This is a genomic window from Veillonella sp. R32 (assembly GCF_010093125.1).
In the GTDB taxonomy this organism is placed as follows: domain Bacteria; phylum Bacillota; class Negativicutes; order Veillonellales; family Veillonellaceae; genus Veillonella_A.
Genome location: NZ_NMZQ01000040.1, coordinates 1 through 47,414, shown reverse-complemented (window position 1 = coordinate 47,414; position 47,414 = coordinate 1). Strand labels below are relative to the sequence as shown.

At 38.0% G+C, this 47,414-nt stretch carries 39 protein-coding genes, 1 tRNA gene and 1 riboswitch; of the genes, 18 read left to right on the top strand and 22 right to left on the bottom strand.

The genetic code is table 11. The features are described from left to right. Nucleotides 1-307 precede the first annotated feature (307 nt). Nucleotides 308-892: a tyrosine-type recombinase/integrase gene (locus VER_RS08245; protein ID WP_162100356.1), complete on the top strand. Its 585-nt coding sequence runs from the start codon at nucleotides 308-310 to the stop codon at nucleotides 890-892. 122 nt (nucleotides 893-1,014) lie between these two features. Here VER_RS08245 and rpsR read toward each other — a convergent pair whose 3' ends face one another. From rpsR to rpsF, 3 genes are read right to left on the bottom strand one after another with little or no spacing between them, the layout of a single operon-like run. Next, on the bottom strand, nucleotides 1,015-1,245 hold the full coding sequence (gene rpsR / locus VER_RS08240) for a 30S ribosomal protein S18 (RefSeq protein WP_115310530.1): 231 nt from the start codon (nucleotides 1,243-1,245) through the stop codon (nucleotides 1,015-1,017). A gap of 39 nt (nucleotides 1,246-1,284) precedes the next feature. Further along, complete coding sequence (locus tag VER_RS08235) at nucleotides 1,285-1,686, bottom strand: single-stranded DNA-binding protein (protein ID WP_162100355.1); 402 nt, start codon at nucleotides 1,684-1,686, stop codon at nucleotides 1,285-1,287. Between the two features lie 17 nt (nucleotides 1,687-1,703). Then, complete coding sequence (gene rpsF, locus VER_RS08230) at nucleotides 1,704-1,988, bottom strand: 30S ribosomal protein S6 (protein WP_006555211.1); 285 nt, start codon at nucleotides 1,986-1,988, stop codon at nucleotides 1,704-1,706. A gap of 306 nt (nucleotides 1,989-2,294) precedes the next feature. Here rpsF and VER_RS08225 point away from each other — a divergent pair, with 306 nt between their 5' ends. Both VER_RS08225 and ychF read left to right on the top strand, forming a co-directional pair. Continuing rightward, the gene (locus VER_RS08225) at nucleotides 2,295-3,269 is read left to right on the top strand and encodes a diaminopimelate dehydrogenase (protein ID WP_162100354.1); all 975 of its coding nucleotides are present in this window, start codon (nucleotides 2,295-2,297) and stop codon (nucleotides 3,267-3,269) included. Nucleotides 3,270-3,542: 273 nt separating this feature from the next. Continuing rightward, on the top strand, nucleotides 3,543-4,649 hold the full coding sequence (gene ychF / locus VER_RS08220; RefSeq protein WP_162100353.1) for a redox-regulated ATPase YchF: 1,107 nt from the start codon (nucleotides 3,543-3,545) through the stop codon (nucleotides 4,647-4,649). 226 nt (nucleotides 4,650-4,875) lie between these two features. On the opposite strand, the gene VER_RS08215 is transcribed toward ychF, so the two are convergent. Then, on the bottom strand, nucleotides 4,876-5,541 hold the full coding sequence (locus VER_RS08215) for a Crp/Fnr family transcriptional regulator (RefSeq protein ID WP_162100352.1): 666 nt from the start codon (nucleotides 5,539-5,541) through the stop codon (nucleotides 4,876-4,878). A gap of 67 nt (nucleotides 5,542-5,608) precedes the next feature. Between VER_RS08215 and VER_RS08210 the strand changes: the two genes are divergently transcribed. Continuing rightward, on the top strand, nucleotides 5,609-6,271 hold the full coding sequence (locus VER_RS08210; RefSeq protein WP_162100351.1) for a flavodoxin family protein: 663 nt from the start codon (nucleotides 5,609-5,611) through the stop codon (nucleotides 6,269-6,271). 76 nt (nucleotides 6,272-6,347) lie between these two features. On the opposite strand, the gene VER_RS08205 is transcribed toward VER_RS08210, so the two are convergent. Then, nucleotides 6,348-7,223, bottom strand: a complete 876-nt coding sequence (locus VER_RS08205) for a hypothetical protein (protein ID WP_162100350.1) — start codon at nucleotides 7,221-7,223, stop codon at nucleotides 6,348-6,350. 243 nt (nucleotides 7,224-7,466) lie between these two features. Between VER_RS08205 and VER_RS08200 the strand changes: the two genes are divergently transcribed. Then, a complete protein-coding gene (locus VER_RS08200; RefSeq protein ID WP_162100349.1) occupies nucleotides 7,467-9,563 on the top strand; it encodes an OPT family oligopeptide transporter in 2,097 nt (698 codons plus the stop codon). A gap of 60 nt (nucleotides 9,564-9,623) precedes the next feature. Here VER_RS08200 and VER_RS08195 read toward each other — a convergent pair whose 3' ends face one another. Then, complete coding sequence (locus VER_RS08195) at nucleotides 9,624-11,618, bottom strand: LTA synthase family protein (protein ID WP_238390189.1); 1,995 nt, start codon at nucleotides 11,616-11,618, stop codon at nucleotides 9,624-9,626. Between the two features lie 177 nt (nucleotides 11,619-11,795). Here VER_RS08195 and VER_RS08190 point away from each other — a divergent pair, with 177 nt between their 5' ends. Further along, nucleotides 11,796-12,998 (top strand): MalY/PatB family protein, encoded by a 1,203-nt coding sequence (locus VER_RS08190; RefSeq protein ID WP_162100348.1) that lies wholly within the window; start codon nucleotides 11,796-11,798, stop codon nucleotides 12,996-12,998. Between the two features lie 140 nt (nucleotides 12,999-13,138). Here the strand turns inward: VER_RS08190 and VER_RS08185 are convergent, their stop codons facing one another. The 6 genes from VER_RS08185 to VER_RS08160 all read right to left on the bottom strand — a co-directional run bounded on the left by VER_RS08185 (nucleotide 13,139) and on the right by VER_RS08160 (nucleotide 21,648). Continuing rightward, the gene (locus tag VER_RS08185) at nucleotides 13,139-14,506 is read right to left on the bottom strand and encodes an NAD(P)-dependent oxidoreductase (RefSeq protein WP_238390188.1); all 1,368 of its coding nucleotides are present in this window, start codon (nucleotides 14,504-14,506) and stop codon (nucleotides 13,139-13,141) included. A gap of 262 nt (nucleotides 14,507-14,768) precedes the next feature. Then, nucleotides 14,769-16,112, bottom strand: a complete 1,344-nt coding sequence (locus tag VER_RS08180) for a septum formation initiator (RefSeq protein WP_162100347.1) — start codon at nucleotides 16,110-16,112, stop codon at nucleotides 14,769-14,771. A gap of 535 nt (nucleotides 16,113-16,647) precedes the next feature. Next, nucleotides 16,648-16,724: transfer RNA gene (locus VER_RS08175), tRNA-Arg, on the bottom strand. A gap of 328 nt (nucleotides 16,725-17,052) precedes the next feature. After that, a complete protein-coding gene (locus VER_RS08170; RefSeq protein ID WP_162100346.1) occupies nucleotides 17,053-17,370 on the bottom strand; it encodes a hypothetical protein in 318 nt (105 codons plus the stop codon). 142 nt (nucleotides 17,371-17,512) lie between these two features. Beyond that, nucleotides 17,513-20,557: an efflux RND transporter permease subunit gene (locus VER_RS08165; RefSeq protein WP_162100345.1), complete on the bottom strand. Its 3,045-nt coding sequence runs from the start codon at nucleotides 20,555-20,557 to the stop codon at nucleotides 17,513-17,515. Then, nucleotides 20,554-21,648, bottom strand: coding sequence for an efflux RND transporter periplasmic adaptor subunit (locus VER_RS08160; protein WP_162100344.1), 1,095 nt, complete (start codon nucleotides 21,646-21,648; stop codon nucleotides 20,554-20,556). Before VER_RS08160 ends, VER_RS08165 begins: the two co-directional genes overlap by 4 nt. A gap of 118 nt (nucleotides 21,649-21,766) precedes the next feature. Here VER_RS08160 and VER_RS08155 point away from each other — a divergent pair, with 118 nt between their 5' ends. After that, a complete protein-coding gene (locus VER_RS08155; RefSeq protein ID WP_162100343.1) occupies nucleotides 21,767-22,348 on the top strand; it encodes a hypothetical protein in 582 nt (193 codons plus the stop codon). Nucleotides 22,349-22,419: 71 nt separating this feature from the next. Here VER_RS08155 and VER_RS08150 read toward each other — a convergent pair whose 3' ends face one another. The 10 genes from VER_RS08150 to dnaA form a co-directional block, all read right to left on the bottom strand. Further along, nucleotides 22,420-23,784 carry a hemolysin family protein gene (locus VER_RS08150; protein ID WP_162100342.1) on the bottom strand — a complete coding sequence of 455 codons (1,365 nt, stop codon included), beginning with the start codon at nucleotides 23,782-23,784 and terminating at the stop codon, nucleotides 22,420-22,422. A 296-nt stretch (nucleotides 23,785-24,080) separates the two neighbouring features. Continuing rightward, a complete protein-coding gene (locus VER_RS08145; protein ID WP_202922150.1) occupies nucleotides 24,081-25,832 on the bottom strand; it encodes a 1-deoxy-D-xylulose-5-phosphate synthase in 1,752 nt (583 codons plus the stop codon). 162 nt (nucleotides 25,833-25,994) lie between these two features. Then, complete coding sequence (locus VER_RS08140; RefSeq protein ID WP_238390190.1) at nucleotides 25,995-27,395, bottom strand: amino acid permease; 1,401 nt, start codon at nucleotides 27,393-27,395, stop codon at nucleotides 25,995-25,997. Between the two features lie 69 nt (nucleotides 27,396-27,464). Further along, complete coding sequence (gyrB, locus tag VER_RS08135) at nucleotides 27,465-29,366, bottom strand: DNA topoisomerase (ATP-hydrolyzing) subunit B (RefSeq protein WP_162100339.1); 1,902 nt, start codon at nucleotides 29,364-29,366, stop codon at nucleotides 27,465-27,467. A gap of 88 nt (nucleotides 29,367-29,454) precedes the next feature. Then, a complete protein-coding gene (locus VER_RS08130) occupies nucleotides 29,455-29,724 on the bottom strand; it encodes a hypothetical protein (protein WP_162100338.1) in 270 nt (89 codons plus the stop codon). 28 nt (nucleotides 29,725-29,752) lie between these two features. Further along, the gene (locus VER_RS08125; RefSeq protein WP_162100337.1) at nucleotides 29,753-30,823 is read right to left on the bottom strand and encodes a DUF721 domain-containing protein; all 1,071 of its coding nucleotides are present in this window, start codon (nucleotides 30,821-30,823) and stop codon (nucleotides 29,753-29,755) included. Nucleotides 30,824-30,827: 4 nt separating this feature from the next. Continuing rightward, nucleotides 30,828-31,904: a DNA replication/repair protein RecF gene (gene recF / locus VER_RS08120; RefSeq protein WP_162100336.1), complete on the bottom strand. Its 1,077-nt coding sequence runs from the start codon at nucleotides 31,902-31,904 to the stop codon at nucleotides 30,828-30,830. Then, nucleotides 31,901-32,146 carry an RNA-binding S4 domain-containing protein gene (locus tag VER_RS08115; protein WP_162100335.1) on the bottom strand — a complete coding sequence of 82 codons (246 nt, stop codon included), beginning with the start codon at nucleotides 32,144-32,146 and terminating at the stop codon, nucleotides 31,901-31,903. Before VER_RS08115 ends, recF begins: the two co-directional genes overlap by 4 nt. Before the next feature lie 21 nt (nucleotides 32,147-32,167). After that, nucleotides 32,168-33,277: a DNA polymerase III subunit beta gene (gene dnaN, locus VER_RS08110; RefSeq protein WP_162100334.1), complete on the bottom strand. Its 1,110-nt coding sequence runs from the start codon at nucleotides 33,275-33,277 to the stop codon at nucleotides 32,168-32,170. Between the two features lie 252 nt (nucleotides 33,278-33,529). Beyond that, nucleotides 33,530-35,356 carry a chromosomal replication initiator protein DnaA gene (gene dnaA / locus VER_RS08105; RefSeq protein ID WP_162100333.1) on the bottom strand — a complete coding sequence of 609 codons (1,827 nt, stop codon included), beginning with the start codon at nucleotides 35,354-35,356 and terminating at the stop codon, nucleotides 33,530-33,532. A gap of 490 nt (nucleotides 35,357-35,846) precedes the next feature. On the opposite strand from dnaA, the gene rpmH reads away from it, so the two are divergent. The 11 genes from rpmH to VER_RS08050 all read left to right on the top strand — a co-directional run bounded on the left by rpmH (nucleotide 35,847) and on the right by VER_RS08050 (nucleotide 47,070). Next, entirely contained in the window at nucleotides 35,847-35,981 is a 135-nt protein-coding gene (gene rpmH / locus VER_RS08100; RefSeq protein WP_006555255.1) for a 50S ribosomal protein L34, read from the top strand. Between the two features lie 79 nt (nucleotides 35,982-36,060). Then, nucleotides 36,061-36,429 carry a ribonuclease P protein component gene (gene rnpA / locus VER_RS08095; RefSeq protein WP_162100332.1) on the top strand — a complete coding sequence of 123 codons (369 nt, stop codon included), beginning with the start codon at nucleotides 36,061-36,063 and terminating at the stop codon, nucleotides 36,427-36,429. A 14-nt stretch (nucleotides 36,430-36,443) separates the two neighbouring features. Next, nucleotides 36,444-36,686 (top strand): membrane protein insertion efficiency factor YidD, encoded by a 243-nt coding sequence (gene yidD / locus VER_RS08090; protein ID WP_162100331.1) that lies wholly within the window; start codon nucleotides 36,444-36,446, stop codon nucleotides 36,684-36,686. A gap of 149 nt (nucleotides 36,687-36,835) precedes the next feature. After that, a complete protein-coding gene (locus VER_RS08085) occupies nucleotides 36,836-37,462 on the top strand; it encodes a YidC/Oxa1 family membrane protein insertase (RefSeq protein ID WP_162100357.1) in 627 nt (208 codons plus the stop codon). Nucleotides 37,463-37,464: 2 nt separating this feature from the next. Then, the gene (gene jag / locus VER_RS08080; RefSeq protein WP_162100330.1) at nucleotides 37,465-38,310 is read left to right on the top strand and encodes an RNA-binding cell elongation regulator Jag/EloR; all 846 of its coding nucleotides are present in this window, start codon (nucleotides 37,465-37,467) and stop codon (nucleotides 38,308-38,310) included. Between the two features lie 125 nt (nucleotides 38,311-38,435). Next, nucleotides 38,436-39,824 carry a tRNA uridine-5-carboxymethylaminomethyl(34) synthesis GTPase MnmE gene (gene mnmE, locus VER_RS08075; RefSeq protein WP_162100329.1) on the top strand — a complete coding sequence of 463 codons (1,389 nt, stop codon included), beginning with the start codon at nucleotides 38,436-38,438 and terminating at the stop codon, nucleotides 39,822-39,824. Nucleotides 39,825-39,854: 30 nt separating this feature from the next. Beyond that, entirely contained in the window at nucleotides 39,855-41,732 is a 1,878-nt protein-coding gene (gene mnmG, locus VER_RS08070; RefSeq protein WP_162100328.1) for a tRNA uridine-5-carboxymethylaminomethyl(34) synthesis enzyme MnmG, read from the top strand. 8 nt (nucleotides 41,733-41,740) lie between these two features. Then, entirely contained in the window at nucleotides 41,741-42,571 is an 831-nt protein-coding gene (rsmG, locus tag VER_RS08065; RefSeq protein ID WP_162100327.1) for a 16S rRNA (guanine(527)-N(7))-methyltransferase RsmG, read from the top strand. 165 nt (nucleotides 42,572-42,736) lie between these two features. Next, a riboswitch (SAM riboswitch) is annotated at nucleotides 42,737-42,830 on the top strand. 63 nt (nucleotides 42,831-42,893) lie between these two features. After that, nucleotides 42,894-43,559 carry a methionine synthase gene (locus VER_RS08060; protein WP_162100326.1) on the top strand — a complete coding sequence of 222 codons (666 nt, stop codon included), beginning with the start codon at nucleotides 42,894-42,896 and terminating at the stop codon, nucleotides 43,557-43,559. Nucleotides 43,560-43,668: 109 nt separating this feature from the next. Next, on the top strand, nucleotides 43,669-46,098 hold the full coding sequence (locus VER_RS08055; RefSeq protein WP_162100325.1) for a homocysteine S-methyltransferase family protein: 2,430 nt from the start codon (nucleotides 43,669-43,671) through the stop codon (nucleotides 46,096-46,098). 108 nt (nucleotides 46,099-46,206) lie between these two features. Continuing rightward, nucleotides 46,207-47,070: a methylenetetrahydrofolate reductase gene (locus VER_RS08050; RefSeq protein WP_162100324.1), complete on the top strand. Its 864-nt coding sequence runs from the start codon at nucleotides 46,207-46,209 to the stop codon at nucleotides 47,068-47,070. The last annotated feature ends 344 nt before the right edge of the window (nucleotides 47,071-47,414 follow it).

The following is a 47,414-nucleotide window of genomic DNA, read 5'->3' as shown; positions in this document are numbered from 1 at the left end:
ACACAACAATTACGTCGCATGTCCTTCCTAAGAGTGCATAATCTCTTTAGCGCCCCAAAATTTGACAAAGAGCCAATAATACCTATACCGACTTTGATACACGAAGAAAAAAAGAAAACGCTAAGCTAGCTGATTTAGAAGACTTAAAAGAACTTGAAGAATTAATATCTAAACATAAATAATAAATAAAAAATCATTAGGACATTTCTCAACTCAAAAAGAAGCTTTGGAAGAATTAGAAGCCTATAATAAGTGACCAGAATTATCTTTATCCAAAGATATTACTTTTGAAGAAGTTTAGAACCTTATGATAAAGCAAAAAGAAAATTTAGGTATAGCAAATGTAGCCAATTACAACATGACCAAAAGTCGATGCACGCATTTATTAAAAGTGCCTATACAGAAAATACGTCTTGCCCAACTACAAGATATTGTCGATAACTGTGGATTATCTGCAGCAAACAAACGGCAAATTAAAGTGACCTTAAACGCAGTGTTTACAGTAGCTTATGAAAATGACTATATACAAAAAAACTATGCTGAATTAATTAAATTACCAGCATTAGGTAAATCAGACAAGCATAAGCCATATAGCCTTGATGATTTGCAAACACTTTGGGCACATCAAGATGACGAAATAATAGAGATTTATGGACTTGAAGAACATAAACCTCATGATGGCCGTCATACCTTTATTACCTTTACTAGCAACTATGGTATTGATGAAATACTGGTTAAACTAATTGTAGGACACTCCAATAGCCGTAATATTACTCAAGATGTGTACACTCATAAAACACAATCCCAGTTATTAGAAGCTGTAAATTTGCTACCATACGGTACTAACATGACACAGTTATCAAAAAAATTGGTGGGTGCTATAGAAGCATGATTTGATTGTTTCGGGGATACTATAGTGATGCTACTACCACGAATTACCCCCATTTAACTCATTTTATAAAATAAAAGAACCCAGCAACCATCATGGTTACTGGGTTTTCATTTGTTATGCGATTATTCTGCAGTGAATGGCAACAATGCAATAGCGCGAGCGCGTTTAATTGCAAGAGTTAATTTGCGCTGATGTTTAGCGCAAGTGCCAGAAATACGACGAGGAAGAATTTTGCCGCGTTCAGTCGTAAAACGACGAAGTTTAGCAATATCTTTATAGTCGATTTGATCTACATGATCAACGCAGAAGTTACATACTTTTCTTCTTGGCTTTCTGCCTCTATCTCTTCTCATTGTGAATCCTCCTTTTCGAATTAGTAGGAGTCCTAAACACTAGAACGGAATGTTTTCTTCGTTACCGCCACCAAAGCTGTCGAAATTAGATGAACCACCGCCAAAGCTATCAGCGTTTTGTGCATCTAAAGACTGGCCAACAAAGTTAGCCACTACTTCAGTAACATAGCGTTTTTGCCCATCCTGAGTTTCATAGGAACGGGTATTTAAACGACCTTCAACGAAACAACGGCTCCCTTTGCGCAGGTTACCAGCTGCTTCCCCTAATTTACCCCATGCAACGCAATTGATGAAGGCAGTTTGTTCCTTCTGTTCATTGGTTATGGAATCAAAATATGTGTTTGTCGCAGCCACTGTAAATGTTGCTACGGCTCTACCAGTTTTAGTAAAGCGCACTTCAGGGTCACGAGCTAAATTACCTAAGATCTGTACTGAGTTCATAATAAACCTCCCAGAGCTTACTTGCCGTGTTTAACAATTAGGTGTTTAAGGACATCATCGTTGATTTTCAATACACGATCGATTTCTTTGATTTCAGCAGGATCTGCTTCAAAGTTAACCAATACGTAGAAACCGTCAGTGAATTTTTTCACTGCGTAAGCAAGACGACGCTTGCCCCAACGATCTACCTTTTCTACTGTGCCGCCTACACGAGCAATCAAAGCTTCTACTTTTTCAATAACCGCGTTGGTTGTCTCTTCTTCGGCTGGTTTCACAATCACCATGACTTCGTATTTGTTCATACAAAATCACCTCCTCTTTTGGACTTATGCCCCTATCTTCCATAGGGGTAGGAAGCGCTTACCATCAATAAGCCTTACTATTATAACCTAAGCAACGGTAAAACACAATACCTATATATGATATAAATAAAATTTTTATCATAATTTTTAGTATAATTTATCGTAACCTAACTCTGAAATTAATACTCAGCTTATTTTCTATAGAAAATTTCACTTTACTCTGTACAGGTCAGTTCGGAAACGGTATACTAAAATAAGATAATTAAATAAGAGTTATTATCACATACATTTTAGGAGGTCTTACTTATGAGTTTAATTAAAGTAGGCATTGTAGGCTATGGCAATCTAGGCCGTGGCGTAGAAGCAGCCGTTAAATTACAGCCAGATATGGAATTAGTTGGTGTATTCTCTCGTCGTAGCGGTTTACAAACTGTAAGTGGCGTACCAAGCTATGCTATGAGCGAGTTAGAAAGTTTCAAGGGCAAAATTGATGTTATGGTTCTCTGTGGTGGTTCTGCTACTGACTTAATTGAACAAACACCAATGGTAGCTAAACATTTCACAGTTATCGATAGCTTTGATACCCATGCACGCATTCCTGAACACTTTGAAAATGTAAATAAAGCCGCTAAAGAAGGGGGCCATGCCGCGCTTATTTCTTGCGGTTGGGATCCAGGCATGTTCTCCTTGCAACGAGTGTTTGCAGAAAGTATTTTGCCAAAGGGTAAATCATATACCTTCTGGGGTCGTGGTGTAAGCCAAGGTCACTCCGATGCCATTCGTCGCTTAGAAGGTGTTGTTGATGCCCGTCAATATACGGTACCTCGTGAAGAGTATTTAGACCAGATTCGCAATGGTGAAACGCCTGAAGTGACGGCTCAATCTGGCCATCTTCGCGAATGCTACGTAGTCGCTGCCGATGGTGTTGATAAAGCTAAAATTGAGCATGATATTAAAACCATGGAAAACTACTTCGTTGGTTATGAAACAATTGTACATTTCATTTCCCAAGAAGAACTGGATAAAAATCATAAGGGAATTCCTCATGGTGGTTTTGTCCTTCGCAGCGGCGAAAGCACGGAAGGTACTCGTCATGTAGTTGAATATTCCTTAAAACTTGATAGCAATCCAGAATTTACGGGCTCTGTTTTAACAGCCTATGCTCGTGGTATTTATCGCTTAGCTAAACATGGCGGTACTGGTGCGTATACCGTTTTTGATATTCCACCAGCTTGGATTTCTACGCACAGTGCTGAAGAATTACGTGCCCATTCCTTATAATCTAAAATGTAACTTATAACACACTCCATATAAGGGCTGTAACGAAATGCGAAACTTTTTCGCCATTTTGTTATAGCCCTTTTTCATACAGTTAGCAAATTTCAGTTCCTATGCGCAAATATCATGCAGTAAAACTATTTCTATGCTATAATATATTGTTGATATGCATATAGAGTCATGTGCATATACGGTAAAATCATATTCATATAACATAGGCAGTTATAAAATAAACAACAATTATGTATATATCGAGTCATTTAAAAAGGTGGTATTATGAGCACAAATCTTGAAGTAGGTATCGTAGGTCTTCCTAATGTAGGAAAAAGTACATTATTCAATGCTATTACTAAAGCAGGCGCTGAAGCAGCTAACTATCCATTCTGTACCATTGAACCAAATGTAGGCGTTGTTGATGTACCAGATGATCGCATTTATAAATTAGCGGACATGTTTAAATCTAAAAAAGTAATTCCTGCCGCTATGCGTTTCGTAGATATTGCCGGTCTTGTAGCTGGTGCTTCTAAAGGAGAAGGCTTAGGCAACAAATTCCTTAGCCATATTCGTCAAGTAGACGCCATCGCTCAAGTAGTTCGTTGTTTTGATGACCCTAATATTACGCATGTATCTGGCTCCATCGATCCTATTCGTGATATTGAAATCATTAACACAGAACTTTGCTTAGCTGACTTAGATTCTGTCGAAAAACGTAAACAACGCATTGAAAAAATCGCTAAAAGTGGTGATAAAGACGCTCGTATCGAACTTCCTATTTTAGAAAAAGTAATTGAAGGTCTTGGCGAAGCCATTCCAGTGCGTGCCCAAGGACTTGATGAAGAAGAATTAGAAATTCTTAAAGAGTTAACCTTATTAACAGCTAAAAAATCTTTATATGTAGCTAATATTTCAGAAGATGAAATTTCTGACTACTCTGGCAACGAACATGTGAAACGAGTGCAAGAATACGCTGCCAAAGAAGGGTCCGGTGTTGTCGTTGTATCGGCTCGCATTGAATCTGAAATTGCAGAATTATCTGATGAAGAAGCGACTGCGTTCTTAGAAGAACTAGGCGTTTCAGAAAGTGGTCTTGATAAATTAATTAAAGCCAGCTATGCTTTATTAGGCCTTATTAACTTCTTCACCGCCGGTGAAATGGAAGCACGCGCTTGGACTATCGTAGATGGAACGAAAGCTCCTCAAGCAGCTGGTAAAATTCACTCCGACATTGAAAAAGGCTTTATTCGTGCCGAAATCGTTGCCTTCGATGATCTCGTAGCCTGCGGTAGCCAAAATGCAGCCAAGGAAAAAGGGCTCGTACGCCTAGAAGGTAAAGAATATGTTATGAAAGATGGCGATGTAACTTACTTCCGCTTCAATGTGTAATAATTACTACACTATGCAATAACAAACATACAATAATTAGATTAGTACTACAAACTTTATAAACATAAACACCCTTAGGTGGAAATTTCATGATATAAGAAATTCCTGCCTAAGGGCTTTTTTATGTTATGTAACCTAGTTTACAGACATAACAATTAGGCTTATCTATACTATAACTGTGTATGAATACCAGTGTATTCATAGAGCAAGTCACATATTTTCAGGCCTACCAATCAACGGTAGCTTCTGAACAATAAGCTATAAGCCCTGCTTTATCCAACACTTCTATGCGCATACGGTGCAATTGAATAATACCTTCTGATTTAAGGCGGCTCAAATAGCAATTAATATGTACCCGACTCATCCCCAAGATTTTACCTAATCGTTCCTGACTAATAACTATTTCAGTTTTATCACGACAAAGAAGTAAGTAAATAAGATTACACAATTTACTAAACCCATCATTATATTCTTGATGCCCCGTTTCATAGAGCAATAAATTAACGAAGTGCGTATACCAGCGAATAACAGCTGAACTGACTTCTGAATGAAGTGCTAATAGGCTATGAAAATCCGAGCGTTTCACTGCTACTGTATGTGTATCCGCTAGTATTTGTGCTTCTAAAGCCTGCTCTAACTGTACAGGACCTTCGAAAAATACAGGAAATAAAGTATCTCTGCCATGAAAAGATATTATTTTTTCATGGCCTGTGGGATGATTAATAGAAAATTGTAAAACACCCGATTGAATGTAGTGTAAGTATTCTAATGAATCACCAGGTTGCCATAAATAGGCCCCTTCCTTGAAGAAACATTCTTTAGTTGGTAATTCAGTAAGTAAATCTCGAATCGACAAAAAATCTTCTGAGAAAAAATACATTGGATATGTCATAACAACCACCTTTTATACACACTTATAAAGAGAAAGTTCTAATTTTATTTTGTAAAGGAGTTTTATTATGAAAGTTATCGCCATTAATGGCAGCCCTCGCCCCAACAAAAATACAGTACAACTACTAAATAAAGCCTTAGCTGGTGCCCAAGCAGCTGGCGCTGAAACAGAATTAATCTCACTCTATCCCTTACAGTATCGTAGCTGTGTCAGTTGCTTTTATTGTAAACGAAAAGATAAAGAACACGGTACTTGCATTATAAAAGATGATTTAACACCAATTATTGAACAATTAAAAAGTGCCGATGCTATCATCTGGGGTTCTCCCATTTATTTTTCAAATATAACAGCAACCTTACAAGCCCTCTTTGAACGCTTCCTTTTTTCAAACTATATTTATAGCGCTGATGTACCATCTGTTCTTGGTAAAACAATTCCTTCTGCCTTTATTTATACCATGAACATGACCGAAGAGCAAAGCTATCAATTTCATTTGCGTGAAAGCTTAGCCCCTATAGAAGCTAGTGTACATCGTATATTAGGTGTAGAACCTCTCAAGCACTATGCCTATAATACAGTACAATTTGATGATTATAGTAAATTTGAGTCATCCATCTTTTCAGAAAGTGATAAAAAAGCCTATCGAGAAGCTCATTTTGAAGATGATTTAAATCAAGCCTTTCAAATTGGCCAACAATTAATGGCTAGTGCCCAAAAATACAATAAATAAAAAAAGCTGTAACCAAATGCGAAATATATTCGTCATTTGAGTTACAGCTCTTTTCATTATATGTTACTGTTTACTCTTATCGTTTACTTTTACCAACTGGTACATAAATGGTACCAGAAGACATAGGTCCTACTGTACCTTGTTGGAAAATAAGATATAATTCATGGTCTGCTGTCGCATAGAAATCAGCAGGTACTTTATCCACTGGTAAATTTTCAGGGAAGAATTGTGCTTTCAAATCTTCATCCTCATTGATGGCCGTATTTAGTACCTCTTTAGATACGCCACCAAAATCACCTAAGGATAAAACTTTACCACTGGTACTATTAAAGGTAAACGCTTTTACCGTGTTTAAACCATTAGCCGCTTGATCTCCAATAGTATAGGATTTAATTAAAACGCTGAAAATCCCTTTATCATTGGCTTCTACATCATAAGTAATGTAGAGATTTTCTTTCATATCAGCTTTTAAATTAGCCTTTTCTAAATTCTTTTGTAAAGTCTGAACATACTTAGTAATGCGGTCATTAATTTCCTTCGTCACCACTGGACTTACAGATGTAACTGTTGGATACGTAATGTGTAAACGATCGCCCGTTACGGCTACTGGTGAAACAGAAACAGCCAATCGCTGATAATAGGCATTCGCTTCAGGTACTTGCACTAAATCGGCTTCACGCGCTAATTCATCAGATTCTTCCCATAAAGCTTTATTCGTCGCTGGGGAAATATCCTGTGAAATGCGCTTAGTCATGATGCCCGTCGTATTATTATGGGCTTCCGTTGGCGTTGCCACAGCCACTACATCACCATTATCATTAACTACAGCAGCCGCTGGCTCTGCGTTAACTTTTACCACTTCCACATCAGATGCTTGCACTAAGCCATTAGCACCTAATGCAACGGAACCAATTAAGGCAGCCATTATATATGTTTTTAATACGTGTTTCATAACAAAAACCTCCTTCAGGTAATCATATTAACTACGTTTCATTCTCTAATTGCACATCAAACATCTTATAATATATGCATTAAATATATAGTTAGTATACCAGATTGCTATGAAAAATTCATGATGAATTGTAATGTATACATTATAATTAACTACAAATTATTGAATTTTGTCCGTATATTTTGTACAATTGTCTAGTAAGGATATTATTTTTTCCTGTTTTAAAAAGTAAGGAGGATTAGTATGAAGCATGATTTTATGAGTCATGACTTGCATCTGCCGGAATTAACGTTTCGCGGTATGCTATTAGGCGTACTTATAACTATTATCTTTACCGCGTCAAACGTATATTTAGGGCTTAAAGTAGGGTTAACCTTCTCTAGCTCTATTCCTGCAGCCGTTATCTCTATGGCTATCCTACGTTTTTTCAAAGACTCTAACGTTCTTGAAAACAACATGGTACAGACTCAAGCATCTGCTGCTGGTACCTTATCAGCTGTTATTTTCGTATTGCCAGGCCTATTGATGCTAGGCTATTGGCAAGGTTTCCCTTATGGTGAAACGCTACTACTCTGTGCTTGCGGTGGTTGTTTAGGGGTATTATTTACCATTCCACTACGCCGCGCTATGGTAGTTAACAGCGATTTACCATATCCAGAAGGCCGCGCTGCAGCTGAAATCTTAAAAGTTGGTAGCCAAGCTCACAGTGATGAAAAAGGCGCCTCTGCTTCTGCTAGCGGTATGAAAGAAATCGTTAGTGGTGGTATTTTTGCCGGTATTATCAGCTTATGTACCAATGGTTTCCATTACTTAGCTGGTGAAATGAGCTTCTGGTTTGGTGTAGGCCGTGGGGTTACCCAATTCCCACTAGGCTTCTCCACCGCCTTATTAGGGGCTGGCTTCCTCATTGGGATTGCCAGTGGTATTGCCATTTTAGTCGGTATGATTATTGCTTGGGGTGGTTTCGTACCATACTTAACCAATGTATTACCTATGGGCGATGCTAAATCAGTAGAATCCTTTGCCATGGCTGTATGGAAAGAAAAAGTTCGTTTCATCGGCGCTGGCTGTATCGGTATTGCCGCTATTTGGACCTTGATTACCTTAGCTAAACCAATCGTTGAAGGTATGCGCATCTCCGTTAAAAACATGAAAATGTCTAACGAAGAACGTGATACCCATCGTATGGATACTGATATGAAACCATCCACAGTAGGTATCGTATTCTTAGTAATCTTAATTGGTCTAGTAATTTGCTTCTACTCCTTCGTAAGTGCCGTTGATATCAATCCAGCTCTTATGTGGACCTTAGTAGTTTGCGGTATCATAATTGCCCTTTGTATCGGTTTCTTCGTAGCCGCTGCTTGTGGTTACATGGCTGGTCTTATCGGTACATCTGCAAGCCCAATTTCCGGTATTGGTATCTTAGGGATTATCATTTCATCCCTCGTAGTTTTTGCCATTGCCTCTGCTAATGACTTATTTGCTACAGAAGCAGGCGTTAAATTCACTACCGCTATGGCTTTATTCATGACTAGTGTAGTTGTATGTATCGCCGCTATTTCTAACGATAACCTACAAGACCTTAAAACTGGTCAACTCGTAGGTGCTACGCCTTGGAAACAGCAGGTTGCTTTATTAATTGGTTCCGTTGCTGGTGCCGTAGCTATCGCTCCTGTACTTAACCTTTTATATGAAGCCTATGGTTTCACAGGCGCCTTGCCTCGTCCTGAAATGGATCCTTCCGCTGCTTTATCCGCACCACAAGCTACTTTGATGACAACTATTGCACAAGGTATCTTTAGTTCCAATCTTGATTGGGATTATATCCTTATTGGTGTTGGTATCGGTATCATCGGGATTATTGTTAACTTAATTCTTAAGAGCACAACCGCTACTTTATCCTTACCACCATTAGCCATTGGTATGGGTATCTACTTACCACCAACTCTTGAAATGCCACTCGTTATCGGTTCTTTCATGAGCTATTTCGTTGGTAAATATCTAGTAAAACGAGCTAAAGAACGAAGCGGTAAATTAGCTGAAGCTGATGTTGAACAATGTAACCGTCGTGGCGTACTCTTTGCGTCCGGTATGATTGTTGGTGAAAGTTTAATTGGTGTATTAATTGCGGTAATCATCGTTATTTCCGTAACCTCTGGTGGTGGCGAAGATCCACTTGGCATGGTAGGCAAAGACTTTGCTAGCACTGCTGAATGGCTTGGCCTTGCAGTCTTCCTCATTACAATTGCTTACTTTGTAAACCTCGTATTGTCTACTAAGTTCAATCGTGAAGAAGCACTCGAAATCCAACGCATCAATGAAGAAGAACATAAATAATATCTTACAATGCACGTGAAAAAACGGCTCCTACAAGTAGGGGCCGTTTTTATTAGTTATCTAGTTCAACGCATTTCCACGTTTCACGCGCCAAATAGCAATAGTGCGTAACTCGTCAATTTTCTGTTTATAAGTGGCTGGTAGCCCTTCTTTTTGCTCATGATAGCCCGTCTGATCAATCCATAATTCATGATTAAATACAAAACTTCCTTGATCAAAAATACTTGGCACCAAACTTTCATAAGTATCACCAGGACGCCCTACTAATTCAGCTAACGTTGGTATAATTTGCAATGAACTAGCAAAGGCAAGGGGAGAATTTGAAGTGCCCGATTCATTACCACCTTTATAACTAGCTAGCCTGTTAGCATCTATACCTGCACCATAGAAAATAATAGGAATCCCCGAATTAGTACGACGATCCACTTCCTTAGCAAAGGTAAATCGTTCCCCATGGTCACCTGTTATAACGAATAAAGTCTGTGGATCCACCGTTTGTGCTTGTTTAACAAACTGCCCCATCATTTGATCTGCATACCAAATATGGCCTAATTCAATGATGCGTTCCGAATCTTCTGGTAACTCCTTAATACCTGTATTCATCACCTTACGAGCATCAAAACCAGCTACATCGAGGTCAATATCATAAGGTGGGTGATTACTAGTAGTCAAAATAAAGTGGAATACTTTTTCCCCCTTATGCGCCGCCATATAGGCTTCTACTTCTTTAAATAGCACACCATCAGGCACTCCCCACGCATTACCTGACTTTTGCGAGAAGGAACCTACATCATGAAACTCATCAAAATTTTGAGCTAACACAAAATTACGCACATCCTGCCAAGCACCAAAACCACCATACCAAAATACCGTTTTATAGCCTAACCGCTTCATGGTAGCTGCTATACCAAAGCCATATTTTTCTTTATACGACTCTTTTTCATAATTCTCATATAGCCCCGTACTTGGCAAACCTGTTACATAGCCATTAACAGCAGGCATAGTCCCTGTTCCATGAGCTAAGCCTTGTAGAAACAAACTATGAGGCGATTGCGCTAAAGCTTTCCCTTCACTAACTAAATAATCGCCAGGCCCTTTAAAAGTATCTAAAAATGGCCATAAAGCGTAACTTTCGCCTAGTACTAACACGACTGTCTTAGGCTGTTCCTGCAAGCGTGGCATACCTATAGTATGGGTAAACGCTGTATCAATAGTAGCAGACTTAGGATTACCACCATTAACTGCTATATATTCTTTTAATTCCGTTTCAGAAATATCTAATTTGAATGCTTGTGCCAACCGTTTTTCACTAGCATATACACGATACAAAGCCTGACCATCATCAAGAATCGCTTCATTTAACACTTGTGAGGGTAAACGGCCTGCATTTTCCCAATTAATAGAGTTACTATAAGTAAAGGCTCCACCAAAGCGTAAAAATACAGCACTTATAGCTAATATAAGTAAAATGCCAATTGTACGACTCCAAAGTGATGTGTTAGATGTAGGACTTAGAGCTTCTAACCACGCGGTGGTACGCGGACATTGATAGTCAATCCAACGCCACGCACACCAACCTAATAATAGCCCTACAACTAAAGCTAACGGTAAACGCCATAATAAACCATATGTATCAATCGCTGTCACTAAAATAGCATACCAATCATCATTTGCCCCATTAATTAGCATGCGATTAAAGCTTGAATTAAAAATAGCAAAATACGGTATGCGCACAAAAAAGAGAAGCGTAAAAAGTATAGTACCGCCATAAGCCAAGAAGCCTCGCAAGTAGCGACGTGGCCATTTTGACCATACTACACAAGGCACCGTAATCAAAAAGAATCCTAAAGCCATAAACAAGCCTGCTGTTTTTAAACTAATACGCAGACCATACCACATAGTTAATAACCAATCGGTTATAGTAACACTTTCATTCAACTGATTACTAAATATAACCACAAAGATTAAGCGGAATACACTTAATAATACAATAAACCAACCTAAGGTTTTAACATCTTGCAATACACCTTGGGTAAAACGATTAAATCTAAGCATATAATAACTCCCTACATAACGCTTACCAATTCATAAAGTACGTCCGTTTCATTATAACACCTCTATTCTCCTTTTTACATGCATTTGTTATAATGAAAGCAGTTCTTATTTTATTTAATTCTTATTATATTTAACTCTAAGATATGGGCTCATTAAACTCATATAGGAGGTGTATATATGTCAAAAACTATGACTACTGAAACATTTTTAAAGCATTATGCCCTAGATCGACGAGGCACTAATAGTGTGAAATGGGATGCCTTACAACAACGATTTAACACGACAGATGTCATTCCCCTTTGGGTGGCTGACATGGACTTTAAAGTGCCTGAAACAGTAATCACAGCCTTAGAAACTAGAATTAAACAAGGTGCTTTTGGGTATTCCTTAATAAGCCCCACCTATCATCAGACTTTTATCGATTGGCTAACTCGTCATCATGGTTATACACCTAAAAAGGGTTGGCTACGTTTTACTAGTGGTACTATCACAACCCTCTTCTGGATTCTCCAAGCGTTTACGAAACCAAAAGACTCTGTTATGATGCTAAGCCCAGTCTATTTTCCTTTCTTTAGCACACCTCAAGATACGGATCGAACCCCTATTTGTAGTGAATTACAACGAGATAATACAGGTCGTTATTATATTGATTTTGACGATGTAGAGCAAAAAATGAAAGACCATCAGGTCAAAGTCTTTATTCTTTGTAATCCACACAATCCAGTGAGCCGTCTTTGGTCTGAAGAAGAATTGACGCGCCTCTTCACCCTTTGTGAACAGTACCAGGTACTCATTGTTAGCGATGAAATCCATCAAGATTTCCACTTTGGTACCTTTACACCAGCTTTAAAAGTTGCTAATGGTCGTTTCAAAGAATCTATTATTACTATGACCAGCGCTTCTAAAACCTTTAATTTAGCATCATTACCAGTGGCCCATATTATCATTCCCAACAAAGCGCATCGTCAGACGTTCGATAATTATGTAAAAACCATCGATCATACTCAATTGTCAGTCCTCAATTTAGTGGCTGCTGAAACGGCTTATCAGACTGGTGATGTTTGGCTTACGGGTCTTTTAGCTACCATTCAAAGCAATTATGAGTTGCTAAAAAAAGAACTGCTCTCTAAAGCACCTAATATAGGCTTTACCCCATTAGAAGCTACTTATTTAGCATGGCTCGATTTTAACGCCTATATAAAACCTGATGAACTAGATAATTTTCTTATCAAAGAATGCCGTGTTGGGGTTAATACGAGTGCGAATTTTGCCCCAGCTACCCCAGGCTTTGGTCGTTTCAACTTAGCCGCTCATCCTGATACAATTAAAGAAGCCGCTAAATGGATTATTCAAGGTTTAAAACAGCGAAACCTCATCTAATCGAAAAAGACCGTTGCCCTACTAATCAGTGGGCAACGGCCTTTTTTATACTATGACTTTTATATACGATTTCTTTATATTATGTGTTTACTATCTGTTTATTACTATCTATTTATTGCCATATGTTTTAGACTATGGGGTTACATATCGCCTAAGAAACGTTTAGCTTCACAATAGTTAACCATACCTTCTACGACCTTTTTGGCAGCACGCATAGCCAATACTACAGTGGCAGGTTTATGTACTACGTCACCACCAGCAAATACACCTTTGCGACTTGTCATACCATATGGCATTTCACGAGTTACTACATAACCATCTTTATTAACTTCAATGCCATTACCAGGGCCCACTAAACGAGCATTTGGCTTATGACCAATAGCAATGATAATCTTATCTGCAGGGATAGTTTCATAATGACCAGTTGGCTTAATAGAACCATCTTCTTGCAGTTCTTGCATTTCACAACGCAAACCTTCTACCACTACATCCCCTTCTACACTAGCAGGGGACGCATAGAATTTAAAATCTACCCCTTCTTCTTTAGCTTCTTTATATTCTAAAGGATTAGCACTCATATTTTCTTCACCACGGCGATACGCTACTGTCACGGAAGCACCTAAACGCACACAAGTACGAGCCGCATCCATAGCCACATTGCCAGCACCAATTACGACTACTCGATCACCACTATTTACTGGAATCGCATCATCCCCAACACGACCATTTTGATGTAATTGCACCGCTGTTAATAAGGCCATTGCTTGTAAAACGCCTGGTTTTTCATCGCCACGCATCGGTAATTCCATAGGCACATGCGTACCGGTAGCGATGAAAATAGCATCATAGCCTTCTTCAAATAAAGAATCAATGGTTTTATCAGGACCAATAATCGTATTACATTCAAACGTAACACCGAGTGCTTTTAAACGATTAATTTCACGGTGTACTACTTCCTTGCTTAAACGGAAAGCAGGAATCCCATAAAGTAAAATACCGCCTGGTTCATCCTGTTTTTCAAAAATAGTCACTTCATAGCCTAATTTAGCCATATCACTGGCAACGGTAAGGCCAGCTGGGCCTGAACCAATAATGCCAATTTTGCCTTGATCTTTAATGATGGGTTTCATACGACGAAGGCCATGCAAACTTTCAAAATCCGCCGCGAAACGTTCCAATTTACCAATATTAATGGGCTTGTTAGCACGATTTAAAATACAATGCCCTTCACACTGTTTTTCACGAGGGCAAACACGACCACAAACAGCCGGCAAATTACTGCGTTCACCAATAATATCATTCGCTTCCCCAAAGTTACCACGCGCAATAGCCTGAATAAAACGAGGGATTTCATTTTCAATAGGGCAACCTGTGCGACACAACGGTTTTGCACAGTTCAAACAACGTTTAGCCTCTGCCAAGGCTTCCTCTAAGGTATAATCTCTATCTTCTGTATAACCAGCTTTAGCAATTTGTTTTGCTTGTTCGCTTGCATCTAATCCAACCATGGATAAACCTCCTCTATCTCTTCTCGTTGATGCTTTCATCAACTTAGTATTGTACCTATCCCCTATAATTATAAATTAATTCTAATATACCATAACGCCCTTGCCTAGTAAATAGGTTAGCCCTATTCCTAAGGTAATGCCAATAAAAAAAGTCACCATTTAATGAAGCTTCATCAAATGGCAACTTTCAAATTCACTATGGAATTGTTGTTTTGTATAGAATCTATTACTTACTGCATAAAACCGTAAAACTAAGAACTACTTACTGAATAAGACCATAGAACATAGCGGCTACTGTGATTAAACCAACTACGATAACGAAGTAATTAGAAACACTTTGATATTTTTTCATTTTTTCTACTTTACGTACCGCTACCATTGGCATAAGTAATAAAATGAAAGCGACTGCTGGACCACTCAAGGTTTCAATAATGCCTAAAATACTTGGGTTTAAGTAAGCAATTAAAGAACAAGTAACCATCATGAATAATAAGATAATACGGTCAATCGTTTTTTCATTGAAAGATTTCTTATTCACTTTACCTAAGTCGATGATAATATCGCGTAACCCTTCATAAGCACCTACATAGTGACCTAAGAAAGATTTTGTAATAGCTACAAAAGCAATAATAGGGGCAAACCAAGCAATAAATGGTGTATTAAAATGATTTGCTAAATAAGAAAGAATGGAAATATTTTTGTCTTTCGCAGCTTGTAAGTCAGCTGGGGATAAACTAAATACGCAGCTATATACGAAGAACATAACCACTACGAACATCAATAAAACAGCATAACGTTGGATGTCACGAGTCTTTTTATCCACTTGATCATCACCATATTCATGACGTTCTTTCATAACAAACGTAGAAATAATAGGGGAATGATTGAAAGAGAATACCAATACAGGGAAGGTCATCCATAAAGTCATTAACATACCCATGCTGCCGCCTACAGGTTCATAGGAAAGAATGGCTGTATTCCACTGTGGAATCAAATACATGCCGATGAGCAATAAAGTAGCAATAAATGGATATACTAAATAACTCATAATTCGTACAATAATGTCTTGACCCATTCGTACGATAGCTAACAAGCCTAAAATAACAGCTATAGTGATGATACTACGATCAATCCCTTCAATGCCAATCTGGTGTGTCAATAAGCTGTCAGTCGTATTAGTAATCGCAACAGAATATAATAACAAAATGGTATAAATACTAATAAAATATACGATATTAAAAAGACGAGCAGCTACAGGCCCCCAGAATTCTTCAACAGCACCAATAATCCCTTTATCTGGTGAAGAAGATGCCATAACCATACGAGCTAACGCACGGTGTGCATAGAATGTAACAGGAAAAGCAAACAAAGTAATTAAGATAAGTGGTAAAATACCACCAATTCCGGCATTAATTGGCAAGAATAACACGCCTGCCCCAATAGCCGTACCAAATAAACCTAACATCCAAACTGTATCTTGTTTGTTCCATTTGCTAGCATCCAACGTTTGGGTGCTTTGACCTACTTGAGATAGTGTTTCTTCCTGTACAGGAATATCTCCTTGCACCGGTATGTCCTTCTGGACCATTGTTTGTTCATTCAACATAACCTTTACTCCTTAAAATGTAACCTCATAAAAAACACGCATACCCTTTCCCAAATATAAGCCCCCAAAAATCCGTTCAGGAAAGACAATTCATATACGTATGATAGCATGGCATGTTTAAAATGACAACTAATCATCATGCTTGTAGTGCATAGAGTGTACATTCACCGTGTTCAATTATCTACACTGTAATCTTTACTATCAATTATAAGAAACTAATAGCATAAAAATAAATATTTTAAATTTATTATTACGTATTAAAATATAAAAACTAAATAATATTAATTTTTATTCTATTTTTCTTTAATTTATATAAAAATAAGATGTAGTATCCACCCCAAAAAGATACTCAAAAAAATACACACTATGTTTAAAAAATTACCTTCTTTTCTTGAAAAAAATCGGTAAAAAGTTACCATTTTTTCGCTTATTTTAGCTATGTATGCTTATTTAATATACCTTTTATCATATTTGGGAATTATTTTCAAATAAAAATAACCACAAGGCTTAAAGCCTCATGGTTACTGAATTCGTATGGTGCGCCTAGGCGGAATCGAACCACCGACACGCAGTTTAGGAAACTGCTGCTCTATCCTACTGAGCTATAGACGCATGTATAACATAGCATATACTTTAGAAAGTTACCCTTTCTTCTCCTATCCTAAGTACGCATGTATGTATATATTATAAACGGAATGCTCGCATATCGCAATATAAGTGGATAGATCACAGCTTAAATAAAAACTATACACAGAGTTATCCACTATTTTATTCACTTATCCACCAAATTTATTTACTTACACACAAGCTATACACAATATATCCACAGAATTTTGTGTATATTCTGTGGATATGTTCGTATTTATGTATTAAATTATAAACTATCCCCGTGTATAACCAACTTAACACAACAGGTGTTAAGGATGCCTAACTGAGGATATTATTCAGGAAAATGCATAGTTCCTTCAATTTCAATAGGACGGCTCCAATCAACTTGCACGTCCGTACGGCCCCACATAACAGTTAAAGCAAGTTTTAAATCAGCTAATGATGCTAATGGATCAACCGTAATGGTTTCATAAGTGTCTAAGCCTATAGCTTTTTCTAATGTTTGTGGCGTATGTAAATAATCCCATACTTTTTGTTGCCACTCTTTGGCCGGCAAAACGACCTCTACTTCATGATTCACCTTGTTATAGCCGATATATCCTTTTTCATCTACCCCATAATGGATCGCATAATATGCAATGTCACTCATTGTACTTGCTCCTTTTCATTATTATTGGCACTTACTCTTTACCTATTTAACCACATCTAGCCCTGTCTAGGCAATGCTATTCGATTAAATTTTATCGTATTAATCGTAAAATTACCAGCAAAAATTCACAATTATAAATGACTTACTTCGGCTCAGCCTTATAATAGACAGAATACATAATAGGTAATACGATGAGTGTTAAAATAGTAGCTACCAATAAACCACCGCTGAAAGCAATGGCCATAGGAGACCAGAAAGCACTCCGCATCAAAGGCACCATCCCTAAAATAGCAGCTAAAGCTGTTAACATAATCGGTCTAAACCGCAAAATAGTAGAGCTAATAATAGCCTCATAGGTACTTTGTCCCTCTCGGCGATGTAATTCTATTTGATCAATTAAGATTATAGAATTACGAATAATCATACCACTTAAGGAAATAACACCTAACACCACCATAAAGCCCATAGGCGTATTCGTTAATAACATCGTTAACACGACCCCTATTAGGCCTAATGGGGCTGTTAAAAGCGCCATGAGCATGAGGGGAATCTTTTTCAACTGGAACATTAAAATAGTCATGATTAAGCAAAGCATAATAGGCATAGGCCCTTTTAAATTATCCATAGCAATATTACTACGTTCAGCAGAACCATCTACTTCAATGGTATAACCAGCTGGTATATTAGCTCTCACCGTATCTAGTTTTTTATTTAAATCATTAGCCAAGGAATTTGCCATTACATTAGGCGGTACATTCCCATGAACCGTAATAGTAGGCTCCATATTACGACGCCAAATAATACCATCTTCATTACCTAAAGAAATGGTAGCAATCTGGCTCAATGGTACATAAGCGCCTGACCCCGTTTGAATAGGAATATTCTGTAACACACTCATATTGTGTTCTTCATTACCACTCAATTTAAATTTCATAGGAATCGTCTGATTTCCTACATAATATTGACCTACGGTAACACCTGAAATTTTTCCTTGTAAATCAGTAGCTACAGTATAACTATCTACGCCCATTAGCCGTGCTTTCGCCGGATCAATGTGAACCTGTATAGTCGGTGTATTATCTGGCCAATCTTCAGAAATATCCGTTATATCTGGATAGGTTTTAAATACGTCTTTCACTTCATTGGCTATATCTTTTACTTTAGCCGTATCTGGTCCTGATACGCGGAACATAATAGGATATTTAGAAGGAGGTCCCGTTTGTAAAAAGGTCATATTCACTAAGGCCGAAGGGAAAGTATCATTTAACTTGGCTCGCAATTCAGTATATAATTCATTTCTATCTTCTAAAGAATTAGCTACAATTACATACTGCATGAAATTATTGCGTTCCACTTCTGGATCTAAGGTCAAAATAAAGCGGGGCGCTCCTTCACCTATATGCGCTGAATAGTGATTAATCCGCTTGTCACCGCTTAAAATTCCATCCAAGGTCTCCGCTTGTTCCTTTGTATATTGTAAGGATGAACTTTGTGGAAATTGAATGGACACCATAATTTCAGGCCGTGTGGAAGCAGGGAAAAATTCAACTTTAATTAAAGGTACGCTAATTAAAGAAACAATAAATAAAGCGACTGTCGTAATCAATACGGTCCGTCGATGACCAAGCGCCCAATGCAAAAAGCGTTCAAACCGTTGTAAAAAGGCTTTTTGCACACGAACAGTCCGCGTTTCACCATGATTATCTTTAATGCGAATTAAACGACTGCCCAATACAGGGCTCACTAATACAGAAGCAAACCAAGATAATAAAAGTGCCATAGCTACTACGATGAATAAGGAATGGGTAAACTCAGCTACGGATCCTTCGGAAAGGAATATAGGCAAAAAGCCTGCACAAGTTATTAAAGTACCACTGAGCATCGGAAAGGCTGTAGATTTATACGCAAAGGTAGCTGCTGAATGGGTATCTAATCCTTCTTCCATTTTAAGAGTCATCATTTCAACGACAATAATGGCATCATCCACTAATAAACCTAAGGAAATAATCAAAGCCCCTAAACTTACTTTATGTAAATCCAATCCATCTGCATACATGCCCACAAAGGTAGTCGCCACAACTACGGGAATGGTTAAGGCTACCACCAGGCCACTTCGCACCCCTAAGGATATAAAGCTAACTACCAATACAATAGCAATCGCTTCAAAGAGAGAGCGAGTAAACTCACTAATAGACTCATCCACCACTTGCGGTTGATTAGATACTTGATCGACTGTTAAACCGACTGGTAATTCCCCTTTATAAGAAGCTAATTTAGCTTGTAAGGCTTCACCAAATTCAATATTATTGGCCCCTGGATCCATGGAAACAGCAATACCAATGGCTGGTTTACCATTAAAGTAGAACAACGGGCTTTCTGGTTCACCATAATCAAGCCGTACCGTCGCCATATCCCCTAAGCGAAGGGTCTGACCATTCACTTGTAAAGGCATTTCACGAACGGCATCAACGCTATCGAATAGGCCATTAACGCGCAGATATACATTATTTGTATCCGTATCAATCATACCAGCGGGGGCCATAGAACTTTGCTGTTTCAACGCATTTAATATGGACTCACTGCTAATATGATAGGAGGCCAATTTATCCTTATTCATTTCCACATATAAGGTTTGTTGTTGCACCCCTTTTAAATCAATGCGTTTCACATTAGGTACAGTCAATAGGACACGCTTAATTTGCTCTGCATAGGCACGTTTTTCTTCATAGGAATAATCCTCTCCCGTTAAGGCATAAATCGTGCCATACACATCATCAAAACGATCATTAATAATAGGTCCTTGTACCCCAGCTGGTAAACTTGACCACTCATCATCTACCATATGGCGTACTTCTGTCCAAGCAGCCCGTACTTGATCATCGGGCAAATTTTCTTTTAAATTTACATAAATAACAGTTTTACTACCATCGGTAAAACTTTTGGTATAATCAAGCCCTGGTAAATCGCGAATCTTTTCTTCTAATTTATCCGTCACTTGTTCAGACATTTGCTGTGGTGAGGCACCGGGCCAAGTGGCTGCTACTACCATGGTACGAATGGTAAAATTAGGATCTTCCATACGACCTATTTTCATAAAGGAAAAGGTACCAATGGCAAAAAACATGGCTATGAAAAAATAAATAATCGATTTATGACGCAAGGCCCAGTCTGCTAAATTGAAATTCATATCCGTACCTTAGTCCCTTCTTCTAATTTATCCGTGCCTGCCGTCACTATACGGTCACCAGCTTGCAAACCAGAACTTACTTGTACACTATTGGCTCCCATTTGGCCCAAGGTAACAGTTATTAATTTAACGGTATTATCTTTGGTTACTACATATACTTGTGCTGTGCTATTTTGTTTAGGTTCTCGTGCCCCCACTAACGCTGTTAATGGTACTTCTAAGGCTTGGCCATTCCCTTCGGTAAAGGCTACATTAGCCGTCATCCCCAGTTGTAACTGTGCAGGTCGATTAGGCAAAGCCACTTTCACTGTATAGGTTCGCGCTGTTGCATCAGGAACTGGTGAAATTTCTCGCACAATGCCTGTAGTTACTACATTTGGTAACGCCCAATAAGTCACCGTAGCTTCTGAACCTACCTTCACAGAGGCCATCATTTGTTCTGGCAAGGCAATCACCGCTTCTGGCTCATCCCCGACCGCTATTGTCCCTACCGTTTGGCCAGCCCCTACCACTTGGCCTACTTCAATAGAACTAGCGGTTATAATCCCATCAGCTGGGGCTATTAATTGCGTATAATTCTGTTGATTTTCACTGGTTTTTATATTAGCCTGTGCCTGTTCTAATTGAGCCGCTGCTACTTTATAGGAATTTTCCATCTGATCTAATTGCAATTGACTTACCGCTTCTTGGGCATATAAAACGCGATATCGTTCTACATTAGTAGCGGCTAATTCATATTGCGATTGAGCGGCTGCTAAAGCCCCTTGTGCATTTTGCAATTGACTGCTCGTATCACTCTGATTTAAGACAGCTAATACTTGACCGGCACTCACTCTATCACCAACAGTAAAATTCTTTTGAATCACACGACCACCAATTTGAAACGACAAAGCTGTTTCATATCGATTTTTAATCGTACCAGCTAAACTATTCTCACTACGTCCTATCTCTTTACCAATCACCATCGTTTTCACGAGGGGTGCTTGCTCCTTTGATTCAGAATCACTACCACATCCACTGGCGATTAATAATATTGCCACTAACATAAGACTTCCCCATTGTTTAATTACACGCCTTGGCTGCCACTGCATCGCATATCCTCCTATATCATGTACTCATTACTATTTTATTTATATTTTAGTTACATTTTACTTTTTATATGGTATAATGTCAAATATATTACAGGTAATATATATAAGGAGACAGTGCATGAATACTAGTCCAAACAACAACAATTTATATAAGCAATTAGTGGACACCGCTCGTTTATTTTCCATGTATAATAGTGAACTGCGCAAACAATTTATCAATGAAGCCTTACCTAAATATATCCATCGAGTTTCACCTCAAATTGTAGAGCGCTTATTGAAGAAAAAATTTAATCATTCGCAAATGCAAATTTTAAATTATGTCGCTCAAAAACCTGATTTAGTGGCTACCTATCAAGAAGTAGTCCAAGCTATGCCATTTTCACAAGGCTTAGTATCAAGATATGTAAAATTTTTAGCCACCAATGGCTTGCTCATCAAGTTTCATCAGCCTACCGATTTGAAATCCGTCCTATTAAAAATCACCGACGTTGGCCAATCCGTATCCTTAGTGTGTGAGGAAATTCATAATTTAGAAATTCAATATTATGAGCAATTATTAAGTCAACTCCCTATAGCCAAAGTTACCCATACCTTAGAGGTCTTAGAAGTACTCATGGGGGGTGATAAAAAAATATCCTTAGATAACTTAGCTAAAACAGATAGTGTTGTACCTGGTCACTATTACAAAAATAAAGATTAATAAATAAGAGCTCATAAAAATAACCCTAATAGCTACTTCTTAACTAAGTAACTATTAGGGTTTATTTTTAATTAAGCCTCTGTAGGTTCTTCTTCACTCATGGCTGGCGGTTCATAGGTTACCATGATTTTATCAATACGCACATTGTCCATATCAACAATTTCAAAGGTATACTCTTCCCACACATACCGTTCTAATTCTTTAGGTATACGGCCAAATAAGTACATTAAAAAGCCACCTACTGTTTTATATAGATCTTCGTTTTCTCCTGGCAGTTCCTTGGTAATATGGAAATATTCTTTAAATTCATCAATATTTAAAAGCCCATCTACCAACCAAGTCGTATCACTGCGCTGAATAACGCGATTTTCTTCTTCTTTTAATTCATCTTCACTAGCTGGCATAAGACCTACTAGCTTTTCCATAATATCATGCAAAGTAACTAGGCCACTAAAACCACCATATTCGTCTAATACAACTGTTTCATGAACCCCTTCTGTACGAAAGACTTCTAATAGCTTCATAAGACTAATCGACTCAGGCACCATAACCGGCTGCTTCGTACATTCTTCTACCAATTGTTTTAATGTCTTATGACCACCTTGCTTCATATGTTCCGCAAAGACGTCAGCCACTACGACTAAGCCTTCTAATTCATCTAAGGAATCGCGGCCTACAGGTAATCGATAATGAGTGGAATGACATAATCGTTCTTTAATTTCTTCGTCAGGACTATTTAAGTCTAACCATTTTAACTGCGTTCGTGGTGTCATAACATCACCAGCACTTAAATCAGCCAAACGAAATACATTATCTACCAGACGTGGTTCGTCCTTTTCAAAAGCGCCCAATTCCACACCTTGGGTCAACATTTTATTAATTTCTAATTCTGTTACTGGCGCTTCTTCTTTATCTTTGACGCCCATAATTTTTAATAAAGACGACGTAGAAACGCTTAGTAACGCCACTAAAGGAGTCGCTACAACAGCAAAATAATGCATCGGTACCGCCATAAAAATAGCAATTTTCTCTGGTGCATTAAGGGCCAAACGCTTAGGCACTAATTCCCCAATCACTAAAGATAAATATGTTGTTAAGGAAACAATAATAATAGGGCTTACAGAATCAGCATAGCTTGCTAAGGCCGGTATATATTCTTTAATAACTTTAGCCATCGGCTCCGACAAAGCGGCGCCTGAATACAAACCAGTAACGATACCAATTAAGGTAATCCCAATTTGTATAGTGGAAAACATCTGATTAGGATCTTCCGACAATTGAATGGCTCTTAAAGCGCCTTTACTACCTTTTTCAGCACTATCTTCTAATAAACCTTTACGGGCATTAACAATCGCTAATTCGGTCATTGAAAAAATACCATTAGCTACAATTAATAATAAAATTATTAATATTTCCAGACCTACATCACCATCCACTGATTTATCACTCTCCTCTTACTTCAAGTGGATACGTTATTACATGTACCATATGTACTTACACATGTACGCTTGGTATATATCATATATACTTACCGTATAGTATACCAAAATCTACGTTATTTCGCTATGAGTAATCACAGTTTATAAAAAGAAGCCTTATCCTACCTCACGTAATACGGGTAGAACAAGGCTTACTTTTTTATAAAAAATTAGCGTATTTATAGCAGCTTAATGTATTTATAACAACTCAATGTGTCTATAATAAATTAACGTATTGATGTATAATCTCTGACTTATTTGTTTAAAATACCTTTAATATCAGCGACGATTAATTCAGGCGATAAATGATAACGAGCTACTAATTCTTTCATAGGCACCCGGTCATTCACTTCTTTTTTCATACCAATATTTAATACTTTGACATCCGTAGGACCATAGAAGCGAGCTACTTTTTCACCAAAGCCACCGTCTAATACGCCATCTTCCAAAGTAACCACTAAGCTATGATTAGCTTTTAAAGCTTCTAACGTTGCTTCATCAACTTCAGAGGATAAACGAGGATTTACTAAGGTTGCTTCAATGCCTAATTCAGCTTGTAAAACTTCTTTAGTACGTAAACCTAAATCATAGAATGCACCAAGGCCTAAAATCGCTACCGTATTACCACGCGCTGTTACTTCATTTGTTAAAGCACCTGTAAAGGCTTTACCAGCTTCATAAGTCTGTACTTTGCCACCTGGCACACGAATCATAACAGGCATTTCAGTCTGGTCTAAAGACCAATCTAACATAGCTATTAATTCTTCTTTTGTAGCAGGCGATAAAACACGTAAATTAGGGATATTATTCATCATAGCCATGTCAAAAGCACTAGAATGGGTAGCATCCATGGAAGAAATGCCGCCCCCTAAAGGGAATGAAATAATCGTGGCAGGATTACTGTTCAAAGCTAAATCTTGTGTTAATTGGTCATACGTCCGTTGTAAGAACGTACCAGCATCCAAAATAACAGGTTTAGCCCCATTTTTAGCAAGACCAGCTGCCATAGCTACCATATGTTCTTCAGCAATGCCTACATCGATAAATTGTTTACCTGCTTCAGCGCGACGGTCTGCTGTAAAACCAGCAATCCCAGGTACCCCCGCCGTTAAGCCCACTACTGTTTTATCCGCTTTCATTTTAGCCAATAAATGGGTAGCAATAATTTCATCAAAATGTTCTTCTTTCATATAAGCATCCACATCAAAGTGTTTCCCCATAATATAATGGTAATCTTCTTTATTAGCTTCCGCTTCTGGTAAGCCTTTCCCTTTAACCGTAACGACATGAAGAACTACTGGATGATCTGTATCTTTCACCGCTTTAAAGGCTTTAATTAAAGCTTCTAAATCGTGACCATCTTCTACAAACACATAGTTAAGGCCCATAGCTTTGAAGAAATTATTAGTGGCTGTGCCCTTGCTATCCCGTAATTCTTTTAAATGAGGATATAAACCACCTTCATTAGGGGCAATGGACATATCATTGTCATTAAATAAGACAATAAAATTACTACCTAAGGTAGCGCTCACATTGAGGCCTTCCATGGCTTCGCCACCAGATAAAGAACCATCCCCTAAAATAGCCACTACATTGCCAGTTTCACCTTTTAAATCACGAGCTTTCGCTAAGCCAGAAGCCAAACTAACGGCTGTAGACGTATGGCCTACTGTGAAAAAGTCATGTTCACTTTCATTAGGGTTAGTATAGCCTGAATACTTCGTATACGAAGCAGGATCCGTAAAAGCAGCTTTACGGCCAGTTAAGATTTTATGAATATAGGATTGATGCGACACATCAAAGACAAATTTATCCTTTGGTGAATCAAAAACATAGTGTAAAGCCAAAGTAGCTTCTACAAAACCAAGATTAGGTGCCATATGACCACCAGTTTCAGAAACACGGGTAATCAATACTTCACGAATTTCTTGAGCTAAGGTTTTTAATTCTGCTACACTCATACTTTTAATATCTTGTGGTGTATTTACACGATCTAATAAATTCATATACATATCCTTTCTACTATCATCTCTATTTATTGAATATAATGTTTCAATAGTTCTAAAATAAAAAGCTCCATAGCCATAAATAATTGCCTTACTTATGACTACGGAACTTATTATAGAACTTGAAGTTAACTTCAAGTCAAGCATTAAATTTAATTTTTTCTATTTTTCATAATCCCGTTCTAAATTAACTTCTTTTAACGGAATAATATGAGTCTTATTTTTAGCCTTATAACTAGCATATACTAACAAGAATACAGGAATGCCAATGTAAGCCACACTAGCGCCATACCAGTCAATCGTATCACCAGTAAAAGCTGTGTAATTTTGGCCAGCAATGATGATTAAACATAAAATCATCGCGAAAATTGGACCAAAGGGGAAGAATAAAGCTTTAAATGGAATAGAATCTAAGCTCTTACCTTGTTCATGGAACGCACGACGGAAACGATAATGGGCAATAGCAATACCTAACCAAGCAATAAAACCACTCATACCACTAATATTAATTAACCAGTTATAAGCTGTCCCTTCACCAATTAAAGAGGTTAAGAACGCAAATACCCCAAAGGCAGCCGTTGCTAAAAGCGCTGGTACTGGCACGCCACGAGAATTTACTTTAGCAAATACCTGAGGCGCATCGCCTTCTTTAGCCATAGCATACAACATACGAGTTGATGCATATAAACCAGAATTACCAGCTGATAATACAGCTGTTAAAATAATGGCATTAATAAAGCTAGCAGCAAAGGCAAAACCAAATCGATCCAATACTAAAGTAAAAGGACTAATAGCAATGTTTTCTACACTGGCATTTAACAAATTAGGATCATCATAAGGAATTAAGAAGCCAATCACTGTAAAAGCACCAATATAGAATAATAAAATACGCCAGAAAATAGAATGGATAGCTTTGGGAATATTCTTTTCTGGATCTTCTGATTCCCCGGCAGCTACACCGATTAACTCAGTACCTTGGAAGGAGAAACCAGCTACCATGAAGATAGCTAAAATAGCACCAAAACCACCAACAAACGGAGCATCGCCACGAGTCCAGTTTTCAAACCCTGGCGAAGTGCCACCAATTCCTAAAATCAACATGGTGCCTACAAAGAGGAACACAAATACAGTAATAACTTTCATGCTGGAAAAGAAATATTCACTTTCCCCAAAGGAACGGGTAGATAAATAGTTCATCAAAAATAAAGCACATAAGAATAAAGCTGACCATACAATAGCTGGAATATCTGGGAACCAATATTTCATGATTAAAGCACCTGCTACCAATTCAGCAGCCAATGTAATAGCCCAGTTAAACCAATAATTCCACCCCAAAGCAAACCCAAAAGCAGGATCTACATAACGAGATGCATAGGTTCCAAAGGAACCTGGTACCGGTAAATAGGTGGCCATTTCACCAAGACTAGTCATTAAGAAATACACCATAATACCAATAAAACCATAGGCCACTAAGGCACCACCAGGGCCAGCAGTACTAACTACTTCACCACCAGCTACAAATAAACCAGTACCAATGGCTCCACCTAGCGCAATCATATTCATATGACGCGATTTTAGACTTCGTTTTAATTTATTATTCGCTTCGCTACTCACTAGATAGCCTCCCCCCTGTTATAAATCCAAATTACGAACTAATTTTGCATTATCTTCAATGAATTTACGGCGAGGTTCTACCTTATCACCCATGAGGACACTAAAAATTTTATCCGCTTCAATAGAATCTTCTAAACTTACTTGCAAAATAGTACGATTTTCAGGATTCATGGTTGTTTCCCAGAGCTGTTCTGGGTTCATTTCCCCAAGACCTTTGTAACGTTGAATCGTAATATTATCGCGGCCAATTTCATCTAATTTAGCTGCCATTTCTGCATCGCTATACACATACCAATGACCTTTACCTTTTTTAATTTGATATAAAGGTGGCTGGGCAATATAGACACGCCCTTCTTCAATTAATGGTTTCATATAACGATAGAAGAAAGTTAACAACAATGTACGAATATGGGCACCATCAACGTCCGCATCAGTCATGATAATAATTTTATGATAGCGACTCTTGGCTAAATCAAATTCTTCCCCAATCCCCGTACCAAAAGCCGTAATCATGGAACGAATTTCATTATTGGCTAAAATTTTATCTAAGCGAGCTTTTTCCACATTTAGAATCTTACCACGCAATGGTAAAATTGCTTGATAACGACGATCACGCCCTTGTTTAGCACTACCACCAGCGGAATCCCCTTCGACTAAATAAATTTCAGTCATTAATGGATCTTTTTCAGAACAATCGGCTAATTTACCTGGCAACGAACTAATTTCTAACGCATTCTTACGACGTGTTAATTCACGGGCTTTACGCGCTGCTTCACGAGCTCTATTAGCTGTCGTTGCCTTATCAATAATGCGTTTAGCTTCAGCTGGATGTTCTTCTAAGAATGTTTTAAGTCCTTCAGACACTACCGTATCGGTAATCCCCTTTACTTCACTATTTCCTAGTTTAGCCTTAGTTTGACCTTCAAACTGAGGATTTAATACTTTCACACTAACTACTGCCGTCAAGCCTTCACGTACATCGTCGCCAGACAAATTACTTTCATTATCTTTAATTAAGCCTGCTTTGCGGCCATAATCATTGAGGGTACGTGTTAAAGCACTACGGAAACCGCTTAAATGAGTTCCCCCATCAATGGTATTAATATTATTAACAAAGGATAAAAGATTTTCGCTGTACCCATCATTGTATTGGAATGCAACATCCACCACTACATCATCCCGTGTATTTTCCACGTCAATAATCGTAGGATTTACTAAATCTTTATTTTCATTTAAGAATTCTACGAAGGATACAATGCCCCCTTCGTACATAAAGCTTTCAACGATTGGTTCTTCGGCGCGCTTATCTGTTAAGGTAATGCGTAACCCCTTATTTAAAAAAGCTAATTCTTGCAAACGAGTACGCAATACACTGAAATCAAACACAGTCGTTTCAAAAATTTCAGCATCTGGTTTAAAAATAACGGTTGTCCCCGTATCCTTAGCTTCACCAATGACCTTTAATGGTGTTTTTAAATGACCACGTTCAAAGGTAATTTCATGTTCTTTCCCATCTTGACGAACTTTGACAATCGTCCATTCGCTTAAGGCATTAACTACAGAAATACCTACACCATGAAGACCACCTGATACTTTGTAGCCGCCGCCACCAAATTTACCGCCTGCATGAAGCTTAGTCAATACTAACTCAACCGCTGGTACCCCCGTTTCATGCATGCCACAAGGAATACCACGGCCATCGTCAATAACCGTAATACTATTGTCTTCATTAATATTTACTTCAATATGCGTACAATAACCAGCCAAGGCTTCGTCCACACTATTATCAACCACTTCATACACTAAATGGTGTAGCCCTTTAGAAGATGTACTACCAATATACATCCCTGGGCGACAACGTACCGCTTCCAGACCTTCTAAGACCTGTATATTATCGGCACTATAATTTTGTTCTGCCATCCTATATCCTCCCTATTTTAGTAGTAATTAACTCTATATTGTTAGGATTTACTTTTTTTAAAGATTTACCCTTAATTATACTCTATTTTTATCGTTTTGTGTATAAGCTAACGGGAATTCCTGTAGCTGCCCGCTGTAAACGCCGTCCTACGCCCGTAATTGACATACTTAAACCATAAATGGCATCAACCGTTACTAAATAACTTTCAATCGGCTCATCAGGAAATACATGGATTACTTCACTATTTTGCCACTGCTTATTGCGACGGCGCCGTCCCTTTAATAGTGGAATATCTTGAACTACCGCTACTATATCCTCAATAGATACACTATACATATCTGATAAATGTACAAACATAATTAAATCCCATCACTTTCTTAATTATTTAATGTCGATTATACTTAGCTATTTTTTGCTCATATTGAGAGCGCATTTTTTTTACTGCATTTTGCACAAAATCTTTGTCCAATTGCTGTGCCTGCTTATGAGTAATCAACATGAGCAGCATATATATATCATAATTATCATCAGAGGCTTCACGAATTACGCGATTTCTAAAAAAATATACACATTCCCTATGGGCTAGCTGATAATCAACCATAGAACACAGTGGTATTTGTTTACATACAGCCTCATAGACTAAATGTGGTTGTTCAAATAAAAGTGACTTAATACTTTCAATATGCTGCCGATACGCATGGTTTGCTTTTTCTTTAGCTTTTAAAATGCAATTCATACAAAGGGTATCTTCCGGCCCTACTAATGTATCACAGTGAGCACAAGCATGATACCCATGGTCCTTCAAATACTTTGTTTTCTTATATTGTTTAATCTGAGTCTCTCTGAATAACTCACGCATTTTGGGATCTGGAATCATAGCCACTACCTTATCAATCTGAGCTAGCTCTGCCTCATTAATAGGAATAGCCTCAAAATTTAATAAAGGCCTTTCATACTGCTCTGTTTTACCAGTAGTGCCATAATAAACTTGCCCTTCATCCTTAATATAGCTTTGCCGATACATAGAAAGCTGTACATCCTTTATAAGTTCCTTGCCATAATAAGCATTAACTTTTTGCAATAATTGTCGTTTCATCATTTGCAATTGTTGCAAACAAGGTGAATTTAAAGCACCTACTTTTATTATAGGTGGCGCAATGGCCATAATCCTAGTTTGCTTCCCCAATAAAGGTCCCACTACCTTAGGCCAATCATGGTAAAGACGCATAATAGCAAAGCTTTGAAATACTTTAAACTGACTATATTTACTATCTAAATGGGCATCATATTGCTTAATATAAGCATCTCTTTTATAACCTACAGGCCCCGCGGAACGATGACTATCCGTAAGGTTCGTTATATAATCTACCACTGGTTCTTTTGTACTATCAGCTGTAGTGCCATGGGCTCCTGTTTTATCCTTAATAGACGCTGTATTTTCATCTTTGCTATTCATGGTCTCACCGCCTTTCACAATTAACTAAGGCTACATCAGTTAAATGCTGCACTTCTTCTAAATCGGTCGTAGTAATAAACGTTTGAATTCGTTTATGAATAAACTGTAATAAGTTTTGTCGTCGTTCTTTATCTAATTCACTTAATACATCGTCAAGCAACAAAATCGGATATTCACCGACTTCCGACTTAATATATTCTAACTCACTCAATTTAAGTGATAAAATAGCAGTTCGTTGTTGCCCTTGAGAGCCAAATCGTTTTAAATCAATAGGCCCTGAGAAAAAGCCTAAATCATCACGATGAGGGCCAAAAGACGTACTCATACGCTGACGATCTACCGGCAAATTAGCTTGTAATTGATTATACAAGGCTTCTGGTTCAACTATATAGGAACCTTCACTTTGGTGCTGGTCATAGGTCAGTTTTAAATTTTCTTTGCCACCTGTCAAACGGCGATTCATCAAATCTAAGAGCAAATTAATCTTACGCAAACTATCCAGCCGTTTTTTTATAATAAACGAGCCTGTTTCTGCCAGCTGATAATCCCATTCTGCTAAGGATACCTTACGTTTACCATAGGAATCTTTCAGCACTTTATTGCGCTGCTGTAATATTTTATTATACATGCGCAATTGTTGATAATATAAAGCGCTAGTTTGTGAAATTTCTATATCTAAAAAGCGACGCCGTAAGGACGGACTGCCTTTTATTAATTGCAAATCCTCTGGGCTAAAAATAACCGTATTCAAGGTGCCCATCAATTCTTTTTGCAAAATTCGATTGCCATTAAGACGAATATCTTTCTTTTCCTTACCACTTAACCGTAAATTGATTTTCTGCTTAGTATCTTGCTTTATAAATTCCACAATAATGCCTGCTTCAGTAGCACCAAATTGTAATAAATCTTGCGTATCATTCGTGCGATAGCTTTTACCAATGGTACTTACATAAAGGGCTTCTAAAATATTACTTTTCCCTACGCCATTAGGTCCATAAAGAACAATTATATGTGGTGGAAAGGTCCAATTAGCTTGCGTATAGTTACGAAAATTAACGAGCTCTAAGGAGTGAATGTTCACTCGTCAGCCTCCTCTTGTACGACTAGTAAAGTGCCTATACCTTGAATTTCAACTACATCATCAGGATAGATTTTTTTGCGCTTTTCATGGCAAATTTCACCATTAACAGTTATTTTTTGATCATCTAATAAAAATTTAACTTGTCCACCGGTTCCAATAATTTGTTCAAATTTTAATAATTGATCCAATTTAATATAAGGGGTATGAATTTCAACTTGAATTGGTTCCTTCTTAGTGTTCATAGTTTTCTCCTAACTCAGCGCTTAGTTAGTCCGCACTGGTGTTACAACATAGGTATAGTTTGGATTGTCATCTTGACGAATAACAACAGGACCATTTTGTTTTAAATATAAATGGATACGATCACCACTGCTGTGACGTAAAATATCACCAATGTATCGACCATTAAAGGAAATCGTAAATGGTGTGCCATTAAATTCACAAAGGACTTCTTCTTTGGCCATGCCAATTTCAGCATTTTGCGTGGATAAAGTAACTTCTTTATCATTCCAATCATAACGAATAACATTATAGCTAGCATCTTTAGCTAATAAAGATACGCGATCAACAGCGCCTGCAAAATCACGACTATTTAAGATAGCATTGGAATCAAATTGAGAAGGAATTACTTTTTCATAGTCTGGATATTGACCTTCAATGAGTCGTGAGAATAAATAAATAGTATCAAATAAGAACACTACATTCGTGCGATTCCAAATAATGCGAACCATAGTTGGCTGATCAGTTGGTAACAAACGAGATACTTCCGCTAAGGTTTTAGTTGGGATTAGAATACGCATAGCCGTTGGCATTGTTTCTGTTAAAGTAATCTTTTTAACAGCCATACGGTGCGTATCGGTAGCTACCATAGTTAAATTATTACCTTCACCTTCTAATAAAGCGCCAGTAAAAATAGGGCGATCATCATCACTAGCTGCTGCATAATTGGTTAAATCAATCATTTGTTTAAATTGTTCACCATCTACATCAATATGGTATTCATCATGAATTTGTTCTACTAAGTTAAATTCACTAGCATCCATCATGATTAAGTTAAATTGTGAACTTTCAGAACGTAATACTAACTGCTTTGTATCTTCATTAGATTCTAAAGTAATCGTATCAGTCGGTGTTTTACGAACCCATTCCTGGAAATAACGAGTGCTTAATACGATGGTGCCTTCTTCAATAATATGGGCATCAATAGTAATACGAATACCAATTTCATAATCATTGGCTTGCATTTCTACTTTACCATTTTTAGTAGTTATATAAATAGCACCTGGTAAATTAGAACTTGTTTTGTTTTGACTTACTTTAGCTAAGGCATTAAGTGCTTTCTGTAATGTGTCTTTTGAAAATTGAATTTTCATAGGTACTCCTTTACTAATACTGATGTGATTAATTTTTAATTATTAGTAGTCTTAGTAGTAGGGGCGGTGGATAAGTGGATAAGTGTTAAAAAGTAGCATTTTAACTAAGTTTTCCACATGCGTATAAGTATGTGAACGGAAAAGTAAATTTATCCACATATGAACTTACTTTTGGGAAACTGTTTAAAAGTTGTAAGTTAAACACAAATTATAAACAGCTTATTCACAGAGTTATCCACACCCTAATTATAATTATGTATGACCGTTAATTTTACTAATGATATCGCTTATCATCCGCTTTAAATCAGCATTCTTTTCCATATCTTCGCTAATTTTAGTATACGCATGAATCGCAGTAGTATGGTCTTTTTTACCAAAAGCTTGGGAAATTTGTGGATAACTTTCATTAATTAGTTCGCGGCATAAATACATGGCAATTTGTCGTGGATGGGCATATTGTTTATTTCGTTTCTGCCCTACTAATAGTTCTTTTTTTATTTTGAAATAATCAGCAATGAAATCTTGAATATAGGTAATGGATAAAATAGTTTCTTCCGTTTCAGGAATTAAATCACGCAATACATAGCGCGCATATTCCACTGTAATTTGATCTAATTTTTGTTCCATTTCAGCAGCGCTAATTAATTTAATAAGAGCGCCCTGTAAATCACGGACACTGCGATTATAATAAGTAGTGCCAAAGAAGCGAATCACTTCATTAGGAATGCGTAACTCTGGCAAGAGTTCGCGTTGCTTATCTATATAGGACTTAGTAATAGCCTCTAGTGTTTCTGAATTTGGTGGTTCAATGGTAACGACTAGACCAGAATTAAAGCGGGTTTTTAAACGATCTTCCATTTGATCCATATCTTGCGGTAAGGTATCACTGGTGAGTACGATTTGTTTTTTACCATCTGTTAAAGCATTAAAGGTATGGAAAAATTCCATTTGGGTACCAGCATAGCGATTGTCTTGAATGAACTGAATATCATCAATTAATAGGACATCTACTTTGCGGAAGGTGTTGCGGAATTCTTCGTTCTTTTTAAAACGAATGGCTTGCACAAAAAGGTTTAAGAAATTTTCACTCGTAATACACATAATGCGTAGTGCTGGATAGCGACGTTTTATTTCGTTACCAATAGCATGCATTAAATGTGTTTTACCTAAGCCTGATTTACCATAAATAAAGAATGGATTGTAACGGGTAGCTGGATTTTCTGCAATATTTTGAGCCGCTACATAAGCCATTTGACTGGAACCACCAGGAATAAAGGTATCAAAAGTATAGGCTGGATTTAATTGTAAAATGGATTTATTATTTTCATTTAAAATCGTATTGGCATCTTGGGGAGCCATATTAGTTGGTTCTAAGTGCGGAAATAAAGAGTCTGAGCCCATGGCTGGTTCTTCAGGAATGTAAGGTCGCTTTATTGGAGGACGACTTACTGGTGGTTGGGCTAATACTTTTACAGGTTCCTCATAAGTAGGAGGAACGGAAGGTGTTTGCGGTGGTTCATTAGAAATGGGTGGCAAGCCAAAGCGTTGCGCTAATTGATCATAGCCTTTGAGTTGTTGATCATTGTTTTGTGTATTGAATTGAGTCGTTGTATCTATATTAGTTTTTACAGTATTTTCAATATTAGTTTGATTCTCTAAAAATGAATCATTTGTTAGAGTTTCCTTATTTATCGGTGTTATTTGTTCTACATCTACTATTTGATTAGTAGTTTTTGCTGTATATACTGGAATTCCTACTGACTCTGAAGGTTCACTAATAATGGTTGGCTCTTTGTCAGCTACTACATCAATTATAATTGTTAATTTCGAATTACTTTTTGATAAACGTTGCCAAATATTATTAACTGAGTTATGAAGCACATTATTTGCTTTTGGCTCTTGTTCAATGTAGTCTTTGACATGTGGTTGCATAGTCATTAAAGTTAATATTTTATTATTTTCATCTAAAGTAAGAGGCAACAAGAGAAGAATACTACTTTCTAAAACTGGCTTTGGTAGTAGTTTTTTTATATCTTCATATACCTTGTTCCAAAAATCATTAAGATTTATGTTTGACATACCGTATCCTTCCTAGGTGTAATATATTGTGAATAAGTGGATAAATAAAATAACTGTATCTGTGTATAAGTTCTTTGTTTACAGTAAAAAAAGAAAAATAAAAAGGCTAACACCTTAGATAAACACTGACTTTATACGATAAATAGATTAAATGTGGATAACAAGTGTATAAGTTGTGTATATCTTGTTGATAACCTGTGGTTAGATACTCACAATATGTTTGTCCTGTTTTATTTTGTCACTTAATATTTTAGCAGAAAATAGCGGGCTTGTCATTGCTAGTTGTGGATATCTCTAAATAGCATCTATCGTAACCAAAAGTAGTAGGTTTATGTTTCATTACATACAATATAGGGTATAATGTATATATATTTGTAAATAAAATATAAGAGAAGGCACATAGCTATTGACATTATAAGGGTTTATATTTATAATTATGCTGTTATGGTATAAGTAATTACTAGACCAATCTCGAGGAGGTGTTTTATACATGAAACGTACATATCAGCCAAATACGCTTTGGAGAAAACGTACTCATGGTTTCCGTGAACGTATGAAGACTATTGGCGGTCGTCTTGTTTTAAAAAGACGTCGTGCTAAAGGCAGAAAGAAATTATCTGCATAATATAATAGCTTTTAGGCAGGAGAAAAAAACTTGGCGCTGCTGCCAAGTTTTTCTATTCATAATGGCATAGGAAGAAAGTATGAGTGAATTAACGTTTACCCTAGATAAAGCACGAAGAATTCGTAAAAATAATGAATATCGTCTTGTCTATAAACATGGCAATTATGAAGTAGGTCGTCTTTGTGTGGTCTATCGTATGCCAGTAGCCAAACAACCAACTCGTATCGGTTTTGTTACGGGCAAAAAGGTTGGCGGTGCTGTGGAACGTAATCGTGCTCGTCGTTTAATGAAAGAGGTATATCGCCTTAATCAGCATGCTATTAGAGAAGGGTATGCCATTGTGGTAGTAGGTCGTGCTCGCATGGCTGAAGCTACGTATGAGCAAGCGCGTAAAGAAATGATGTATCTTTTTAAGAAAAGTAAGCTATTGAAAAATAGTGATGCTTAGAAAGAGGCTATGTTATGAAACGCCTTGTAACCCTATTAATGGGCGCATTAAATTGGCTTTTCATTGGATTGGTACAATTTTATCGCTATGGAATCTCTCCATTGAAGCCTAAAACTTGTCGATTTTATCCCTCATGTTCGACGTATACCTTGGAAGCATTACGCAAATATGGACCTTTTAAAGGCAGTTATTTAGGAATTCGGCGCATTTTACGTTGTCACCCCTTTAATCCTGGTGGCTACGATCCACTTCCGTAATAACACAAATTTGGAAATGTCAAAGTGTCTGTATGGATGAAATATAGACCATACCATAACGTATATGGACACGCAAAGGCCATTTGTATTCGTCATCAATACTCGTAAGGAGAAGACTATTGGAAATTTTTCAGGTATTAGTTGATTTTATGCGAACCTTGCTTACGTATTGTTACAATCTTACGCAAGCCATTGGGTTCCCAAGCTATGGTATAGCGATTATCATTTTGACCATTGCTATTAAAGCTGTATTGGCACCATTAACGGCGAAGCAGGTTAAATCCATGAAGGGCATGCAAAAGTTGCAGCCTAAAATGAAAGAGATTCAGAAGAAGTATAAGAATGATCCACAAAAAGCGCAACAAGAAATTGCTAAAATGTATAAAGAATTAGGTGTTAATCCTTTATCAGGTTGTTTGCCATTACTTGTGCAAATGCCATTCTTAATTGCTATTTTCTATGCCTTACAAGGGTATCCATATGACCCAGCCTATGAAAGCTTTTTATGGTTGCCAAGTTTAGGTGAAGCGGATCATTTGTATATTTTACCTGTTTTGAGTGCTCTTTCTACATTTGTAATGAGTAAACAAACAGCTGGTGATAACTCTGGTGTAGCGGCAGGGCAACAAAAAATCATGCAGATTTTTATGCCTTTATTCATTGGTTATATCAGTTTAAACTTCCCAAGCGGTTTGGTTATTTACTGGGTTGTATCAAATGTATTCCAAATGATTCAGCAATTCTTTATCTATCGCAATGATAATAAGGAGGCTTAATTATGGATTATCTTGAAATTTCGGCAAAAACTATCGACGAAGCAGTGGCGAAAGGAACGGCCCAGCTTAAAGAAGATGGTAAAGTAGTAGCTGATACTAAAGTATTAGAACAGCCTTCTAGTGGTTTTTTAGGTATTGGCCGTCGCGATGCGTTAGTGCGTTTATACTTTGAAGAAGCACCGGTTACTGAAAAAGTAGCGGCTGCAGTTAATGAAACAGTGGCAGTTGTAGCTGATGAAGTGACTGAAACGGTGAACGAAGTTAAAGCAACGGTTGCTGAAACAGAAGTTAAAGTGGCAGAAGCTGTGGAAACAACGGTAGCTGCTGTTGCTGAGGTTACTGCTGAGGTAGCGGCTACGGTAAAACCACAGCGGGAAGCTATTTCAAAAGAAGAACAAATCCGCATAGCTGATAAAGGTAAACAATTCTTACAAGATATGTTTGCTAATATGGGCTTAACAGTGCAGATTGAAAAAATGATGACAGCTGATAAAATTACATTCCAGATTCATGGCGAAGAATTGGGAATTTTGATTGGTAAACATGGTCAAACTTTGGATGCTATTCAATATTTAACCAATTTAGTGGCCAACAAAGAAGTAGCTGGTCATTGCCATATTGTGGTAGATGTGGAAAATTATCGAGCTCGTCGTGAAGAAACGTTGGTGAATTTAGCTAAGCGCTTAGCTTCAAAGGTAAAACGAAATCGTCAAAAGATTTCCTTAGAGCCAATGAGTGCGTTTGAGCGTAAAATCATTCATTTAACACTTCAAAACGAACCACATATTGTGACTGATAGTGAAGGTGAAGAACCATATCGTCACGTAGTCATTGCTTATAAACGATAAGCTATGTGCGAGTCATAAAACCCGATCTATGATCGGGTTTTATTTTTACTAGATCTATATCGTACGTTTGGTTAGCTTATATTAATTGAACAGTAGGTAATATAGTTGCTATAGAGGAGCAAACCATGTATACAGAAGATACGATTGCTGCTATTGCTACGCCGCCCGGCATTGGCGGGGTGGGCATTATTCGAGTGAGTGGCACTCGTTGCTTTGAAATAGTGAGCACATTATTTCAAGCTAAGGGAACCGTACCTTTAGAAAAACGGCCTAATCGAACCATTCAATATGGTCATATTATAGATCCTCAGAAAGACAATGAAGTGCTGGATGAGGTGTTACTTTTAATTATGCGAGGTCCTCAATCCTTTACAGCTGAGGATGTAATAGAAATACAGTGTCACGGCGGTATCGTGGTGGTGCGTGAAATTTTGAAAGTGTTGCTTTGCCAAGGGGCCCGCTTAGCGGAACCTGGAGAGTTTACGAAACGAGCTTTTTTAAATGGCCGTATCGATTTAACTCAGGCAGAAGCTATTATAGATATTATTGAAGCTAAATCGGAACAGTCCTTATCTGTAGCCGTTAAGCAATTAGATGGTACCTTAGCCCAATTAATTCGTACCATTCGAGAAGATTTAATAGCGTTGATTGCCCATTTAGAAGTGGCCATTGATTATCCTGAAGAAGATATTGAAGAACTTACGATGGATGAAACAGCGGCTAAATTGCGACCAATTTTAGCACAAATTGACAATTTACTAGCTACGGCTAATCGTGGTCGTTTATTGCGTGATGGGATTATTACGGCTATTGTAGGGCGTCCTAATGCAGGCAAATCTAGCCTCATGAATGCGTTACTTCGAGAAAATCGAGCCATTGTAACAGATGTACCAGGAACGACCCGTGATAGCATTGAAGAAGCCATTACCATTGAAGGTATTCCGGTGCGCTTAATCGATACAGCAGGGATTCGTGAAACAGAGGATATTGTAGAAAAAATAGGCGTTGATCGAGCTAAAGAATATTTAGAGTCAGCGCAGATTGTAATTTGTGTAATTGATGCATCTAAGCCTTTAACGGCTGATGAAGAAGCTATGTTGCGTCATACATCTGGTAAAAATACCATCGTGTTCCTCAATAAAGCGGATAAAGGGTCTGTTGTGACAGAGGCTATGGTTAATACCTATGGTACGTTTACTGTAGTAGCCACCATTAGTGCGGCTAAGGGCGAAGGCATGGAGGTATTAGCCAAAGCGGTAAAAGAATTAGTTTATGGTGGCACGGTTCAAAATGAATCGACGGCTCTATTGAGCAATGTCCGTCATATTACTTTAATGGAACAAGCTAAAAGCCAATTGCACACGTCCTTAGAAACTATTGAAGCTGGCTTGCCAGTGGATTTTGTAGTGACCGATATGCGTGAGGCTTGGGAACGTTTAGGGGATATTACTGGGGATAGTTTACGAGAATCTATGGTAGATGAATTATTTAGTCGTTTCTGCCTAGGAAAATAAGATAGCCTCGAGAGAGGGATAGGAGATAGTATGTACACAGTTGATACGTATGATGTTATTGTCATTGGTGGTGGCCATGCTGGTTGTGAAGCAGCACTTGCTACAGCACGTATGGGTCAACGTACCTTAATGGCGACCCTTAATTTAGATAATATTGCCCTTATGCCATGTAATCCAGCGGTAGGTGGTCCTGGTAAAAGTCATTTGGTCTATGAATTAGATGCCCTAGGAGGTCAAATGGCTATCAATGCCGATGCTACGGCTATTCAGATGCGTATGCTTAATACGGGGAAAGGGCCAGCGGTCCATTCCTTACGCGCGCAATCAGATAAAGTGGCGTATCAGCGCTTGATGAAAGAAACCCTTGAAAATACAGATAATTTGAATGTAAAACAAATTATGGTCAATGAATTACTCATTGAAGATGGTGAAGTAAAGGGGATTCTAAGCGAATTAGGAGAAGTATATGAAGCGAAAGCCATTATTCTTTGTACCGGAACTTATTTAAAAGGCAAGATTATTACTGGCGAATTGACGTATACCGGTGGTCCTAATGGGCAGCGAACCGCTGAATTATTATCTGATTCTTTGCGTAAACATGGTATTGAATTAATGCGTTTTAAAACAGGCACACCAGCTCGTGTAGATAAACGCACACTTACCTTAGATCATATGACGGAGCAACCGGGCGATGGTATGTATCGCTCTTTCTCCTTTATGTCTGATTGGACAAACCGCAATGAACAGGTATGTTGGTTAACTTATACCAGTGAAGAAACGCATGATATTATTCGTGCTAACTTGAATCGTGCGCCTATGTATACCGGTATTATTGAAGGTACTGGCCCTCGCTATTGCCCATCCATTGAAGATAAGGTAGTGCGTTTTAGTGATAAGAATCGTCATCAATTATTTGTTGAGCCAGAAGGCAATCATACGAACGAAATGTATGTACAAGGAATGAGTACAAGTTTGCCAATTGATGTACAGTATAAATTTTTGCGTACTATTCCAGGCCTTGAAAATGTAGAAATTATGCGCCCTGCCTATGCCATTGAGTATGATTGCTTAAATCCTTTACAATTGACACCAGCGTTACAAGTTAAGACGATTAAAGGCTTATATTCAGCTGGGCAAGCCAATGGCACGTCTGGCTATGAAGAAGCAGCGGCTCAAGGTTTGATGGCTGGAATTAATGCAGCTCTATATTTACAAGGAAAAGAGCCTTTTATTTTATCTCGTTCCGAAGCCTATATTGGTGTATTAATTGATGATTTAGTAACAAAAGGTACGAAAGAACCGTATCGCATGATGACGAGTCGTAGTGAATATCGTTTATTATTACGGCAAGATAATGCAGATATGCGTTTAACCGAAAAAGGCTATGAAATTGGCCTGGTAACGGAAGAACGGTATGCTCGATTTAAAGCTAAAAAAGAGTTAATTGAGCAAGGCCTAGCTGAATTACACAACACGCCAATTAATCCATCTAATGAAGTGCAAGCTAAATTAGAAGCTATGGGTACAGCTCCTATTAAAACAGGGATTAAAGCTTTTGATTTGGTAAAACGTAATGAATTATCCTATGGTGATGTGGCGGAAGCTTTTCAATTAACGCGCTATACCCCTGATGTAGAAGAAGAAATTGACATTATGATTACCTATGATGGGTATATTAAAAAGCAAATGGAACAAGTAGCTAAAGTTCGTAAATTAGAAGAAAAGATTATTCCTGCTGATTGGGATTATGAAGCTATGAAGGGAATTTCTTTAGAAGCAAAACAGAAATTAGCACAAATTAAACCGCATTCCATTGGCCAAGCTAGTCGTATTTCAGGCGTTTCACCAGCCGATGTGTCGGTATTGCTTATTCAATTAGAACAGTATCGTCGTGAACAACAGTCCTAGGAGGGCCTATGAACTTTACTGATAATTTAGCGGCTCAATTAGAAGCGGTGGGGATAGAAGCAACGGCAAAACAATTAGAGCAATTTACTACTTATTATGAAATGCTCATAGAAACAAATAAAAGCTTAAATTTAACAGCCATTACCGAACCTCACGAAGTAGCGGTGAAACATTTTGTGGATTCGTTAACAGCATTAGATGACGTACAAGGTGTAGTAACGAAAGATAGCGAAGCTAAGGCTGTTAATGGTGTTAATGGTGTTAATGGTATTAATGGTGTTAATGAAGAAGGTATTACTTCAAGCACGGAGCCCGTGGTATTTAAGGTAGGCGCCAGCCTATTAGATTTGGGCACCGGTGCTGGATTTCCAGGGATTCCCTTAGCCATTATGCGCCCTGATTTGAAGATTACTTTGTTTGACTCCTTACAAAAGCGGCTTATCTTTTTAGAATCGGTTATTAAAGAATTGGGCTTACTTAATGTGACAACCTTACATGGCCGTGCTGAAGATGTAAGTCATACAGCAGCACATCGAGAGGCTTATGATATTGTAACAAGTCGCGCTGTAGCACGCTTGCCTATTTTATTAGAATGGGCCTTACCTTATGTGAAACAAAATGGCTATATGGTAGCGTTAAAAGGGGCTGCCTATGAAGACGAAAGCAAAGAAGCTACGAAGGCTTTGCAAATATTAAAAGGCAAAATTGCAATGGTGAAACCAGTGCAATTACCGACTTTAACAGATAAGCGGGCTATTATTTATGTTCGTAAGATGGGGCATACGCCTAAACCGTATCCTCGTAAACCAAAGGATATTAAGTTAAAACCTTTATTATAATTACATAGCTGTGGTCCTATTTATTTTGTATAGGCAGTCATAACCCCTGAGTTGAAGTTTTTACCTATAACTAAGTGTATTTTTTACATATAGGTTAAAGCGGTCATACTTAGGGGTTTTTCTTGACAATCTATAGCATTGACGGTATCCTAGTTTTATATGTTGACCTTATCAAGAGCGATGGAGGGACTTGGCCCTATGATATCCAGCAACCAGCCTAGCAAGGTGCTACTTCCAACAGGAAACTGACAGATAAGGTGAGGTCCTCTATCTATATTGGATGGAGGTTTTTTTATGGCAAAAAGCAGAGAGGGGCGAGCGTATGGCAATTTATAATGGCCGTTTACCACAGATTGATATAGCTGAAGCCACACGCTATGCAGGTTTACGACAGGCCACCGATTTTCCAAAGCAATTAGTAGCCGATGCTTGTTTAGAAGTACAATTAGTGGCAGCGCCTAAAGGCGTTTATGAAGTGTATGAGTATGAAGCTGAAACGGGGTTAATTAAGAGTAATCCACCATTACAGCTGGAAGGCACGTCGATTCGTCAACACTTAGCTAAAGCGACAAAAGTCTATGTGTTAGCTGTAACCATTGGGGAAGGAGTAGAGCTACGGAGTGCTGAATTATTTAAAGAAGGCAATTATACCTTAGGTCTATTAGTAGATGCAGCGGCCACAACGGCCGTAGAACAAGTGGCGGATCAAGTAAATGAAATCATAAAAAAAGAAGCCGCTAAAGTGGGCTATACTACGACTTGGCGTTTCAGCCCAGGCTATGGCAATTGGGCCTTAGAAGTTCAAAAAGATTTAGCCGCCATTACGGGCACCGATAGTATAGATCTAGCTGTAACGGATACGTTTTTATTATTTCCACGTAAATCTGTTACCGCCATTATAGGTTGTATGCCTAATGGTGAAACGATGACGACTAAACGAGGGTGTACGTCTTGTACTCAAGTAAATTGTGCATCACGAAAACTATAAAGTTATAAAAATTATAATGGATTTATTATTATAATAAATCTATTATAGACATATTACGACATATCACGACAGAAGATAGGAAATTAATATAGAGAGATGAGGCGATATAATGTATATTTTTGATGGCGCTATGGGGACAATGCTACAGCAGTCAGGCTTAGTGGAAGGGGAATGCCCTGAGTTATTTAATGTGGATCATCCAGAGATCGTTACGGGCATTCATGCCGCTTATTTAAAAAATGGCAGTGATATTGTAACCACCAATACCTTTGGAGCTTGTGGTTTAAAATTAGCTGATTATGGACTGGAACATCGAGTTAAAGAAATTAATACCGCTGCCGTAAGAGCCGCTAAAGCAGCCATTGAAGCAGTGAAACCAGAGGCTAAAGTGGCTGGTTCTATGGGACCGACTGGTCAATTTATAGAACCATTGGGTCAAATTTCCTTTGATGAAGTGTATGCTACCTATTACGAACAGGCCCTAGCTTTGATTGAAGCGGGCGTTGATTTTATCATTATTGAAACCATTATAGATGTGCAAGAAATGCGGGCTGCTCTTTTAGCTGCTCGTGATGCCCGTGAAACGCTCCATAAAAGTAAAGCAGAGGTAACTATTATTTGCCAATTTTCTTTTAGTGAAGATGGCCGTACAATTACAGGCACACCACCAGAAGCGGCGGCTATTATGGTAGAGGCTACGGGGGCTGATGTAGTGGGCATTAACTGTTCTTTAGGACCTGAACAATTAATTCCTTTGGTGGGGCGCTTAGCTTCGGTAACTAATTTGCCAATTAGTGCTCAGCCTAATGCAGGGATGCCTATGTTAGTGGGGAAAGAAACCGTATTCCCTTTGTCACCAGCAGAAATGGGTGCTTATGTTCCAGACTTACTGGATGCAGGTGCTACTTTTGTGGGCGCTTGTTGTGGCAGTACGCCCGCTCATATTGCTGAGATTGCCAAAGCAGCTCATAATCACAGTCCTAAAGAGCGGACGGAGGTAGTGCCATTTACTGCGTTTACTAGTCGGACTAGCTTTGTTAAAGTAGGTCATACAGAAAAGCCTATTATTATTGGGGAGCGCATTAATCCAACAGGCCGTAAGGTATTGGCTAAAGAAATTAAAGAAGGCAGTTTTGCCATGGTGAAACGAGATGCCTTAGCTCAAGTGGCTGCAGGGGCTGATGTATTAGATGTGAATATGGGCGTTCCTGATGTGGATGTCGTAGCAACTATGAAACGAGCTATTATGGAACTCACTATGTTGGTAGATGTGCCGTTATCCATTGATACCTTGGATCCAGATGCTATGGAAGCTGGCTTAAAGGCGTATCCAGGACGTCCTTTAATTAACTCGGTAAATGCGGAACCAGAACAATTAGAGAGGGTCTTGCCGCTAGCTAAACGATATGGGGCTGCCGTACTTTGTTTACCTTTAGGAAAAGGTGATTTACCGGCTACAGCCGAAGAACGGGTAGCGCTAGCCAAAGAAATTGTTTTGGCCGCTTATGCTGTGGGCTTACGTAGTGAGGACTTATTATTAGACCCTCTAGTACTTACTTTAGCCAGTGGGCAAGATAGTGCCGTACAGACTTTGAGAACCTTGGCGATGTATAAAGAAACCTTTGGATTTCCTACCGTTATGGGCCTATCCAATGTGTCCTTTGGTCTACCACAACGACCTTATTTGAATAGTCAATTTTTAACGATGGCCTTATCACATGGTTTAACGGCGCCTATTTTAAATCCATTAAATGGAACTGTAAAAAAAGCTTTTATAGCAGGCCGTACCTTACTTGGGTTTGATCCGGCAGCGGCAGAATTTATTGCAGATTATGGTCATGATGAGGAGGTAGTGCCAACAGGTGCGGTAACGGCGAAGCAAACCGAAGCTGTTAGTTTCACGAGTAAAGATCCATTAGAAAATATTCAGCATGCTGTCGAACAAGGGGAAAAAGAATTAGTTATTGAATTGGTAGAAAAGGCATTGGCCGCAGGTATTGATCCTTTGAAAATTACCAAACAAGCTTTGTCGGAAGCTATGAATGTGGTGGGCGATAAGTTTGGTAGTGGTAAAGTTTTTTTACCACAAGTTATGTTGGCTGCGGAAGCTATGCAAGGGGCCTTTCAAACGATTAAGCGAGTATTGCCAGAAAGTGATGGTATTACGCGAGATACCGTAATTGTAGCCACGGTAAAAGGAGATATTCATGACTTAGGCAAAAATATTGTGGCCGCTTTGCTAGAAAATAATGGCTATCGAGTGGTTGACTTAGGAAAAGATGTGGACCCTGCAGAAATTGTAGCCGCTGTTAAACGAGAAAAAGCTACCGTAGTGGGGATTTGTTCCTTAATGACGACCACCATGCCTATGATTGACGTAACAATTCAAGCTATTCGGGATGCGGGGTTGCCTTCTAAAGTGATTGTAGGCGGTGCTGTTTTGACCCAGGAATATGCTGATAAAGCAGGGGCTGATAGCTATGCGAAGGATGGCATTAGTGCTGTTAATATTGTGAAACGTCTTTTAGGTGATGACTAGTAACGAAGCTAGTTTTAAAAATAGTTTGATTGAAAGTTAATCAAATGTCAGAGAAAGAGGCTGGCACCACAGTTTAGATATAGTTTGATTGAGAGAGTTGGGGATACGATGGTTGCATCATTACGAGATAAACATAAAGCAGGACAATTTACAATTACAGTAGAATTAGATCCACCAAAGAGTGCATCAGTGACAAAAACGTTTAAGGAAGCAGCTCAATTGATGGATAGGGTAGATGCTATTAATATTGCGGATTGTCCAATGGCTAAATTGCGCATGAGTCCTATTGCGTTAGCCCATTTAATTAAATATCGTGCACAGATAGATACGATTTTCCATTTGACTTGTCGAGATCGTAATATTTTAGGTTTGCAGGCTGAATTATTAGGGGCAGCAGCTTTGGGTGTAGATAATATTTTAACCCTTACTGGTGACGAACCAGCGCGCGGTGATCATCCAAATGCAAAGCCTGTTTTTGAAGTGGACTCCATGGGGTTATTACAAATTGCTCATACTTTAAATTCTGGGTTTGATTTGGCAGGGAATCCTTTGGATGAGGCAACGAATTTTTATATTGGCACTACGGGCAATCCAGGGGCTGATGATTTGGAGGAAGAAAAAGCTAAAATTATACGCAAAGTAGAAGCAGGCGCTAATTTTATTCAAACACAGCCTATTTATGATTTAGAAAAAGCCAAACGATTTATCGATATGGTAGCTCCTTTAGGCTTACCTGTTATGTTAGGCTTAATTCCTTTAAAGAGTTTTAAAATGGCAAATTATTTGCATACTAAAGTACCGGGCATTTCTTTGACTGAGTCCATTTTAAAACGGATGGAACAAGGTGGTAAGGAAGCTGGTTTAGAAATTGCCTTAGAAATCTTGCTCGAAATTAAAAAGATTGCTCACGGCGTCCATATTATGCCATTGAATGATATTAGTACTGTATTATATTTAATTGATCATGTATAAGTAATTGATTATGTGTAATTAATTACTTAATTATGTGTAAGTAGAGTTGGTGTTCATTAATATATTAAGGGCAGTACAATTTAAAGTGGGGCTGTAACGAAATACAACTCCTAAAACTATTAATGCGGCTTGAAGATATATAAGCATCTTCAAGCCGCATTATTGCTATATTTATATAAGAAAAAAGGCCCTAAAGGGCCTTTTTTGTTGGTATAATTAATTTATGAAGAAAAACCATATCCAACACGGTAATTATACTAAAATTTCTGGCTTTCGCCAAGTAGTTTTATCTTTGGATTATGGCATTCGGATTGGACCTAATGAGCCGGTGAGATTACTGGATG

Coding starts and splice junctions, on each gene's coding strand:
- VER_RS08190 (WP_162100348.1), top strand. CDS start 11,796: ATGTCAAAAACTATGACTACTGAAACATTTTTAAAGCATTATGCCCTA.
- rsmG (WP_162100327.1), top strand. CDS start 41,741: ATGAACTTTACTGATAATTTAGCGGCTCAATTAGAAGCGGTGGGGATA.
- dnaA (WP_162100333.1), bottom strand. CDS start 35,356: ATGTCAAACATAAATCTTAATGATTTTTGGAACAAGGTATATGAAGAT.
- VER_RS08205 (WP_162100350.1), bottom strand. CDS start 7,223: ATGAAACACGTATTAAAAACATATATAATGGCTGCCTTAATTGGTTCC.
- VER_RS08195 (WP_238390189.1), bottom strand. CDS start 11,618: ATGCTTAGATTTAATCGTTTTACCCAAGGTGTATTGCAAGATGTTAAA.
- VER_RS08165 (WP_162100345.1), bottom strand. CDS start 20,557: ATGAATTTCAATTTAGCAGACTGGGCCTTGCGTCATAAATCGATTATT.
- mnmE (WP_162100329.1), top strand. CDS start 38,436: ATGTATACAGAAGATACGATTGCTGCTATTGCTACGCCGCCCGGCATT.
- rpsF (WP_006555211.1), bottom strand. CDS start 1,988: ATGAACAAATACGAAGTCATGGTGATTGTGAAACCAGCCGAAGAAGAG.
- VER_RS08245 (WP_162100356.1), top strand. CDS start 308: ATGATAAAGCAAAAAGAAAATTTAGGTATAGCAAATGTAGCCAATTAC.
- VER_RS08130 (WP_162100338.1), bottom strand. CDS start 29,724: ATGTTTGTACATTTATCAGATATGTATAGTGTATCTATTGAGGATATA.
- VER_RS08170 (WP_162100346.1), bottom strand. CDS start 17,370: ATGAGTGACATTGCATATTATGCGATCCATTATGGGGTAGATGAAAAA.
- gyrB (WP_162100339.1), bottom strand. CDS start 29,366: ATGGCAGAACAAAATTATAGTGCCGATAATATACAGGTCTTAGAAGGT.
- VER_RS08115 (WP_162100335.1), bottom strand. CDS start 32,146: ATGAACACTAAGAAGGAACCAATTCAAGTTGAAATTCATACCCCTTAT.
- VER_RS08180 (WP_162100347.1), bottom strand. CDS start 16,112: ATGTTGAATGAACAAACAATGGTCCAGAAGGACATACCGGTGCAAGGA.
- rnpA (WP_162100332.1), top strand. CDS start 36,061: ATGAGTGAATTAACGTTTACCCTAGATAAAGCACGAAGAATTCGTAAA.
- VER_RS08200 (WP_162100349.1), top strand. CDS start 7,467: ATGAAGCATGATTTTATGAGTCATGACTTGCATCTGCCGGAATTAACG.
- VER_RS08215 (WP_162100352.1), bottom strand. CDS start 5,541: ATGACATATCCAATGTATTTTTTCTCAGAAGATTTTTTGTCGATTCGA.
- VER_RS08055 (WP_162100325.1), top strand. CDS start 43,669: ATGTATATTTTTGATGGCGCTATGGGGACAATGCTACAGCAGTCAGGC.
- VER_RS08210 (WP_162100351.1), top strand. CDS start 5,609: ATGAAAGTTATCGCCATTAATGGCAGCCCTCGCCCCAACAAAAATACA.
- VER_RS08140 (WP_238390190.1), bottom strand. CDS start 27,395: ATGAATATGATTGCGCTAGGTGGAGCCATTGGTACTGGTTTATTTGTA.
- VER_RS08185 (WP_238390188.1), bottom strand. CDS start 14,506: ATGGTTGGATTAGATGCAAGCGAACAAGCAAAACAAATTGCTAAAGCT.
- ychF (WP_162100353.1), top strand. CDS start 3,543: ATGAGCACAAATCTTGAAGTAGGTATCGTAGGTCTTCCTAATGTAGGA.
- VER_RS08145 (WP_202922150.1), bottom strand. CDS start 25,832: ATGAATTTATTAGATCGTGTAAATACACCACAAGATATTAAAAGTATG.
- yidD (WP_162100331.1), top strand. CDS start 36,444: ATGAAACGCCTTGTAACCCTATTAATGGGCGCATTAAATTGGCTTTTC.
- VER_RS08235 (WP_162100355.1), bottom strand. CDS start 1,686: ATGAACTCAGTACAGATCTTAGGTAATTTAGCTCGTGACCCTGAAGTG.
- rpsR (WP_115310530.1), bottom strand. CDS start 1,245: ATGAGAAGAGATAGAGGCAGAAAGCCAAGAAGAAAAGTATGTAACTTC.
- rpmH (WP_006555255.1), top strand. CDS start 35,847: ATGAAACGTACATATCAGCCAAATACGCTTTGGAGAAAACGTACTCAT.
- VER_RS08060 (WP_162100326.1), top strand. CDS start 42,894: ATGGCAATTTATAATGGCCGTTTACCACAGATTGATATAGCTGAAGCC.
- mnmG (WP_162100328.1), top strand. CDS start 39,855: ATGTACACAGTTGATACGTATGATGTTATTGTCATTGGTGGTGGCCAT.
- VER_RS08225 (WP_162100354.1), top strand. CDS start 2,295: ATGAGTTTAATTAAAGTAGGCATTGTAGGCTATGGCAATCTAGGCCGT.
- VER_RS08125 (WP_162100337.1), bottom strand. CDS start 30,823: ATGAATAGCAAAGATGAAAATACAGCGTCTATTAAGGATAAAACAGGA.
- VER_RS08160 (WP_162100344.1), bottom strand. CDS start 21,648: ATGCAGTGGCAGCCAAGGCGTGTAATTAAACAATGGGGAAGTCTTATG.
- VER_RS08085 (WP_162100357.1), top strand. CDS start 36,836: ATGCGAACCTTGCTTACGTATTGTTACAATCTTACGCAAGCCATTGGG.
- dnaN (WP_162100334.1), bottom strand. CDS start 33,277: ATGAAAATTCAATTTTCAAAAGACACATTACAGAAAGCACTTAATGCC.
- jag (WP_162100330.1), top strand. CDS start 37,465: ATGGATTATCTTGAAATTTCGGCAAAAACTATCGACGAAGCAGTGGCG.
- VER_RS08155 (WP_162100343.1), top strand. CDS start 21,767: ATGAATACTAGTCCAAACAACAACAATTTATATAAGCAATTAGTGGAC.
- VER_RS08050 (WP_162100324.1), top strand. CDS start 46,207: ATGGTTGCATCATTACGAGATAAACATAAAGCAGGACAATTTACAATT.